The sequence below is a fragment of the Streptomyces sp. CNH189 genome (genome assembly GCF_000527195.1).
The window spans coordinates 1-57,671 of the sequence record NZ_AZUS01000014.1 but is presented as its reverse complement, the minus strand read 5'-3'; the positions used below and the strand labels follow the sequence as shown (position 1 = coordinate 57,671).

Annotated in this window: 44 protein-coding genes, 9 tRNA genes and 1 riboswitch (1 of these 54 running past the window's edge); of the genes, 29 read left to right on the top strand and 24 right to left on the bottom strand. The window is 72.6% G+C overall.

From position 1 onward, the window contains the following. The 5 genes from B100_RS0119680 to B100_RS0119660 all read left to right on the top strand — a co-directional run. Nucleotides 1-1,825: the 3' portion of a DNA polymerase III subunit gamma and tau gene (locus B100_RS0119680; RefSeq protein ID WP_024886143.1), read on the top strand. 407 nt of this gene lie to the left of the window's left edge; only the last 1,825 of its 2,232 coding nucleotides appear in the window; its start codon lies beyond the left edge, outside the window; it ends in the stop codon at nt 1,823-1,825. Between the two features lie 132 nt (nt 1,826-1,957). Next, nucleotides 1,958-3,211: a phosphoribosylamine--glycine ligase gene (gene purD, locus B100_RS0119675; protein WP_024886142.1), complete on the top strand. Its 1,254-nt coding sequence runs from the start codon at nt 1,958-1,960 to the stop codon at nt 3,209-3,211. Nucleotides 3,212-3,601: 390 nt separating this feature from the next. Beyond that, the gene (locus B100_RS0119670) at nt 3,602-5,347 is read left to right on the top strand and encodes a membrane protein (RefSeq protein ID WP_024886141.1); all 1,746 of its coding nucleotides are present in this window, start codon (nt 3,602-3,604) and stop codon (nt 5,345-5,347) included. 106 nt (nt 5,348-5,453) lie between these two features. Beyond that, entirely contained in the window at nt 5,454-6,854 is a 1,401-nt protein-coding gene (locus B100_RS0119665; RefSeq protein ID WP_024886140.1) for a N,N-dimethylformamidase beta subunit family domain-containing protein, read from the top strand. A 417-nt stretch (nt 6,855-7,271) separates the two neighbouring features. Further along, complete coding sequence (locus B100_RS0119660; protein ID WP_024886139.1) at nt 7,272-8,171, top strand: phosphoribosylaminoimidazolesuccinocarboxamide synthase; 900 nt, start codon at nt 7,272-7,274, stop codon at nt 8,169-8,171. A 101-nt stretch (nt 8,172-8,272) separates the two neighbouring features. On the opposite strand, the gene B100_RS0119655 is transcribed toward B100_RS0119660, so the two are convergent. The 8 genes from B100_RS0119655 to B100_RS0119620 form a co-directional block, all read right to left on the bottom strand. Then, a tRNA-Gly gene (locus B100_RS0119655) sits at nt 8,273-8,345 on the bottom strand. Nucleotides 8,346-8,367: 22 nt separating this feature from the next. Continuing rightward, nucleotides 8,368-8,973 carry a response regulator transcription factor gene (locus tag B100_RS0119650; protein WP_037723129.1) on the bottom strand — a complete coding sequence of 202 codons (606 nt, stop codon included), beginning with the start codon at nt 8,971-8,973 and terminating at the stop codon, nt 8,368-8,370. Nucleotides 8,974-8,978: 5 nt separating this feature from the next. Next, nucleotides 8,979-10,211 (bottom strand): sensor histidine kinase, encoded by a 1,233-nt coding sequence (locus tag B100_RS0119645; RefSeq protein WP_024886137.1) that lies wholly within the window; start codon nt 10,209-10,211, stop codon nt 8,979-8,981. Nucleotides 10,212-10,514: 303 nt separating this feature from the next. After that, nucleotides 10,515-11,291 carry an ABC transporter permease gene (locus B100_RS0119640; RefSeq protein WP_024886136.1) on the bottom strand — a complete coding sequence of 259 codons (777 nt, stop codon included), beginning with the start codon at nt 11,289-11,291 and terminating at the stop codon, nt 10,515-10,517. Further along, nucleotides 11,288-12,259, bottom strand: coding sequence for an ABC transporter ATP-binding protein (locus tag B100_RS0119635; protein WP_024886135.1), 972 nt, complete (start codon nt 12,257-12,259; stop codon nt 11,288-11,290). The genes B100_RS0119640 and B100_RS0119635 overlap by 4 nt, the downstream gene beginning before the upstream one ends. Before the next feature lie 169 nt (nt 12,260-12,428). Beyond that, a tRNA-Gly gene (locus B100_RS0119630) sits at nt 12,429-12,501 on the bottom strand. Nucleotides 12,502-12,581: 80 nt separating this feature from the next. After that, nucleotides 12,582-12,653, bottom strand: a tRNA-Gly gene (locus tag B100_RS0119625). 159 nt (nt 12,654-12,812) lie between these two features. Further along, the gene (locus tag B100_RS0119620) at nt 12,813-13,130 is read right to left on the bottom strand and encodes a histone-like nucleoid-structuring protein Lsr2 (RefSeq protein ID WP_024886134.1); all 318 of its coding nucleotides are present in this window, start codon (nt 13,128-13,130) and stop codon (nt 12,813-12,815) included. 354 nt (nt 13,131-13,484) lie between these two features. Between B100_RS0119620 and purS the strand changes: the two genes are divergently transcribed. From purS to purM, 9 genes are all read left to right on the top strand, one after another. Then, nucleotides 13,485-13,748 carry a phosphoribosylformylglycinamidine synthase subunit PurS gene (gene purS, locus B100_RS0119615; protein WP_006133353.1) on the top strand — a complete coding sequence of 88 codons (264 nt, stop codon included), beginning with the start codon at nt 13,485-13,487 and terminating at the stop codon, nt 13,746-13,748. Continuing rightward, entirely contained in the window at nt 13,745-14,425 is a 681-nt protein-coding gene (purQ, locus tag B100_RS0119610) for a phosphoribosylformylglycinamidine synthase subunit PurQ (RefSeq protein WP_024886133.1), read from the top strand. Before purS ends, purQ begins: the two co-directional genes overlap by 4 nt. Continuing rightward, on the top strand, nt 14,422-16,680 hold the full coding sequence (gene purL, locus B100_RS0119605; protein ID WP_024886132.1) for a phosphoribosylformylglycinamidine synthase subunit PurL: 2,259 nt from the start codon (nt 14,422-14,424) through the stop codon (nt 16,678-16,680). The genes purQ and purL overlap by 4 nt, the downstream gene beginning before the upstream one ends. 141 nt (nt 16,681-16,821) lie before the next feature. After that, nucleotides 16,822-17,322: a winged helix-turn-helix domain-containing protein gene (locus B100_RS0119600; protein ID WP_024886131.1), complete on the top strand. Its 501-nt coding sequence runs from the start codon at nt 16,822-16,824 to the stop codon at nt 17,320-17,322. Between the two features lie 24 nt (nt 17,323-17,346). Next, entirely contained in the window at nt 17,347-18,183 is an 837-nt protein-coding gene (locus B100_RS0119595; protein WP_024886130.1) for a M23 family metallopeptidase, read from the top strand. Between the two features lie 9 nt (nt 18,184-18,192). Beyond that, nucleotides 18,193-18,990 carry a maleylpyruvate isomerase family mycothiol-dependent enzyme gene (locus tag B100_RS0119590; RefSeq protein WP_024886129.1) on the top strand — a complete coding sequence of 266 codons (798 nt, stop codon included), beginning with the start codon at nt 18,193-18,195 and terminating at the stop codon, nt 18,988-18,990. Between the two features lie 93 nt (nt 18,991-19,083). After that, nucleotides 19,084-19,869 carry an META domain-containing protein gene (locus tag B100_RS0119585; RefSeq protein WP_024886128.1) on the top strand — a complete coding sequence of 262 codons (786 nt, stop codon included), beginning with the start codon at nt 19,084-19,086 and terminating at the stop codon, nt 19,867-19,869. A gap of 62 nt (nt 19,870-19,931) precedes the next feature. Next, a complete protein-coding gene (gene purF / locus B100_RS0119580; RefSeq protein ID WP_024886127.1) occupies nt 19,932-21,458 on the top strand; it encodes an amidophosphoribosyltransferase in 1,527 nt (508 codons plus the stop codon). A 32-nt stretch (nt 21,459-21,490) separates the two neighbouring features. Continuing rightward, complete coding sequence (gene purM / locus B100_RS0119575; RefSeq protein ID WP_024886126.1) at nt 21,491-22,558, top strand: phosphoribosylformylglycinamidine cyclo-ligase; 1,068 nt, start codon at nt 21,491-21,493, stop codon at nt 22,556-22,558. A gap of 123 nt (nt 22,559-22,681) precedes the next feature. Here the strand turns inward: purM and B100_RS35665 are convergent, their stop codons facing one another. After that, entirely contained in the window at nt 22,682-22,927 is a 246-nt protein-coding gene (locus B100_RS35665) for a DUF3073 domain-containing protein (protein WP_078541017.1), read from the bottom strand. Between the two features lie 318 nt (nt 22,928-23,245). Next, nucleotides 23,246-24,334, bottom strand: coding sequence for a Glu/Leu/Phe/Val dehydrogenase dimerization domain-containing protein (locus B100_RS0119565; RefSeq protein ID WP_024886124.1), 1,089 nt, complete (start codon nt 24,332-24,334; stop codon nt 23,246-23,248). 219 nt (nt 24,335-24,553) lie between these two features. Between B100_RS0119565 and B100_RS0119560 the strand changes: the two genes are divergently transcribed. Together B100_RS0119560 and bldC are read left to right on the top strand one after the other, a co-directional pair. Next, nucleotides 24,554-25,396 carry a DUF8083 family protein gene (locus B100_RS0119560; RefSeq protein WP_024886123.1) on the top strand — a complete coding sequence of 281 codons (843 nt, stop codon included), beginning with the start codon at nt 24,554-24,556 and terminating at the stop codon, nt 25,394-25,396. Between the two features lie 540 nt (nt 25,397-25,936). Next, on the top strand, nt 25,937-26,143 hold the full coding sequence (gene bldC / locus B100_RS0119555; protein WP_003949541.1) for a developmental transcriptional regulator BldC: 207 nt from the start codon (nt 25,937-25,939) through the stop codon (nt 26,141-26,143). Between the two features lie 446 nt (nt 26,144-26,589). Here bldC and B100_RS0119550 read toward each other — a convergent pair whose 3' ends face one another. The 7 genes from B100_RS0119550 to B100_RS0119520 all read right to left on the bottom strand — a co-directional run bounded on the left by B100_RS0119550 (nt 26,590) and on the right by B100_RS0119520 (nt 33,276). Next, nucleotides 26,590-26,808 (bottom strand): DUF6274 family protein, encoded by a 219-nt coding sequence (locus B100_RS0119550; RefSeq protein WP_024886122.1) that lies wholly within the window; start codon nt 26,806-26,808, stop codon nt 26,590-26,592. 220 nt (nt 26,809-27,028) lie between these two features. Further along, nucleotides 27,029-27,103: transfer RNA gene (locus B100_RS0119545), tRNA-Asp, on the bottom strand. Nucleotides 27,104-27,195: 92 nt separating this feature from the next. Beyond that, a complete protein-coding gene (gene hrpA, locus B100_RS0119540) occupies nt 27,196-31,182 on the bottom strand; it encodes an ATP-dependent RNA helicase HrpA (protein WP_024886121.1) in 3,987 nt (1,328 codons plus the stop codon). Nucleotides 31,183-31,279: 97 nt separating this feature from the next. Continuing rightward, nucleotides 31,280-31,353, bottom strand: a tRNA-Phe gene (locus B100_RS0119535). A gap of 24 nt (nt 31,354-31,377) precedes the next feature. Further along, nucleotides 31,378-31,452, bottom strand: a tRNA-Asp gene (locus B100_RS0119530). 37 nt (nt 31,453-31,489) lie between these two features. Continuing rightward, nucleotides 31,490-31,562, bottom strand: a tRNA-Glu gene (locus B100_RS0119525). A gap of 79 nt (nt 31,563-31,641) precedes the next feature. Further along, entirely contained in the window at nt 31,642-33,276 is a 1,635-nt protein-coding gene (locus B100_RS0119520) for a metallophosphoesterase (RefSeq protein WP_024886120.1), read from the bottom strand. Nucleotides 33,277-33,360: 84 nt separating this feature from the next. Between B100_RS0119520 and B100_RS0119515 the strand changes: the two genes are divergently transcribed. The 4 genes from B100_RS0119515 (at nt 33,361) to B100_RS0119500 (ending at nt 36,983) form a co-directional block, all read left to right on the top strand. Continuing rightward, on the top strand, nt 33,361-33,711 hold the full coding sequence (locus tag B100_RS0119515; protein WP_024886119.1) for a metallopeptidase family protein: 351 nt from the start codon (nt 33,361-33,363) through the stop codon (nt 33,709-33,711). 73 nt (nt 33,712-33,784) lie between these two features. Then, entirely contained in the window at nt 33,785-34,327 is a 543-nt protein-coding gene (locus tag B100_RS0119510; RefSeq protein WP_024886118.1) for a hypothetical protein, read from the top strand. A gap of 246 nt (nt 34,328-34,573) precedes the next feature. Continuing rightward, nucleotides 34,574-36,757: a DEAD/DEAH box helicase gene (locus tag B100_RS0119505; protein WP_024886117.1), complete on the top strand. Its 2,184-nt coding sequence runs from the start codon at nt 34,574-34,576 to the stop codon at nt 36,755-36,757. Nucleotides 36,758-36,910: 153 nt separating this feature from the next. After that, a tRNA-Lys gene (locus B100_RS0119500) sits at nt 36,911-36,983 on the top strand. Nucleotides 36,984-37,077: 94 nt separating this feature from the next. Here the strand turns inward: B100_RS0119500 and B100_RS34025 are convergent. After that, nucleotides 37,078-37,371: a DUF3040 domain-containing protein gene (locus B100_RS34025; RefSeq protein ID WP_051490021.1), complete on the bottom strand. Its 294-nt coding sequence runs from the start codon at nt 37,369-37,371 to the stop codon at nt 37,078-37,080. 394 nt (nt 37,372-37,765) lie between these two features. On the opposite strand from B100_RS34025, the gene B100_RS0119490 reads away from it, so the two are divergent. The 5 genes from B100_RS0119490 to B100_RS0119470 all read left to right on the top strand — a co-directional run bounded on the left by B100_RS0119490 (nt 37,766) and on the right by B100_RS0119470 (nt 42,379). Next, a complete protein-coding gene (locus tag B100_RS0119490) occupies nt 37,766-38,812 on the top strand; it encodes a HAMP domain-containing sensor histidine kinase (protein WP_024886116.1) in 1,047 nt (348 codons plus the stop codon). Nucleotides 38,813-38,842: 30 nt separating this feature from the next. Further along, a complete protein-coding gene (locus tag B100_RS0119485; protein ID WP_024886115.1) occupies nt 38,843-39,502 on the top strand; it encodes a response regulator transcription factor in 660 nt (219 codons plus the stop codon). 111 nt (nt 39,503-39,613) lie between these two features. Next, on the top strand, nt 39,614-40,747 hold the full coding sequence (locus B100_RS0119480) for a dihydrofolate reductase family protein (protein WP_024886114.1): 1,134 nt from the start codon (nt 39,614-39,616) through the stop codon (nt 40,745-40,747). Between the two features lie 64 nt (nt 40,748-40,811). Beyond that, nucleotides 40,812-40,885, top strand: a tRNA-Met gene (locus B100_RS0119475). Nucleotides 40,886-41,199: 314 nt separating this feature from the next. Continuing rightward, nucleotides 41,200-41,357: riboswitch (cyclic di-AMP (ydaO/yuaA leader) on the top strand. An 11-nt stretch (nt 41,358-41,368) separates the two neighbouring features. Then, entirely contained in the window at nt 41,369-42,379 is a 1,011-nt protein-coding gene (locus B100_RS0119470) for a M23 family metallopeptidase (protein WP_024886113.1), read from the top strand. A gap of 112 nt (nt 42,380-42,491) precedes the next feature. Here the strand turns inward: B100_RS0119470 and B100_RS0119465 are convergent, their stop codons facing one another. The 4 genes from B100_RS0119465 to B100_RS0119450 form a co-directional block, all read right to left on the bottom strand. After that, nucleotides 42,492-43,928, bottom strand: coding sequence for a PrsW family glutamic-type intramembrane protease (locus B100_RS0119465; protein ID WP_024886112.1), 1,437 nt, complete (start codon nt 43,926-43,928; stop codon nt 42,492-42,494). A gap of 66 nt (nt 43,929-43,994) precedes the next feature. Continuing rightward, nucleotides 43,995-44,819 carry a tRNA (guanosine(46)-N7)-methyltransferase TrmB gene (gene trmB, locus B100_RS0119460; RefSeq protein WP_024886111.1) on the bottom strand — a complete coding sequence of 275 codons (825 nt, stop codon included), beginning with the start codon at nt 44,817-44,819 and terminating at the stop codon, nt 43,995-43,997. A gap of 60 nt (nt 44,820-44,879) precedes the next feature. Then, nucleotides 44,880-46,103, bottom strand: a complete 1,224-nt coding sequence (lhgO, locus tag B100_RS0119455) for an L-2-hydroxyglutarate oxidase (protein ID WP_024886110.1) — start codon at nt 46,101-46,103, stop codon at nt 44,880-44,882. Nucleotides 46,104-46,195: 92 nt separating this feature from the next. After that, nucleotides 46,196-47,620 (bottom strand): NsdA family TPR-like regulatory protein, encoded by a 1,425-nt coding sequence (locus tag B100_RS0119450; protein WP_024886109.1) that lies wholly within the window; start codon nt 47,618-47,620, stop codon nt 46,196-46,198. A 738-nt stretch (nt 47,621-48,358) separates the two neighbouring features. On the opposite strand from B100_RS0119450, the gene B100_RS0119445 reads away from it, so the two are divergent. After that, nucleotides 48,359-50,482, top strand: a complete 2,124-nt coding sequence (locus B100_RS0119445) for an asparagine synthase-related protein (RefSeq protein ID WP_024886108.1) — start codon at nt 48,359-48,361, stop codon at nt 50,480-50,482. Between the two features lie 435 nt (nt 50,483-50,917). On the opposite strand, the gene B100_RS0119440 is transcribed toward B100_RS0119445, so the two are convergent. After that, nucleotides 50,918-51,652, bottom strand: a complete 735-nt coding sequence (locus B100_RS0119440) for a TetR/AcrR family transcriptional regulator (protein ID WP_024886107.1) — start codon at nt 51,650-51,652, stop codon at nt 50,918-50,920. A gap of 376 nt (nt 51,653-52,028) precedes the next feature. Between B100_RS0119440 and B100_RS0119435 the strand changes: the two genes are divergently transcribed. Together B100_RS0119435 and B100_RS0119430 are read left to right on the top strand one after the other, a co-directional pair. Then, nucleotides 52,029-53,408: an NAD(P)/FAD-dependent oxidoreductase gene (locus B100_RS0119435; protein WP_024886106.1), complete on the top strand. Its 1,380-nt coding sequence runs from the start codon at nt 52,029-52,031 to the stop codon at nt 53,406-53,408. Between the two features lie 171 nt (nt 53,409-53,579). Next, nucleotides 53,580-55,235, top strand: coding sequence for a SpoIIE family protein phosphatase (locus B100_RS0119430; protein WP_024886105.1), 1,656 nt, complete (start codon nt 53,580-53,582; stop codon nt 55,233-55,235). Between the two features lie 15 nt (nt 55,236-55,250). Here the strand turns inward: B100_RS0119430 and B100_RS0119425 are convergent, their stop codons facing one another. Next, entirely contained in the window at nt 55,251-56,519 is a 1,269-nt protein-coding gene (locus B100_RS0119425) for an MFS transporter (protein WP_024886104.1), read from the bottom strand. A gap of 123 nt (nt 56,520-56,642) precedes the next feature. Here B100_RS0119425 and B100_RS0119420 point away from each other — a divergent pair, with 123 nt between their 5' ends. Then, complete coding sequence (locus B100_RS0119420) at nt 56,643-57,191, top strand: MarR family transcriptional regulator (RefSeq protein WP_024886103.1); 549 nt, start codon at nt 56,643-56,645, stop codon at nt 57,189-57,191. The last annotated feature ends 480 nt before the right edge of the window (nt 57,192-57,671 follow it).

Sequence of the window (57,671 nt, the reverse complement as noted above, 5' to 3'; positions counted from 1 at the left end):
CGGTTTCAACGCGCTGCTCAAGGTCGTCGAGGAGCCGCCGGAGCATCTGAAGTTCATCTTCGCGACCACCGAGCCCGAGAAGGTCATCGGGACCATCCGCTCCCGGACGCACCACTACCCCTTCCGGCTCGTCCCGCCCGGCACCCTCCGGGAGTACCTGGGTGAGGTGTGCCACAAGGAGGGCATGGCCGTCGAGGAGGGCGTGCTGCCGCTGGTGGTGCGCGCCGGCGCCGGTTCCGTGCGTGACTCGATGTCCGTCATGGACCAACTGCTCGCCGGCGCGGCGGAGGAGGGCGTGACGTACGCCATGGCCACCTCCCTGCTGGGCTACACCGACGGCTCGCTGCTCGACTCCGTCGTCGAGGCCTTCGCCACCGGTGACGGCGCGGCCGCCTTCGAGGTCGTCGACCGGGTGATCGAAGGGGGCAACGACCCGCGCAGGTTCGTCGCCGACCTCCTGGAGCGGTTGCGTGACCTGGTCATCCTCGCCGCCGTCCCCGACGCCGCCGACAAGGGCCTGATCGACGCCCCCGCCGACGTCCTGGAGCGGATGCAGGCGCAGGCCGGCACCTTCGGGCCCGCCGAGCTCAGCCGCGCCGCCGACATCGTCAACGAGGGCCTCACCGAGATGCGTGGCGCCACCTCGCCCCGTCTCCAGCTGGAGCTGATCTGCGCACGCGTGCTGCTGCCCGCCGCGTACGGCGACGAGCGTTCGCTCATGGCGCGACTGGACCGCATCGAGCGCGGCGTGCAGTTCTCCCCGGGTACGGCGGCCGCCGCGCCCGCGATGGGGTACGTCCCCGGTGCGGAGGCGCACGGAGCGGCGGCTCAGGCACCCGCGCCCGCCGTCGAGCCGGGGGGCGGTCCCGCCGCCGCCCGGGCCGCCGTACGGGCCCAGGGGCCCGCCGCCCCCGCGGCTCCCACGCCTGCGCCCGCCCAGACTCCGCCCCCGGCTGCCCCTCCGGCCGCTCAGACTCCGCCCCCGGCCCCGGCGCCCTCCGGCCCTCCGGCGGGCCCGGCACCGGATGCCGCTCCGACCGCCCCCGCCCCCGGCGCCTGGCCCACCGCCTCCCCCGCCGGCGGCGGCGCGGCCCGGCGTCCTGGCGGCTGGCCCACGGCCGCCCCGGCGGGCAGCGGAAACAGGCCCCCGGCGGCATCCCCCGCCGCTGCCCCGACGCCCTCGCCGCAGGCCCCGCCGGCTGCGCCGACGCCCGCGCCCTCGGGTGGCGGTGGCGGCCTCGACCCCCGCATGCTCTGGCCGAACATCCTGGAGACGGTCAAGAACCGCCGCCGCTTCACCTGGATCCTGCTCAGCCAGAACGCACAGGTGACCGGTTTCGACGGCACGACCCTCCAGATCGGCTTCGTGAACGCGGGCGCCCGGGACAACTTCCTCAGCAGCGGCAGCGAGGACGTGCTGCGCCAGGCGCTGGCCGAGCAGTTCAACGTGCAGTGGAAGATCGAGGCGGTCGTCGACCCGTCCGGCGGCGGCTCGGGCGTCTCCGCCCCCGCGGGACCGCCCGGCGGCCGCAGCGGCGGCGGTGGCAGCGGTTACGGAGGTGGCGACGGCCGTCGGCCCTCCGCACCGCCGGCGGGTTCCCCGTCCGCCCCCGCGCCGCCCCCCGCCGCTCCAGCGGCGTCCGCGCACGGCCCCGCCCCGGCACCCGCGGCCAGGCCGTCCGCCCCGGAACCCCCTCCCGTCTCCCCCGAGGACGACATCCCGGAGGACGACGACCCCGACCTGAACGAATCCGCCCTGTCCGGCAGGGAACTGCTGGTCCGCGAGCTGGGCGCGACGGTCGTCGAGGAGTTCACCAACGAGTAGCGGCGTCCGTCCGCGCCGGAGGGCGTCCGCAGCGGCACCGCCCGTTGTTGGAGGAACGCACAAGCGCCGCCTCCCCGTCCCTTCGGAAGCCCGCACAAAGGGCATACGTCCGCTGCCGTTAGGCTGACCCCCGTGAAGGTCCTCGTCATCGGAAGCGGCGCCCGCGAACACGCCCTGTGCCACTCCCTGTCCCTCGACCCCGATGTCACCGCGCTGCACTGCGCGCCCGGCAACGCCGGTATCGCCGAGGTCGCCGAGCTGCACCAGGTCGACGCCCTCGACGGCGCCGCCGTGTCCGCGCTGGCCGTGCGGCTCGGCGCGGACCTCGTGGTGGTCGGCCCCGAGGCGCCCCTGGTCGCCGGTGTCGCCGACGCCGTGCGCGAGGCGGGCATCCCCGTCTTCGGCCCCTCCAAGGAGGCCGCGCGGCTCGAGGGCTCCAAGGCCTTCGCGAAGGACGTCATGGCGGCGGCCGGCGTGCCCACCGCCCGCTCCTACGTGTGCACCACCCCGGACGAGGTCGACGCGGCCCTCGGCGCGTTCGGTCCCCCCCACGTCGTCAAGGACGACGGGCTCGCGGCCGGCAAGGGCGTCGTCGTCACCGACGACGTCGAGGCGGCCCGTGCGCACGCGGCCGGCTGCGAGCGTGTGGTCGTCGAGGAGTTCCTCGACGGCCCCGAGGTCTCCCTCTTCGCGATCACCGACGGCGAGACCGTCGTCCCCCTCCAGCCCGCGCAGGACTTCAAGCGCGCCCTGGACGGCGACGAGGGCCCGAACACCGGCGGCATGGGCGCGTACTCGCCGCTGCCCTGGGCCGACCCCAAGCTGGTCGACGAGGTCATGGAGACGGTGCTCCAGCCGACCGTGGACGAGATGCGGCGCCGCGGCACACCGTTCTCCGGTCTGCTCTACGCCGGTCTGGCGATCACCTCGCGCGGTGTCCGCGTGATCGAGTTCAACGCCCGGTTCGGCGACCCCGAGACCCAGGTCGTGCTGGCCCGGCTGAAGACCCCGCTCGCGGGGCTGCTGATGGCCTCCGCCACCGGCAACCTCGCCCACCTGGAGCCGACGCGGTGGAGCGACGAGGCCGCGGTCACCGTGGTCGTCGCCTCGCACAACTACCCCGGCACCCCGCGCACCGGTGACCCGATCACCGGCCTCGACGAGGTCGCCGCCCAGGACGCCCCGCACGCCTACGTCCTGCACGCCGGGACCCGGCAGGAGGGCGACACGGTCGTCAGCGCGGGCGGGCGCGTGCTGTCCGTGACGGCGACGGGCAAGGACCTCACCGAGGCCCGCGACCGCGCCTACCGCGCGGTGGGCCGCATCGGCCTCGACGGCTCCCAGCACCGGACGGACATCGCGGCGAAGGCGGCCCAGGAGGCCTGACGGGGCCGACGCCTCGCGACCCGGCTCTCGCCCGCCCGGCGAGCACCCGGAAGGCCCGCCGTGCCGGCCACCGCACCGGACCGGCCGCCCGTGGCGAGCTCCCGGACCGCCCGTCCCGCCCCGCCCGTACCGACGAACCTCACAGGCCCCGGATCCCCGCAGGATCCGGGGCCTGACCCTTGCCGTCCGTCGACCACCTCTCCCCAAAGCCATTCCATCGAGTGAGCGATGTGCCATCCGGCTGACGGGGGCCGGGGCCCCAACTAGGGTGCCGCGCAAGCGTTCCGGCACTTGGCCCACCGGCATTGCGATGTCAGTGGCGGGTGCCACAGTGGGGGCATGGGCAACGCCAGGACAGCGTCAGGCGCAGTGAGGGGGTGAGGTCGGACCATGACCGCGAGCGGAGTGGGCAGAGACACGGGCGCTCGAAGCGCCCGCTCCCGGGCCCTGGCCGTGCTGCGCATCCGCAGCCGGGCCCTGGCCGTCGCCCTGCTGCCGGCCGCCGCCGCCGTGATCCTGCTGGTCGGCGGGTCCACAGGCCATCTGCCGGGCCCCGGCTGGGACCTCGCCCGCCGGATCCTCACCCCCGTCGCGGTGCTCGTGCTGCTGCTCGCCGCCGGTGTCGGCCTGGTCGTCGCCCGTGCCCGGCCCGCCGTGAGCCCCACCGTGCCGATCGCCGAGGAGGCCGCCCCGGACCTGTACCGCATGGTGCGGGACCTGGCCGACCGCCTCGGTGTCCCCGCGCCGTCCGCGATAGCGCTCACCCCTGACTGCGACAGCTGGCTGGAGGACCGCACCCACCCGGCGCACGGCCCCCCGCCGCCCGAGGAGCACCACGACGTGGCGCACACGGGCCGGCCCGCCCGCCGTGCGCCCGCCGCGCCCGTGCTGGTGATCGGTTCGCCGTTCCTGTGGTGGATGCGGGTGGCCGAGCTGCGCGCGCTCCTCGCCCCGGTCGTCGCCGGGACGGGCCCCTCCGCCCACCCCGACATAGCCGCCGCCCGGCGCTTCGTACGCGGCCTGGACGCCGCGGCGGCCGTGACGTCGGCGCCGGACCGCGGGCCGGCGCACCGCGCGGTGCTCGGCGGCGTCGGCTGGATCGTCCGGCTGATGCTGCACGGCAGCCGGGTGCACGCGGCCGAGATGGAGCGCGGGGTCGCCGCGGCCGCCGCCGACCGCGCCAAAGCCGTGGACTACGGCCTGCGGATCGTCGCCCAGGAGCAGGTGGGACTGGCGTACGCGGGCTGGGACCGGCTGCTGACCCGGGTGGCGCTGCCCGCCTGGCGGATGGGCCGCTGGCCTTCGCGGCTCAACGCGGGCGTGGTCGCCGCCCTCACCGAGCTGTCCCGGCGGGACCGGCTGGCCGAGGGCTTCGCCTCCCGCCTCGGTGAGCGTCCCGCCTGCGACCTCCTCGAGGAGCCCGGCGCGGTCGACGAGGCCACCTCGCTGCTCGCCGCCCGCCTTTTCCACGGCGGCCCGGCCCGCACCGGCCCCGACTGGTCGCCGGTCCACTGGGGCGACTATCCGGAGGAGGTCGTCGACCGGAAGTGGCGCACCGACGCCGCGCGCCTCCACCGGATACTCGACGCCCTCGGCGTACCGCCGTCGGCCGACGGGCCGCAGGTTCCCGACGGCCCCACCCTCGCCCGGGTCCTGGCCCACCTTGCCGCCCCGCCGGACGTCACCCGCGCCCCCCTTCCGTCCGTCCCCGACGACGAGGACGACCTGACCGACGGCACCGCCCACGGCGCCGCCCTCGCGGCCCGGCTCACCGCGGAGCTGGCCCGCGAGGAGGCCGCCGCGGCCTCCGCCTCTCCCAGCACCACGCTGTCCGATCGCGACCCCGTCCGCGACGACGGCGCGCTCCCCCTCTTCCCGCTGCAGCCGCCCCGCACCGGACGGGAGCTGCTCACGGACCACATCACGGCGATGGTCTGCTGCGCGGCGATGGACACCGTGGGGGCCGCGCCCGGCCTCGACTGGCTCGACGGGCCCACGCTCCTCGTCGGCGGCGCCCGCGCCACCGATCTGCCGCCCCGGGTGCTGAGCCTGATCGAGGAGGGTGATCCCGCGGCCCTGGAGGGATGGCTGACCCGTCAGGGCATACGCGCCGAGAAGCCCGTACGCCTCGGCTGATCCGGAGCCCGGCCCCTCACCTCTCACCAATTCATGACGAACGGTGACCGGATGCGTGCGGTATGTGATGTGCTGGGGCCGTTCACGCTCGGGGAGGGGTACGGTCATGAGGCCGGAGCGCAAGCGCCACGCGGTGACGCCGGCGCCGGACGGGAGCGACGTCTTCGCACCCGTCACCCTCCCATGGCTGATCTCCTCCGACATCGGCACGCCCCGCTCCCCGGCATCCGCCCCCGGGCAGGCGGCGGACGGCCGGATCGAGGGCTTCACCTCCGCCGGTGCCGTCGCCCCCGGCACGTCGATCGACTTCCACGTCACCGTCGAACCGCCCCGGCCCTTCCGGATCGACGTCCACCGCATCGGCCACCACGACGGCCACGGCGCGACCGCGATGACCTCCAGCCCCCTCCTCCCCGGCCTGGCCCAGCTGCCGCCGCTCACCGCCGGGCGCACCGTCTCCTGCCACCACTGGTGGCTGTCCTGGCGGCTGACGGTGCCGTCGTACTGGAACGTCGGCGCGTACGTCGCCGTGCTCACCACGGCCGACGGCCGCCACCGCGCGCACATCCCGTTCACCGTGCGCGACGACCGGCCGGCCGACCTGCTGCTCGTGCTGCCGGACATCACCTGGCAGGCGTACAACCCCTACCCGGCGGCGGACGCCGACGCGAGCCTCGCCCCCGCCCGCGACGACCAGGGCCGCCCGCCCGACGGGACCGACGCCGTCACGACCGTCTCCTTCGACCGCCCCTACGCGGGCGACGGCCTCCCGCCGCAGGCCGGGCACTCCTACGACGTCATCCGCTGGGCGGAGCGCTACGGCTACGACCTCGCCTACGCCGACGCCCGCGACCTGCACGCCGGCCGGATCGACCCCACCCGCTACCGGGGCCTGGTCTTCCCCGGCCACGACGAGTACTGGACCACGGAGATGCGCACCGCCGTGGAGGACGCCCGGGAGCACGGCACATCCCTGGTGTTCCTGTCCGCCCGCACCCTGCACCGGCAGGTGGAGCTCGCCCCCGCCCCGTCCGGCCCGGACCGCCTGCTCACCTGCGGCCGGCGCCGGGGGCAGAACGGGCCCGTGCTGTGGCGGGAGCACGACCGCGCGGAGCAGCAGCTGCTCGGCATCCAGTACGCGGGCCGGGTCACGCGGCCCCGGCCGCTGATCGTCCGCAACAGCGACCACTGGATGTGGGAGGCGACCGGCGCGCACGAGGGCGACGCCCTGGACGGCATGGTCGCGGGCGGCGCCGACCGCTACTACCCCCGCACCCCGCTGCCCGACCACGAGGAACGGGTGCTGCTCGCGCACTCCCCGTACGGCGACCGGCAGGGCGCCCGGCGCCACCAGGAAACCTCCCTGTACCGGTCACCGTCCGGCGCCTGGGTCTTCGCCTCCGGCACGCTCGCCTGGTCCCCGGCCCTCGACCGCCCGGGACACATCGACCCCCGCGTCCAGCGCGCCACCGCCAACCTCCTCGACCGCATCTGCAAACGGGACTGACAGCAACCCGGAGCCGGCAGCCCGAAGCCCGCAAGCCCGGGGCTGGCAGCCCGGGGCTGGCAGCCCGGAGCGCGGAGCCCGGAAGCCCGGAGCCCGTAAGCCCGGGGCCGGCAACTCGGAGCCCGCAGCCCGGGGCCCGCAAGCCCGCAGCCCGCAACCGGGGCCCGGCCCTCCCGCCGTCTCCGCGGGGCCCGGCTCTCCCGCCGTCTCCGCGGGGCCCGGCCCTCCCGCCGTCTCCGCCGTCTCCGCCGCCTTCACCGCTCCGCCCGCCCCTCCCCGCACCACCCCGACCTTCGCTCCGTCCCCACATACGGGAGAATCGACGTATCGCCCCGCCCCTCCCGCCACGACCCTCGTGGAGCCCGCGGGAACGGGAGCGCTGCGGGCGTCCCTTCTGTTCGATCACGCGGAGGAACCGTGTCCGGATTCGTCGACAAGCCCGAACCGATCCAGGTTCCGGGCCTGGTGCATCTGCACACCGGGAAGGTGCGCGAGCTGTACCGGAACGAGGCGGGCGACCTCGTGATGGTCGCCAGCGACCGCATCTCCGCCTACGACTGGGTGCTGCCGACCGAGATCCCGGACAAGGGCCGGGTGCTCACCCAGCTCTCCCTGTGGTGGTTCGACCAGCTCGCCGACCTGCTGCCCAACCATGTGCTGAGCACCGAGCTCCCCGACGGCGCCCCCGCCGACTGGGCGGGCCGCACCCTGGTGTGCAAGTCGCTGAACATGGTCCCGGTGGAGTGCGTGGCCCGCGGCTACCTCACCGGCTCGGGCCTCGCCGAGTACAACGAGACCCGGACGGTCTGCGGGCTGGCCCTGCCCCACGGCCTGGTCGACGGCTCCGAGCTGCCCGCCCCGATCTTCACCCCGGCCACCAAGGCCGCCGTCGGCGAGCACGACGAGAACGTCTCCTACGAGGAGGTCGCCCGCCAGGTCGGCGCGGAGACCGCCGCCCAGCTGCGCCAGGCGACCCTCGCCGCCTACTCCCGCGCCCGCGACATCGCGCGGGACCGGGGCATCATCCTCGCGGACACCAAGTTCGAGTTCGGTTTCGACGGGGAGAAGCTGGTCATCGCCGACGAGGTGCTCACCCCGGACTCGTCCCGCTTCTGGCCGGCCGAGCAGTGGGAGCCGGGGCGCGCGCAGGCGTCGTACGACAAGCAGTTCGTGCGGGACTGGCTCACCTCGGCCGAGTCGGGCTGGGACCGCAGGAGCGAGCAGCCCCCGCCGCCGCTGCCGCAGCAGGTCGTGGACGCCACCCGGGCGAAGTACGTGGAGGCGTACGAGCGCCTGACCGGCACCGCCTGGAGCTGACGAGGGCCCGGGGCCGGGGCCGCACACCCCGGCCCCGCCACCTCCGCCGGGCATCCGCCCCACGACAAAGGCCCCGGTCATTGACCGGGGCCTTGTCCTTGAGCGAACGACGAGGTTCGAACTCGCGACCTCAACCTTGGCAAGGTTGCGCTCTACCAACTGAGCTACGTTCGCCTGCGCCGTGGCGCGAGCACCACTATACCCAACCTCGCTCGCGTGCGAGGCGCACCGCGGTGTGGCGGTTCTCCGCGCCGAGCTTCGACACGGCCGAGGAGAGGTAGTTGCGCACGGTCCCCTGGGAGAGCGCGGCCCGCTCCGCGATCTCCGCGACGGGCGCCCCGTCCGCCGCCAGCTCCAGCACCTCCGCCTCGCGCACGGTCAGCGGTGAGTCGCCGGCGGCGATCGCGTCGGCGGCCAACTCGGGGTCGACGTAGCGGTTTCCCCCGTGCACGGTGCGGATGATCTCCGCGAGCCGCTGGGCGCTGACGGTCTTGGGGACGAAGCCCCGCACCCCCGCCGCGAGGGCCCGCTTGAGATGTCCCGGCCGCCCGTGACCGGTCACGATCAGCACCTGGCAGCCGGGCAGCTCGGTCCGCAGGGATGTGGCGACCTTCACACCGTCGGCGCCGGGCATCTGCAGGTCCAGTACGGCGACGTCCGGCTCGTGGGCCCGTGCCATCGCCAGGGCCTCCGGTCCGGAGGCGGCCTCGGCGACTACCAGGAGGTCGTCCTCCAGGGACAGCAGGGCGGCCAGCGCCCCGCGGATCAGGTGCTCGTCGTCGGCGAGCAGCAGCCGCACCACGTCCGTCACGACGCGACCTCCAGCACGGCCCGAGCGGTCAGCGGGACCTCCGCGACCAGCGTGAAGTCGCCGTCGCCGGTCTCACCGGCGTCCAGCGTGCCGTCCACCGCGGACAGCCGTTCGCGCAGCCCGGCCAGTCCGGTCCCGCCCGTACGGGCCGGGCCGTGCGGGGCGGTGGCCCCGTCGTTCCGCACCGTCAGCACCACACGCCCCTCCGGTCTGTGCACCGTGACGGTGCACGTCTTCGCGTCCCCGTGCCGCAGCACGTTGGTGGTCGCCTCCCGTACCACCCAGCCCAGCGCGGACTGCACCTCGGCGGGCAGTCCGTCCGTCTCCCCGCTGACCTCGCAGTCGATCCCGGCCGCCCGCAGCACTCCCCGCGCACCGCTGAGTTCGGCCTCCAGGTCGGCCCTGCGGTAGCCGCGCACGACGTCCCGCACCTCCCGCTGGGACTCCTGGGCGATGCGCTGCACCTCGATCATCTGCTCGACCGCCTCGGGCCGTTCGCGCCGCGCCAGCTGCACGGCCAGCTCGCTCTTCAACGCGATCACGGCGAGGTTCCTGCCCATCACGTCGTGCAGGTCCCGGCCGAAACGCAGCCGCTCCTCGGCGACCGCGAGCCGGGCCCGGGTCTCGCGCGCCTCGTCGAGGGCGTAGACGGCCTTGAGCAGCCAGATCGAGAAGCCGGAGGTGGCGGCGAAGAAACCACCGGCGGCCGTCACGACCGCGACCGTGACGAGCGCGGCGAGGGCGGGCATGCCGAGCGCCCAGGTCACCAGGCCCGCGCCGGCCCCGAACCCGCCGACCAGCCAGACGACGCGCCGCCGGTCCTTCACGGCGAGGGCCATCAGACCTACGCCGTAGCAGAGTGTGACGCCGAAGACCGTTCCCAGGACGGTGGCGGTGTCATCCCCGCCGGAGCCGTGGTGGGCGAGGGCCAGGGCGGCGACCGCGAGTGCGGCGGTCGCGGCGCCGAGCGTCCACAGCAGCCGCAACGGCTGCGGCCGCCGGCCGCACGTCCAGTCCAGGGCGCGGGAGGCGGTCACCACGGCCAGCGCCACGTGCCCGGCGACCGGCAGCATCAGCAGCAGCCCGCCGCGCGCGTCCAGGTGGCCGAAGGCGGTCACGCCGATCACCGTGGGTTCGGACAGCGCGATGAAGTAGAGCGACCACCGTGTGTACGTCTCGACCTTCGCGGGCGTGCTCTTACGCCCCCACCAGCCGCCCGGACTGCCCATCTGCCGTGTCTCCCGTCCGTCCCGATGCCCGCGTCAGTGCGGCTTGTCCTGGGCCGGCGTCCTGCCCGCTCTCTGCCGGCTCCGGCCCGAGGGGCCGCTTCCGGTCCGCCCGCCCGCATGAGCGCCACGCCCCGGTCCACGCCGTCCTCCAGCGCCGCACGCCGCCTGCCGGAGCCGCCCGCCCGCCTCCGCGCCGCGCGCCGCTGCTCCGCGCCGCGCGCCGCTGCTCCGCGCCGCGCACGCCGGTCGTCCGCGCCGCCCTACGGACACCGCGCACGCCCCTCGGCGCCGCGCACGCCTGCCTCAGCGCCGCGGCTCCCAGCGGAACCGCCGCCGTACAGCAAACACCGCCAGCAGGGTCCAGGCCAGCGCCACCGTGAGCGCACCCAGGGACTCCCCGGCCGACAGGTCGCCGGTCCAGCCTCCGCGCACCAGGCTGACGACCGGGGTCAGCGGCAGCAGCTCGCAGATGGACGCCAGCTTGTCCGGGAACAGCTCCAGCGGGACGAACATTCCGGAGCCGAGCATCGAGACGATCAACAGAGGCATGGGCGTGACCTGCGCACTCTCACCGGTGCGCGTGTAGCTCGCGGTGAGGGCGGCGAGCGCCGCGCTCATCACCAGTCCCAGTAGCAGGCCGACGACGGCCAGATGCGGCGCGGACGGCGCCGACAGGTCGAGCAGCACGGTGCAGCCCGCGATCAGCAGCAGGCACTGCACCAGCCCGGTGAGGACGGCCGGCAGCGCGGACCCGCCGAGGATCTCGGCGTCCCGCAGCTCGCCCGTGCGCAGCCGCTTCAGCACGAGCTCCTCGCGCCGGACGACGTAGACGCCGACCAGCGAGGAGTACACGGCGAACAGCAGCGAGAAGCCGACGGCGGCGGGCAGGACGAGCGTGCCGGGGGTGAGCCCGGCCTCCGCGAGATCCATCTCCTCGGCCGCGGACCGCACGCTCAGCGGCAGGATCAGCGGCACGAACAGGGCGGCGAAGAGGGTGCCCTTGCTGCGCCCGAGCAGGGTCAGTTCGGCCCGGGCCAGGGAGGTCATCCGGCTGACCGGGGTGGTTGTGGGGGTGCTCATACCGCGTACTCCTGGGTGGTCGTGCCGTCCGCCGTGGAGGCCGAGGCGTCCCGGGCGATGGTGAGGAACGCCTCCTCCAGGGAGGCGGAGCGCACGTCGAGGCGGCGCAGTTCCACGCCGGCGTCCCGTGCCCACAGCAGCAGCCCGGTGGCCGAGCGCTGGAGTTCGCGGGTGCGCAGCCGGACGGTGCGGCCGTCCACGGTGTGGTCGCTCACGCCGAGTTCGCCGAGCGGCGGGAGGTCGCCCAGGAAATAGCCGTCGGGCAGGTCGAAGGTGATGCGGGACGGCTCGGTCGCGGTGACCTCGGCCGGGGTGCCGGTGACGGCGATCCGGCCGTCGTGCATGATCGCGAGCCGGTCGGCGAGGCTCTCGGCCTCCTCCAGGTAGTGCGTGGTGAGCAGCACGGTGGTGCCGGCGTCGCGCAGGGCGCTCACCAACTCCCAGGTGTCGTGGCGGCCTTCGGCGTCGAGACCGGTGGTCGGCTCGTCCAGGAAGAGCACCTCGGGGTCGCCGAGCAGCGCGAGCGCCAGGTCCAGGCGGCGCCGCTGGCCGCCGGAGAGCTGCTTGACCCGGACGTCCGTCTTGGACTCCAGGCCCACCATGGTCAGCACCTCCCGCGTGGGGCGGGCGCCGCTGACGCAGCCGGCCCACATGCGGGCGGTCTCGGCGACGGTCAGCTCGGAGGGGAAGCCGCCCTCCTGGAGCATCACGCCGGTGCGGTGCCGTACGGCGCCGCGCTCGGTGTAGGGGTCGTGGCCGAGGACCCGGACCCGCCCGCCGGCCGGCGCGGCGAGTCCTTCCAGCAGTTCGACGGTGGAGGTCTTGCCGGCCCCGTTGGTGCCCAGCAGCGCGAAGATCTCCCCGCGCCGCACGGAGAAGTCGATCCCGCGCACCGCTTCGAACCCGCCCCCGTAGACACGTCGCAGATCGGTGACCTCGATCACGTGCTCGCGTTCGGTTGTTTCCATGCCTCGAGCTTCCCGGCCGGCGCGAGCGCCCGGCAGTGCGCCGTGTCATCACCGGACATGACAAATGTCAGACGGCCGGGCGGAGAAGGGAGGAGAAAGATCGCTGGAAGGACCCCGGACGGGGGCACACGAAAAGACCCCGGTCCGATGGACCGGGGTCTCGTTCCCGAGCGGACGACGAGGCTCGAACTCGCGACCTCAACCTTGGCAAGGTTGCGCTCTACCAACTGAGCTACGTCCGCATTGCCTCCGACCGGCTCTCACCGATCGGCGCGGGCACCAGCCTACCTGATCCACCAGTGTGGTCGGTACGGCGATGCAGAGCGGGTGACAGGAATTGCACACTGCGCCTTCCCCCTGGAAGGGGGATGTTCTACTACTGAACTACACCCGCATGTACTCCTCGGGCCGGGCCTTTCGGCCTCGCCCCTCGGCGTGCTCCAGACTTTAGCTGATCAGCAGGGGGGCTGCGCAAGTCGGTTGCGTCGAGGGGCCGGTGACCGGCCGTCGGCAGGCTCACCCGAACGGGTCGGGCGACACACGCGCGTGCGGTTCACTGCGCCGCGGTGAACGCCTCGTAGACCCTCTTGGGGATCCGGCCCCGGGCGGGGACGTCCATCCGGTGCGCCTGCGCCCAGGCGCGCACGGCCGCCGGGTCGGGGGCGACCTCCGTCTGCCGGTAGGCCTTGCCGGAGCGCGCCCGCTTGCGGCCGGCGTCCACGTAGGGCTCGAGCGCCTCGCGCAGTTTCCTGGCATTGGCTTCGTTGAGGTCGATCTCGTACGACTTGCCGTCGAGTCCGAAGGCGATCGTTTCCGCCGCTTCCGAGCCGTCGATGTCGTCAAAGAGAGTGACCACGACCTTCTGCGCCACGAATATCGGTCCCTTCGTGCGACACCTCTCCGCCCGGACGTCCTTGATGACGTGCCGGTACGTCGCCGAGATGTCGGCTGTCCGCCTGTAATCGGGCAAAGTATCTGCTAATGACAATTCATTTGTACAGTGCCCGGCAATGCATTGTGAAGCCCGACTAAATCTGTCCGCGTGTCCGGGGCGCAATAGCGATGTGCGGGTGAAGGCGGATCTTTCCCGGATTTTTTCCCGGACGCCTCCCCGCGATGCCGAATCGTGACGGTGCTCACGTAGATTCCTACAACTCTACCCGCGTAGAAATTTTGTGCGGGTAGTCTGAAGGAACCTGCTCAGCACCACACACCGGGAGTGCCAGTGGCACGCGTCGTAGTCGACGTCATGCTCAAGCCGGAGATCCTCGACCCCCAGGGCCAGGCGGTGCAGCGCGCACTGCCGCGACTGGGTTTCGAAGGGATCTCGGACGTCCGTCAGGGAAAGCGATTCGAACTGGAAGTTGACGGGCCGGTCGACGAGGCCGCGCTCGCCCGTATCCACGATCTTGCGGAATCCTTCCTCGCCAACACCGTGATCGAGGACTTCACCGTACGGGTCGAGGAAGTCGCGGAGGCCGCGAAGTGACCGCTCGTATTGGCGTCGTCACTTTCCCGGGCAGCCTCGACGACCGGGACACCCAGCGCGCGATCCGCGTCGCGGGTGCCGAACCCGTCGCCCTCTGGCACAAGGACAAGGACCTCAAGCAGGTCGACGCCGTGGTGCTCTGCGGCGGTTTCAGTTACGGCGACTATCTGCGCGCCGGTGCCATCGCGCGCTTCTCGCCGGTCATGGACACCGTCATCGAGCAGGCGAAGGCCGGTCTGCCGGTCCTCGGCATCTGCAACGGCTTCCAGATCCTCACCGAGGCGCACCTGCTCCCCGGCGGCATGTTGGGCAACGACCACCTGCACTTCATCTGCCGCGACCAGAAACTGCGGGTGGAGAACGCGGACACCGCCTGGACCGCCGACTACGAGTCCGGCCAGGAGATCCACATCCCGCTGAAGAACATGGACGGCCGCTACGTCGCCGACCGGTACACGCTGGACGAGCTGGAGGCCGAGGGGCGGGTCGCGTTCCGCTACCTCGACGTCAACCCGAACGGCTCGCTCAACGACATCGCCGGCATCACCAACGAGGCCGGGAACGTCGTCGGTCTCATGCCGCACCCCGAGCACGCCGTCGAGTCACTGATCGGTACGGGCCGTACCGACGGTCTGCCCTTCTTCACGTCGATCCTCAAGAAGCTGGTCACCGCATGAGCAAGACGCCCCTGGACACGGTCGAGCACGCGGCCGCGACCCCCGACGTCGAGCTGCCCTGGGCCGAGCTGGGCCTGAAGAAGGACGAATACGAGCGGGTCGTGGAGATCCTCGGCCGCCGCCCGACCGGCGCCGAGCTCGCCATGTACTCCGTGATGTGGTCCGAGCACTGCTCGTACAAGTCCTCCAAGGTCCACCTGCGCCAGTTCGGCGAGAAGGCCCCCGAGTCCGAGGCGCTGCTCGTCGGCATCGGCGAGAACGCGGGCGTCGTCGACGTCGGCCAGGGCTACGCGGTCACCTTCAAGGTCGAGTCGCACAACCACCCCTCGTACGTCGAGCCCTACCAGGGCGCGGCCACGGGCGTCGGCGGCATCGTCCGCGACATCATCGCGATGGGCGCCCGCCCGGTCGCCGTGGTCGACCCGCTGCGCTTCGGCGCAGCCGACCACCCCGACACCAAGCGCGTGCTGCCCGGCGTGGTGGCCGGCATCGGCGGCTACGGCAACTGCCTGGGGCTGCCGAACATCGGCGGCGAGGTCGTCTTCGACGCCTGCTACCAGGGCAACCCGCTGGTCAACGCGGGCGCCATCGGCGTCATGCGGCACGAGGACATCCACCTCGCCAAGGCGTCCGGCGCGGGCAACAAGGTCATCCTGTACGGCGCCCGCACCGGCGGTGACGGCATCGGCGGCGCGTCGATCCTCGCCTCCGAGACCTTCGACGACGCCAAGCCGTCCAAGCGCCCCGCGGTGCAGGTCGGCGACCCCTTCCAGGAGAAGCTCCTCATCGAGTGCACCCTGGAGGCGTTCGCCGAGAAGCTGGTCGTCGGCATCCAGGACCTCGGCGCGGCCGGCCTGTCCTGCGCCACCTCCGAGCTCGCCTCCAACGGCTCCGGCGGCATGAGCGTCACCCTCGACGACGTGCCCCTGCGCGACTCCACGCTCTCGCCCGAGGAGATCCTCATGAGCGAGTCGCAGGAGCGCATGTGCGCGGTCGTGGAGCCCGGCAAGGTCGACCGGTTCCTCGAAATCTGCGACAAGTGGGACGTCATCGCCACCGTCATCGGCGAGGTGACCGACGGCGACCGCCTGGAGATCTTCTGGCACGGCGAGAAGATCGTCGACGTCGACCCGCGCACGGTCGCGCACGACGGCCCGGTCTACGAGCGCCCCTACGCCCGCCCGTCCTGGCAGGACGAGCTCCAGGCGGACGACGCGAACAAGCTGCCGCGCCCGGCGACGGGCGAGGAGCTGAAGGACCAGGTCCTGAAGCTGGTCGGCTCGCCGAACCAGGCGTCGAAGCAGTGGATCACCCAGCAGTACGACCACTTCGTGCAGGGCAACACCGTTCTCGCCCAGCCCGAGGACTCCGGCATGATCCGCATCGACGAGGCATCCGGCCTCGGCGTCGCGATCGCCACCGACGGCAACGGCCGCTACGCCAAGCTCGACCCCTACACGGGCGCGCAGCTGGCCCTCGCGGAGGCCTACCGCAACGTGGCGACGACCGGTGCCAAGCCGCTCGCCGTCTCCGACTGCCTGAACTTCGGCTCCCCGGAGGACCCGGCGGTCATGTGGCAGTTCGCGGAGGCCGTGCGCGGTCTGGCGGACGGCTGCAAGCAGCTCGGCACCCCGGTGACCGGCGGCAACGTCTCGCTCTACAACCAGACGGGCGAGGCCGCCATCCACCCGACCCCGGTGGTCGCGGTCCTCGGTGTCATCGACGACGTGGCCCGCCGCACCCCGGTCGCCTTCCAGGAGGAGGGCCAGCTGCTCTACCTCCTCGGCGACACCCGCGAGGAGTTCGGCGGCTCGGCCTGGTCGCAGGTGATCCACGACCACCTCGGCGGCCTGCCCCCGAAGGTCGACCTGGAGCGCGAGCGGCTGCTCGGGGAGATCCTGATCTCCGCCTCCCGCGACGGCATGATCGACTCCGCGCACGACCTGTCGGACGGCGGTCTGGTCCAGGCGGTCGTCGAGTCGGCCCTGCTCGGCGGGAAGGGCGCGCGTCTGGTGGTGCCCGACGGTCTGGACGCGTTCACCTTCCTGTTCTCCGAGTCGGCCGGCCGCGCGGTCGTCGCCGTGCCGCGCTCGGAGGAGGTCCGCTTCAACGACATGTGTGGCGCGCGCGGCCTCCCGGCCACCCGCATCGGCGTCGTGGACGGCGCCACGGTCGAGGTGCAGGGCGAGTTCTCCCTCACCCTGACCGAACTGCGCGAGACCCACGAGGGGACGATCCCGGCGCTGCTGTCCTGAGCCGTAGTACCCCTTCCGCATGAAGCCCCCGCCCTCACCGGCGGGGGCTTCGTCGTGTCCGGCCGCCGGGGCGGGGCCGGTCGCCCACAGGTGTGCACAGGCTCTTGCGCGGGGATTACGTAGTTACGTAATCTCGAAGACGTGGAACTCGAAGAGCGTATGACCGAGCTCGAGCGCCGGCTGGCGGCGCTCGAAGCGGCCGACCGTGCGGCTCCCCGCCTGGGCGAGGGTGACTTCTGGGCCCTGGAAGGGCTCAAGGAGCAGCTCGCGGAGCTGAAGGCGGCCGACGGAGGCGTGCTGTTCACCGGCGCGGTGCGAATGCCGACCGGCGAGCGGTACGACTGGCAGCACGGCGCGCTCACCACCGACCTGATCACCTACGAGTGGCCGGACGCCGCCGAGTCGTTCGCCGCGCTCGGACATCCGGTCCGGCTGCGGCTGCTGCGCGAGATGGTCGGCGGCCGTCGGACCGCCGCCGAACTGGCGGAGCTGGACGACATCGGCACGACCGGGCAGATCTACCACCACCTGCGCCAGCTCAGCGCCGCCGGCTGGCTGCACACCACCGGCCGGGGCCGGCACGAGGTACCGGCGGGCAGGGTCGTGCCGCTGCTGGTGGCGCTGTCGGCGGCGAGGCCCTGACACACCGACGAACCGGGGGAGAGCATGTCCGCGCGCAAACTCGTCAAGACCGCCTATCGCGGGCTTCTGATCGCCTTCTTCGGCCTGGTGATCGCCCACGTGGCGCTGGACCTCGGCCACCCGGTGTGGTGGGACTTCCTCCCGCTCCTGCTGGCCTACGTCCTGCTGGTGGCGGGCAACCGATGGGGCGGGGCCCCGGACAGCCCCCGGGCCGCCCGGGAGGCCGTCGAGGTCGAGCCGCCGGTCACCGGCCGCTGGATCGCGATGAACAGCCCCGCCGACCACACCCCGAGCCACCGCACCCACGCCTACGGCCAGACCTTCGCCATCGACGTCGTCGCCGAGCCCGAGCCGGGCTCCCGTCCGGGGTTCCGCGCGCTGTGGCCCGTCACCCGCCGCAACGGCGACTTCCCGGCCTTCGGCGCCCCGCTGCACGCGGTGGCCGACGCCACCGTCGTCCGGGCCACCGACCGGGCGCGCGACCACCTCAGCCGCGGCTCGCTGCCCGCACTGGCGTACCTGATGCTCGTCGAGGCGAACGTCCGGGACCTGTTCGGAGCCGGGAGGATCATGGGCAACCATGTGGTCCTCGACCTCGGCGACGGCGTCTTCGCCGCCTACGCCCACCTCAGGCGCGGCTCCCTCACCGTCCGCGAGGGCGACCGGGTGCGGGCGGGCCAGGTACTCGCCCAGGTCGGCAACTCGGGCAACTCCACCGAGCCCCACCTGCACTTCCAGCTGATGGACGGCCCCGACCCGGACACCGCGCGCGGCATCCCCTTCATCTGGCGCGGCACCGGCGTCCCCCGCAACAACGAGGCGTTCGAGATACCGGCCCGGCGGACCGGCGCCCCCGCATAGGCTTCCGCCATGCCACCGGCCAGGAAACGCCCCCGCTCCTACGACCCCGCCAAGACCCGCGCCGCCGTCCTGGCACAGTTCGGGAACGTCCGGTCGGCGGTCCGCACCCTCACCCCGGAGCAGCTCGCCCGCCCCACCCGGCTCGGCGACTGGACCGTCCGGGAGCTGGTCACCCACATCGGCACCGCGCTGCAGGCCGTGGACCGGCTGCTGGACGAGCCGGAGCCCGCCAAGCAGGACGCCAGGCTGACCGACTGGCCCACCGCCATCGCCGCCGACGCCCCCGCCATCGCGGACACCGCGCACCGGCTCGGGGCGGATCACGCCGACCTCGACGCCTACCTCGCGGACCTCGAACAGCGTTTCACCGCGCGCCTCGACTCCCACCCGGGCACCAGGCTGCTCCCCACCAGCGCGGGCGCCCTGCCCCTCGCGGACTACGTCGTCACCCGCACCGTGGAACTCGTCGTCCACACCGACGACCTCAACGCCGCCGTCCCCGGCCTGGACGTCCCCTTGGACCGGCAGGCCCTCGCCGCCTGCGTCCGGCTGCTGGCCGACGCGCTCGCCGCGAAGGCGCCCGGCGGTTCCACGGAGGTGCGCGTCCCGCCGTTCGCGGTGGTGCAGTGCGTCGAGGGCCCCCGGCACACCCGGGGCACCCCCCCGAACGTCGTGGAGACCGACCCGCTCACCTGGATCCGGCTGGCAGGCGGGCGGATCAGCTGGGCGGACGCCCTGGCCACCGCCGAGGTGAGCGCCAGTGGGGAGCGCGCGGACCTCGGACCGTACCTGCCGCTGCTCGGCTGAGCCGCGGACGGCCGAGCCCGTTCCGTACGGCGCGGGCCACCGAGTGCGCGCAAGGGAGGGGAACCACCCGCTCCGCCCTCCCGTCGAACCGGCATGGACCGACAGAAGCACACCCAGCGCATGACCCTGACGGCCGTCGCCGTGCTCGTCGTCCCGCTCGCGGCGGCCTGCGGCAACGAGAAGGCGGGGGCCGGCAGCGGTACCGCCGAGGCGGAGCAGCCGGTCACCGGCGTCCGCTGGACCGTCGACAGCGTGACCGTCGACGGCACCACGCACCGGGCCCCCGACGGCGCGCACCTCACCCTCGGCGAGGACGGCCGGGCCACCGGCAGCTATGGCTGCAACCTGTTCGAGGCCCGCGTCCGCACCGACGGCGACCGCATCCGGCTCACCGACCCCGAGACCACCCTCAGGGCCTGCTCCGACGCGATCATGGACGGGGAGAGCGCCGTGTCCCGCGCCCTCGGCGACGGCGCGCTGAGGGCCGACGCCTCCGACGGCCGCCTGACGCTGACTACAGGCTCCGGTGACACCGTGCGCCTCAGCGAGACGGAGGACAGCCCGCTGCGCGGCACCCGCTGGACCGTCACCACCCCCGCCGTCGCCGGCCGCGCCCACCTCACCTTCGACAAGGAGCGCGGCGCGGTCTCCGGGAACCTCGGCTGCAACCAGGTGAACGCCGACGCCACCGTGCGCGACGGCCATATCACCCTCGGCGTCCCGTCCCTGACCCGAATGATGTGCGAAGACTCACTCATGGACGCCGAGAAGGCCCTGACGAAGCTCTTCAACGGCACCGCCGACTACGCCATCGACGGCAACACCCTCACGCTGACCAGCGAAAACGGCGCGGAAGTGCGGGCTGTCGCGGCCCGCTGATCCACCGTCGTGGCCGCATCCCGCATTCGGACCAGTGGTCGATCTCGCCTACACTCGGAGGCGTGCCACGTGGTGACGGACGACTCAACCACGACCTGCTCCCCGGCGAGAAGGGCCCCCAGGACGCTTGTGGCGTCTTCGGTGTCTGGGCTCCGGGTGAAGAGGTCGCCAAGCTCACGTACTTCGGGCTCTACGCCCTCCAGCATCGGGGCCAGGAATCCGCGGGTATCGCGGTCAGCAACGGCTCCCAGATCCTCGTCTTCAAGGACATGGGCCTGGTGTCCCAGGTCTTCGACGAGACCTCCCTCGGCTCCCTCCAGGGTCACATCGCGGTCGGTCACGCCCGCTACTCGACCACCGGTGCCTCCGTGTGGGAGAACGCCCAGCCGACGTTCCGCGCCACGGCGCACGGATCGATCGCGCTCGGCCACAACGGCAACCTGGTCAACACGGCGCAGCTCGCCGACATGGTCGCCGAGCTCCCCAAGGAGAACGGCCGCGCGCCCAAGGTGGCCGCGACCAACGACACCGACCTGATCACCGCCCTGCTGGCCGGCCAGCGCGCCGCCGACGGCGAGCCGGTCACCGTGGAGCAGGCCGCGCACGTGGTCCTGCCCAAGGTCAGGGGTGCCTTCAGCCTCGTCTTCATGGACGAGAACACCCTCTACGCCGCCCGTGACCCGCAGGGCATCCGCCCGCTGGTCCTCGGCCGGCTGGAGCGCGGCTGGGTGGTCGCCTCCGAGTCCGCCGCCCTCGACATCTGCGGCGCGAGCTACGTGCGCGAGATCGAGCCGGGCGAGTTCGTCGCCATCGACGAGAACGGCCTTCGCACGTCACGATTCGCGGAAGCAAAGCCCAAGGGCTGTGTCTTCGAGTACGTGTACCTGGCCCGCCCCGACACCGACATCGCCGGCCGGAACGTGTACCTGTCCCGGGTGGAGATGGGCCGCAAGCTCGCCGCGGAAGCGCCGGCCGACGCCGACCTGGTGATAGCGACGCCCGAGTCCGGCACCCCGGCGGCCATCGGCTACGCGGAGGCCTCCGGCATCCCGTTCGGCGCCGGCCTGGTCAAGAACGCGTACGTCGGCCGTACGTTCATCCAGCCCTCGCAGACCATCCGGCAGCTCGGCATCCGCCTGAAGCTGAACCCGCTCAAGGAAGTCATCAAGGGCAAGCGCCTGGTCGTGGTCGACGACTCGATCGTCCGCGGCAACACCCAGCGCGCCCTGGTCCGCATGCTCCGCGAGGCGGGCGCGGCCGAGGTCCACATCCGGATCTCCTCGCCGCCCGTGAAGTGGCCCTGCTTCTTCGGCATCGACTTCGCCACCCGCGCCGAGCTCATCGCCAACGGGATGACCATCGACGAGATCGGCACCTCGCTGGGCGCCGACTCCCTGGCGTACATCTCCATCGACGGCATGATCGAGGCGACCACCATCGCCAAGCCCAACCTGTGCCGCGCCTGCTTCGACGGCGAGTACCCGATGGAGCTGCCCGACCCCGAGCTCCTCGGCAAGCAGCTGTTGGAGACCGAGCTCGCCGCGGGCACCGCCGCCCCGGCCGCGGTCGACGCGATCCGCCGCCCGTAACCCTGACGGACGACACGAAAGCTCTCACAGCCATGTCCCAGAACACTGGTGCCAGCTACGCAGCGGCGGGCGTCGACATCGAAGCGGGCGACCGCGCGGTCGAGCTGATGAAGGAGTGGGTGAAGAAGACGCAGCGCCCCGAGGTCCTCGGCGGCCTCGGCGGCTTCGCCGGCCTCTTCGACGCCTCCGCCCTGAAGCACTACGAGCGCCCGCTGCTCGCCTCCGCCACGGACGGCGTCGGCACCAAGGTCGACATCGCGCGGCAGATGGGCGTCTACGACTCCATCGGCCACGACCTGGTCGCGATGGTCATGGACGACATCGTGGTGTGCGGCGCCGAGCCGCTGTTCATGACCGACTACATCTGTGTCGGCAAGGTCCACCCCGAGCGCGTCGCCGCGATCGTCAAGGGCATCGCGGAGGGCTGCGTGCTGGCCGGCTGCGCCCTGGTCGGCGGTGAGACGGCCGAACACCCCGGCCTGCTGGGTCCGGACGACTTCGACGTCGCCGGCGCCGGTACGGGCGTGGTGGAGGCCGACCGGCTGCTCGGCGCGGATCGCATCCGTACGGGTGACGCGGTGATCGCCATGGCGTCCTCCGGACTTCACTCCAACGGCTACTCGCTCGTCCGGCACGTGCTGCTGGAGCGGGCGGGCCTCGCTCTGGACGCCCGGATCGACGAGCTGGGCCGCACCCTCGGCGAGGAGCTGCTGGAGCCCACCAAGATCTACTCGCTGGACTGCCTGGCGCTGATCCGCACCACCGAGGTGCACGCGTTCAGCCACGTCACCGGCGGCGGGCTGGCGGCCAACCTGGCGCGTGTCGTCCCCGACGGGCTGCACGCCACGGTGGACCGCTCCACCTGGACGCCCGCTCCGGTGTTCGACCTGGTCGGGCGGACCGGTTCGGTCGAGCGGCTGGAGCTGGAGAAGACGCTGAACATGGGCGTCGGCATGATCGCGATCGTGCCCCAGGAGTCCGTGGACGTGGCCCTGGCGACGCTGGCCGACCGCGGCGTGGACGCCTGGGTGGCCGGCGAGATCACCGGCCGCGGTGACCACACCACGGGTGCCGCTCTTGTCGGTGACTACGCGAACTGAGCTCCGGGACGCTGCCCGCTCGATGAACGGGCGGGCAGCGCATCGGCCTGCGAGGCCGGTCCGGGCAGCACTGAACCCGGTGGGTGACCGGAGTCACCGACCGGGCTCATGCACCACGCAAGGTCAAGCGCCGCGACGTTGAGAGGACGGGCCGTCCTCGTCCTCGTCGTCGTCCTCATAGAGGTCGGCATACCGTGCGTACAGGTCGTCGTCTTGCTCATCGTCCTCGAAACGCTCACCATTCGGTGGCTGATTCGAAGGCGATGCACCCAGCTCCTCGGCCAGGCGTGAGAGGTCAGTCCCACCGCTGTTGTACTTCAGCTGGCGGGCGACCTTCGTCTGCTTGGCCTTGGCCCGGCCGCGCCCCATGGCTCGACCCCCTCAACGACGGGGCTCGACGGCCCCAGAGTCTTGACACGCGTTCATGGTCCAGAACGGGCTCTCCGTGGAGAGACCGGTCCGTAGGGCTTCCACGGTACCTGAGCCCGCGCCCATACGGTACGTCGCCCGCATGACGTGCCCGTGCCCAGAACCTTCGAGGCGCCCCGTCCTCGCTGGTCAATGGCGATTTTAACCACTTATCGACGGTCGACCCGCCGGGAGAAGTGAGAGTTCTCTCGAAGTGCCCGCCGACGGGTACCGCTCATATGTGCGAAGGTGCCCCGATCGGGGGCGCCCCGCACGGACTCACCGGGACGGACGCGCCTCCGCCATCCGCTGCTCGGCGATCCGGTCGGCCGCGGCGGCCGGCGGAATACCGTCCTCCTTCGCACGTGCGAATATGGCGAGCGTGGTGTCGAAGATCTTCGACGCCTTCGCCTTGCACCGGTCGAAGTCGAAGCCGTGCAGCTCGTCGGCCACCTGGATCACGCCGCCGGCGTTCACCACGTAGTCGGGCGCGTAGAGGATCCCGCGGTCGGCGAGGTCCTTCTCCACGCCCGGGTGGGCGAGCTGGTTGTTGGCCGCGCCGCAGACCACCTTGGCGGTCAGCACCGGCACGGTCTCGTCGTTCAGGGCGCCGCCGAGCGCGCACGGGGCGTAGATGTCCAGGCCCTCGGTGCGGATCAGCGCCTCCGTGTCGGCCGCGGCCGACACGCCTTCGGGATGCCGGTCGAGGATCCGGCGTACGGCGTCCTCGCGCACATCGGTGATCACGACCTCGGCGCCCTCGGTCCGCAGGTGCTCCACCAGGTGGTGACCGACCTTGCCCACGCCCGCGATGCCGACCTTGCGGTCGCGCAGCGAGGGGTCGCCCCACAGGTGCTGGGCGGCGGCCCGCATGCCCTGGTAGACGCCGTAGGAGGTGAGCACCGAGGAGTCGCCCGCGCCGCCGTTCTCGGGGGAGCGGCCGGTGGTCCAGCGGCACTCCCGGGCCACGACGTCCATGTCGGCGACGTACGTGCCGACGTCGCAGGCGGTGACGTAGCGCCCGCCGAGGGAGGCGACGAACCGGCCGTAGGCCAGCAGCAGCTCCTCGGTCTTGATCCGCTCCGGGTCGCCGATGATCACGGCCTTGCCGCCGCCGTGGTCGAGACCGGCCATGGCGTTCTTGTACGACATCCCGCGCGCCAGGTTCAGCGCGTCGGCGACGGCCTCCTCCTCGGAGGCGTACGGGTAGAAGCGCGTACCGCCCAGGGCGGCGCCCAGAGCGGTGGAGTGGATGGCGATCACGGCCTTGAGGCCACTGGCACGGTCCTGGCAGAGCACGACTTGCTCATGACCGCCCTGGTCCGAACGGAACAGGGTGTGCAGGACGCCGTCAGATACGTCGGTCACGGTGGTGACTCCTGAGTAAGTAGCGGCGGGTGGGACGGGCTCCCGTACGGGTGGCGGGGGCTGTGGCATGAGAGTAGATCCTCGCGCGCCCGACGGCGGCACTGTGTCCCGGATCACCTCCGTCCGGAGTACCGCGTGCGACGATTTGCCGGGTTTCCCACCCGTCCGGGCGGGGGCCGGGCAGGTTTTCACAGCGGTCCGCGGGGGAGGGAGCAGAGCGTGCCCAAGGTGTCCTCGGTGATCGTCCCCTACGCGACCTACCTGCGCGTGTACGAACCGCTGGCCGCCTTCCCGGAGCCGGAGCGCGGACACTGGGCGCGTTACGCGCGCCGCCCCGACCGCCCCTCCTACCAGGAGGAACTACGCCGGTCGCTGGCCGACCTGGCGCCCACCCCACCGGTTGCGGTGCCCGTGCACGAGAGCGACGACGCCTTCGTCCTGGAGGCGGACGGCGTGGTCTGCGTCTGCCCGTGGCGCACCCGGCTGCGCGGCTGGCAGGCGCTGGGCGACCTCGCGGAGGAGTACCCCCTGCCCGTCCTGGACGCCCTGCTGCCCCCGGTCGTACGGCACCAGGCCACCCGGGACTACGAGCGCTGGCTGGCCGAGCACCCCGACGCGCGGCCGTGGATCCGCACCTCCACCTGGCAGGTGCCGATCAACTGGTTCGTGCTGTTCGACGACGACGAGCGCGAGTACGTGAAGGGCTCGGCCGGAGAGGACCCGGTGCTGCGCTACCGGACCCCGATGGTCCAGGCACGGCGGCGGGTCGCTCGCGGGCTGCGGGCGCTGCGGGACGCCGTGGACGAGAGCCTGCTGATCGACGGCCTGGTGGACGTCGGCCGCTGGCTGGAAGAGTTCCACCCGCGCTCGCTGGTCGAGCTGGACTACGGGGGACTGGTGCACGCGCTGCCGGCCGGGGCCCTGGAGGGCGACCACTCGGCGGCCGACGTCGGCGAGGGGATCGCGGCGCTGCGGCGCGGTGACGAGGAGGGCGCGGGGGAGGCCTACGGGCGCCTCGTCGAGCGCTGGCGCGCCGTGCGCGACCTGCGCTCGGCGAACTGACGTTTGACCAAACGCCCTTCTTGGGGTTTTGTCTTCGCACCTGAGGTGTGTGAAGTCGCGTCAATCCGGACGCGACAACGGACGTAGCAGCCGTTCCGGGCGTTCGTCTCAAGTGTGTCAAGCGTGACGGACCGCACGTACGGGGCCCTTGCGTCCCTTGCCCCTCCTCATGCCAAAATAGGACAAGGAGTCCGGGGAGGGCTCCTCCGTCCTGCTGTGCTCCACTATGGGCGGAATCTCAGCATTGCACGCTTTGGGGGGTCCGGTGACTCCTGCATGCTGCTGTGACTGATCGTCACAGGGGCGTGACTGTCCGCTATGGCATGGTCCATCGGCTTCCGCGGCTGATGAACACCTGGGAGGGCAATTCCATCGGTTTGGCCGACGTGGCTGGACAGATGGTGTAGTTGTAGTGCCGAGGACAAGCCGTTCGTCCTATAACCGACTCGACTCGCGTCCGCCATTTCGGGCAACGCGGGTCAAGGTGCAGAATTTAGAGGAAAGAACCGAGAAGGTTCGGTTCTCCCGAGGAGGCCGCTCATGACCGCTCGCACCCCTGATGCCGAGCCGCTGCTGACCCCCGCTGAGGTTGCCACCATGTTCCGCGTCGACCCGAAGACGGTCACGCGCTGGGCGAAGGCCGGCAAGCTCACGTCGATCCGCACGCTCGGCGGGCACCGCCGCTACCGCGAAGCCGAGGTCCGCGCACTGCTCGCGGGCATTCCGCAGCAGCGCAGCGAGGCCTGAACCTGCATGAACCGGGCAGAACCGGCTGGTCCCCCACCGGCCCCGACGCCCGGGAACACTAGCTCCAAACGACGCGGGGACTGCCCCAACAGGCCCTTCGCCCCACCGAATCAGAGCTTCTCAGGCAACTGAACAACGGGTGCGTCGTCGATCGCGCTGGACTCCGCCGGGTCCAGCGCGATCTTTTTTGTGCGCTGCTGTCGGTCCGCTCGCGGGCCTGAGCGTCTCCAACGGCGCGCGGTGCGCGGGCTTGTCGGACTCTGAGGGCGCCTGTGGGATCGCCGTGGGATCACCTGCGAGGCGGCCGGTGCGGAGCCCTCGGGGTAGTGCAATTGCACATATTAAATTGACCTGTTGTAGGTGGGGCGTAAGTTCCACCCTTGTCAAAATTCATACGGTGACACCCGTCACATACCAGTCGGGTTGTTGAGCCGACGACATATGCGCTAGACGGAACGCGTGTTGACGGCCGGTTGTTCCCGCGTGTCTTCGGTGGGCTCCGCGGCCTCCACGGCCTCGGTGTGGTCGCCGGCCGTGGAATCCATCGCCAGGCGCTGCAGACGGTGGCAGATCGGGCAGTGACGGGTGAGATGCCGGTACGACGAGGCGGCCGCGAGGTGCGCGCGGAGCAGTGCCCGCGTCTCGTGCCTGGCCGATGCCGCCATACGCCACCTCCGGGACCCCGTGGGCTCGTGCCCTTGTTCCTGAAGTACCGAGGGATGCGGGGCCCGTCAAGACGGCACAGGGGCCCACGGCGAGGGTTCAGCGCGCCGTTGCCCGGATGCGCCCGCCGGCGGGCCAGTCGCCCCGCCCGCAGAGGCCGGTGAAGGGGGCCGTGCACGCCGAAGGCCCGCCTCCCTCGCGGGGGGCGGGCCTTCGGTCAAGCGGTCCTGACGGGATTTGAACCCGCGGCCTCCACCTTGACAGGGTGGCGAGCACTCCAAACTGCTCCACAGGACCAGGTTTCGCGGCGCTTTCCTGCGTTGCGCTGCGAGAAGGACTGTACAGGAGCAGCGGCCCCCTGGTCGAACTCACCCTGCGTGCGGGTCCCGTCACGGCACCGCCGCGTCGATCGCCTTCACGATCCGCTTGTCCGACACCGGGTAGGCCGTGCCGAGCGCGTGGGCGAAGTAGCTGACCCGCAGCTCCTCGATCATCCAGCGGATGTCCCGCACCTGCTGCGGCACGGGCCGCCCCTGCGGCATCTGCTCCAGGAGCCAGGCGTACTCGTCCACCATCTCGTGCACCTTGGCCATGCGCGTGGTGTCCCGCTGCACGTTCGTCGGCATCTGCTGCAGCCGGCGGTCCGCGGCCACCAGGTACCGCATCAGGTCCGGCAGCCGCCGCAGCCCCGCCGCGGTCACGAAGCCCGGCGGTACCAGCCCGTCCAGCTGCTTCCGGACGTCCTGGAGGTTCGGAAGCAGCGCGGGGCTGCGTACGCCCTTCAGACGGCGCTCACAGGCCTGCCAGGCGGCCAGGACCTGCTGGACCTGCCCCACCGCGCGGACCGTGGTGTCGATGATCTCCGCCCGCACCTTGTCGAACAGCTTGCGGAACGACTCCTCGTCCCACACCGGGCCGCCGAAGTCCGCGATCAGCTTGTCCGCCGCGGCCGTCGCGCAGTCGTCGAACAGCGCCTGCACGGAGCCGTGCGGATTCGCGGACAGCGCCAGCTTCTGAGGGTTGGTCAGCTTCTCGGACGCGAACTTCGCGGGGTTGACCGGGATGCCCAGCAGGACCAGCCGCCGGGTGCCCTTCCACATCGCCTCCGCCTGCTCGGCCTCCGAGTCGAACAACCGGACCGACACCGAGTCGCCGTCGTCCACCAGGGCCGGATACGCCTTCACCGGCTGGCCGGCCCGACGCGTCTCGAACACCCGGGTGAGCGAACCTATCGTCCAGTCCGTCAGCCCCCGGCGCTCCAGCGACTCCCCGCCCTCACGCTGGGCCGTGGCGGCGGCCGCCTGCGACAGCGCCTTGCGCGCCTTGGGACGAAGCTTGACCTTGAGCGCCTCCAGGTCCTTGTCCTCGGCGAGCGTCCGGCGCCGCTCGTCGACGATCCGGAACGTCACCTTCAAGTGGTCCGGGACCCGAGCCCAGTCGAAGTCGTCCGCCTCGAACGGCACGCCGACCATCCGCTTCAGCTCGCGGGCCATCGTGACGGTCAGCGGCTCCTGCAGTGGCACCGCGCGCTCCAGGAACGCCTTGGCGTAGTTCGGCGCCGGCACGTAGTTCCGCCGGATCGGCTTGGGGAGGGACCGGATCAGCTCCGTGACCACCTCCTCCCGCAGGCCCGGGATCTGCCAGTCGAAGCCCTCGTCCGTCACCTGGTTCAGCACCTGGAGCGGGATGTGGACCGTCACACCGTCCGCGTCCGCCCCGGGCTCGAACTGGTACGTGACACGGAACTTCAGCGGGCCCTGCCGCCACGTGTCGGGGTAGTCGGCCTTGGTGACCGCGTCCGCCGACTCACGGATCAGCATCTCCCGCTCGAAGTCGAGGAACTCCGGCTCCTCGCGCCGCTTGTGCTTCCACCACGAGTCGAAGTGCGCCCCCGAGACCACGTGGTCCGGGATCCGTTGGTCGTAGAAGTCGAACAGGGTCTCGTCGTCGACCAGGATGTCCCGGCGCCGGGCCCGGTGCTCCAGTTCCTCGACCTCGGTCAGCAGTCTGCGGTTGTCCGCGTAGAACTTGTGGTGCGTGCGCCAGTCGCCCTCGACCAGCGCGTTCCGGATGAACAGCTCGCGGGAGACCTCCGGGTCGATCCGCCCGTAGTTCACCTTGCGCTGCGCCACGATCGGCACGCCGTACAGCGTGACCTTCTCGTAGGCCACCACGGCCGCCTGGTCCTTCTCCCAGTGCGGCTCGCTGTAGGTGCGCTTGAGCAGGTGCTCCGCGAGCGGCTCCACCCATTCGGGCTCGATCTTCGCGTTGACCCGCGCCCACAGCCGGGACGTCTCCACCAGCTCGGCGGACATCACGAACCGCGGCGGCTTCTTGAACAGCGCGGAGCCCGGGAAGACGGCGAACTTGGCGTTGCGCGCGCCGAGGTACTCGTTACGTCCGCCGTCGCGCCGGCCACCCTGGCCCGAATCCTTGGACTCCTTCACGTCCTTCATGCCGATGTGCGAGAGCAGACCGGACAGCAGGGAGACGTGGATGCGGTCGGCGGGGGCGTCCTCGTCGTTGAGGTGGATGCCCATCTGCTTGGCGACGGTCCGCAGCTGCGTGTAGATGTCCTGCCACTCGCGGATCCGCAGGAAGTTCAGGAACTCCTGCTTGCACATCCGCCGGAACGACGACGAGCCGCGTTCCTTCTGCTGCTCGCGGACGTAGCGCCACAGGTTGAGGAAGGCGAGGAAGTCGCTGGTCTCGTCGCGGAACCGGGCGTGCTGCTGGTCGGCCTGCGTCTGCTTCTCGGAGGGCCGCTCGCGCGGGTCCTGGATCGACAGGGCCGCCGCGATGACCATGACCTCGCGGGCGCAGCCGTTGCGGTCGGCCTCCAGCACCATGCGTGCCAGCCGCGGGTCGACCGGCAGTTGGGCCAGCTTCCGGCCGGTCTGGGTGAGGCGCTTGCGCGGGTCCTTCTGCGTGGGGTCGAGGGCGCCCAGTTCGTGCAGCAGCTGGACGCCGTCGCGGATGTTGCGGTGGTCCGGCGGGTCGATGAAGGGGAACTTCTCGATCTCGCCGAGGCCCGCCGCCGTCATCTGCAGGATGACCGAGGCGAGGTTCGTGCGCAGGATCTCCGCGTCGGTGAACTCCGGGCGGGAGAGGAAGTCGTCCTCGCTGTACAGCCGGACGCAGATGCCGTCCGAGGTACGGCCGCAGCGGCCCTTGCGCTGGTTGGCGCTGGCCTGCGAGACCGGCTCGATCGGCAGCCGCTGCACCTTGGTGCGGTGGCTGTAGCGCGAGATGCGGGCGAAGCCGGGGTCGATGACGTACTTGATGCCGGGGACGGTGAGGGAGGTCTCGGCCACGTTGGTGGCCAGCACGATCCGGCGTCCGCTGTGCTGCTGGAACACCCGGTGCTGCTCGGCGTGCGACAGCCGGGCGTACAGCGGCAGCACCTCGGTGGACCGGTACCGCTTCTTGGTCAGCGCGTCCGCCGTGTCCCGGATCTCCCGCTCGCCGGAGAGGAACACCAGGATGTCGCCGGGCCCCTCCGCCATCAGTTCCTCGACGGCGTCGGTGATCGCGGTGATCTGGTCGCGGTCGGCGTCGGCATCGTCGTCGGGGTTCTCCTCCAGCAGCGGCCGGTAGCGCACCTCCACCGGATACGTCCGCCCGCTGACCTCGATGATCGGGGCGTCGCCGAAGTGCCGGGAGAAACGCTCGGGGTCGATGGTCGCCGAGGTGATGACGACCTTGAGGTCGGGACGTTTCGGCAGCAGCTGCGCGAGATAGCCGAGCAGGAAGTCGATGTTCAGGGACCGCTCGTGCGCCTCGTCGATGATGATCGTGTCGTAGGCGCGCAGTTCGCGGTCGGTCTGGATCTCCGCGAGCAGGATGCCGTCCGTCATCAGCTTGACGAAGGTGGCGTCCGGGTTCACCTGGTCGGTGAAGCGGACCTTCCAGCCGACGGCCTCCCCGAGCGGGGTGTCCAGCTCCTCGGCGACCCGCTCGGCGACGGTGCGGGCCGCGATCCGCCGGGGCTGGGTGTGCCCGATCATGCCGCGGACGCCCCGGCCCAGCTCCATGCAGATCTTCGGGATCTGCGTGGTCTTCCCGGAGCCTGTCTCGCCGGCGACGATCACCACCTGGTGATCGCGGATGGCCTCGGCGATGGCGTCCTTCCTCTGGCTGACGGGCAGCTGCTCGGGATACCGGACCTCCGGCACCCGGGCCCGGCGCGCGGCCATCCGCTCCTCGGCCGCGGCGACCTCCGCCTCGATCTCACCGATCACGGCGGCACGGGCCTCCGGCTTACGGATCTTGCGGGCCCCTTCGAGCCGCCGTCCGAGCCGGTGCGCATCGCGCAGCGACAGTTCGGTGAGGCGGGAGGCAAGGGAGCCGAGGGCGGGGGCAGAGTGCGTAGACATACGGACTCCAGGATCTCAGACCGCGGAAAAAGGCGGCGAGTCATTTTGCCGGGGCACACGACAAGGCCCCGATCTGAGATCGGGGCCTTGTCTGCGGTGGCTGGGGCCGGGGTCGAACCGGCGACCTATCGCTTTTCAGGCGATCGCTCGTACCAACTGAGCTACCCAGCCGAGGTGTTTCACGTGAAACACCAGCGGTCCTGACGGGATTTGAACCCGCGGCCTCCACCTTGACAGGGTGGCGAGCACTCCAAACTGCTCCACAGGACCAAGCGTGTCGTACGACAGTGTCGCACAGGGTGGTGCGTGCCCCCAACGGGATTCGAACCCGTGCTACCGCCTTGAAAGGGCGGCGTCCTAGGCCGCTAGACGATGAGGGCTATCGGCCCGCCTGGCGCTTCTCAGCGCGTCGGGGACGTGAGAAGCATATGGGATGGCGGGATGGTTCGCCAAAACGGTTTAGGGGCGGGGTCGTGACGGCGTGGCGGAGGGGGCCGACGGGGTGCTTCCCGAGGGGGTGCCGGAGGGGGAGCCGGACGGGCTTGTGGAGGGCGACGGGGAGGTGCCCGCGCCCGGCTGGTTCTCCTCGGGGAGGTGCCGGCTGACCTCCGCCGTGGTCAGGCCGAGACCCCCGAGTTCGATCGAGTCCCACGCCTGGAGGCGCCGGGTGTCCCGGTCGAAGTAGAGGATCGACGTCTCGATCGGGTCGGGGTACTTGCCCTCGATCGCGCGCAGCCCGCTGCCGCCGGTGGACCCCTCGACCCGCAGCCGGGTGCCGTACCGCATGACCTCGGACTCCTCGCGGTGGATGTGCCCGGAGAGCACCAGCGGCACGGTGCCGTCGACCTCCCGCGCCGCCGAGGGCTCGTGGATGACGGCGACGTCCACGGGGGTGCCCGCCCTGCGCTGGTCCCGCATCGAGGAGGCGAGGCGGGCGCCCGCCAGCTCCTGGGACTGCTCGGCGCCGGTCCGCTGGGTGCGGTCGGGGGTGAACTGGGGATCGCCCGTGCCCGCGAAGCGCAGGCCCGCGACGGTCGTCGCCCGGCCGTCGTCGAGGACGTGCACGTTCTTCATGCGCTCCAGGTAGCGCTGGGTGACGAGCGAGTCGTGGTTGCCGCGCACCCAGACGTACGGGGCGCCGAGGTTTTCGACCGGGTCCAGGAAGCCGTTCTCGGCGGCCGTGCCGTGGTCCATCGTGTCGCCCGAGTCCACGATCACGTCCACCCGGTACTGCTCCACCAGCGAGGCGATGATCTTCCAGCTCGCGGGGTTGAGGTGGATGTCGGAGACGTGCAGGACGCGGATGGTGGTCGGGTCCGGCTGGTAGACGGGGAGCGTGGAGGTGGCGTCGTAGAGCTTGGTCACGTTGGTGACGAGGCGGGCCAACTCCTGCTGGTAGACGTCGAACTCGGTCACGATGCTGCGCGCGTCGCCGACCAGGGAGGGCGCCGAGGACAGCAGCCCGGAGAACTTCGGCTCCAGCACCGAGTCCGGGTTCCAGGTGGCGTACGCGGTGCCGCCGGACGCGGCCAGCAGGCCCAGGGCGAGTCCCCCCGCGGCGAGGGCGCGGCGCGGGCGGCGGTAGACGAGCAGCCCGAGTGTGGCGGCGCCGGTGACGACGGCGACGCAGGACCGCACGGCGAGGTCCGCGGTGCCGCGGGCGATGTCCTGCGTGACCTCGTCCTGCAGGCCCGAGAGGCGTTCCGGGTGGTCGACCAGGGCCCGGGAGCGCTCGGGGTCCAGCTGGTCGACGTTGACGTCCAGGCGTACCGGGGCGATGTGGCTGTCGAGCTGGAGCGCGCCCAGCGGCGAGATGTTGATCTTCGTGCCGCCGGTGAAGGACGGCCGCAGGGTCATGGTGGTGTTCATGGGGCCGACCGGCACCCGGACGTTGCCGACGACGAGCAGGCCGAGCCAGGCGCCGAGGAGGACCACAGCGACCAGCCCGAGGGCCCGCGCCCAGGGACGCGGCCGCGGGCCGAGGGCGGCGGCCGGTGCGGCCGGGGGACGGGTGGAGCGGCGACGGGTCAGGGCCTGCGGGAGCCGGGGGACGCGGTGGAACAGGTTCATGACGGCAGTCGGGACGCGGGCCATTGATCCCCTATGCCCGTACGGGCGGCCGGATATGCGGGCGTCGCCCGCCTCTCGTACGGACCGATCGTCCCCGACAATGGCATCGTGCTGGAGATGACGCGCGAGGAGTTCGAAGAGCTGGTCGCCGAGGCGCTGGACCGGATCCCGCCGGAGCTGACGCGGCTCATGGACAACGTCGCGGTGTTCGTGGAGGACGAGCCGCCGGCGGACGACCCGGAGCTGCTCGGGCTGTACGAGGGGACGCCGCTGACCGAGCGGGGCGAGTGGTACGCCGGGGTGCTGCCCGACCGGATCACCGTCTACCGGGGGCCGACGCTGCGGATGTGCGAGTCCCGGGAGGACGTGGTCGCCGAGACCGAGATCACGGTGGTGCACGAGATCGCGCACCACTTCGGGATCGACGACGCCCGGCTGCACGCGCTCGGCTACGGATAGGCCGTCCGCGTGTCTTCTTGCGGGTGGCGGGAGTTGGGGTTGTTGACCCTGTACTCCAACCGGAGGTGGCCCCGTGCGCCGCTTGTACGTACCCGTCCGCCTGGCCGCCACCGCCCTGGCCGTAGCCGCTGCCGCCGGATGCGTGAGCGTGGGTGACGACGGCGCCGGCGGGGAGGCCGGTCCGTCCCACTCCGCGGGCCGTCAGGGCGGTGAGGCCCCGGACGGCGCCGCCGCACGGTCGGGCGGCGGCGCCGGGTACGGGGCGGGGGCGGCCGACGGCGAGCGCGGGGGCGAGGGGAAGGGCAAGCGCGGGAAGGGCCGGAAGAAGGGTGAGGACGCCGAGCCGTCCCCGTCCGGCGAGCGGCCGTCCGCCGGGGCGAGCCGCAGCGCACCGGCCGGCGGCGGGCCCGGCGAGCCCGCGCGTCCCACCCCCGACGACCGGCCCGACCCGCCGGAGCCCACCCGGACACCGGACCCGCAGCCCTCCGCCACGCAGCCCGACCCGGGGCCCTCGCCCGAGCCGACCCAGGCCGAGCCGTCGTCGTCCGCCCACCAGCCGCCCGACACCCAGCTGGCACAGCGGGAGCCCGCCCCGAAAGCGGGCGCGCCGGCGTAACCTGGTCAGCGGCCCCGCCGCTCAGCGGCACCCCGCTCACCTGCCAGTTTGCATTCGAGGGGCCCGAGTGCGTATGGTGGCAGATCGTTTGATCCTATTTGCCCGGCGCCACTGCAGAGCGCGCCGTGTGGCGCGTACTCTCTCCCTTGCCGTGGTGGACCGCATTGAGGCGGTCGTAATTGCGAACTGCGAATCACGGAGTTGACGGGCGCGTGCCGAAGAGACTCCGGAAGGTTTCGCATTCGTATGCCCATCGCCAGTACTGATCACGTCGTCGTGCCCGAGAACACCGAGGACACCGACACCACCGCCGCCACCGAGGCGGCGGCCCCCGAACTCACCTTCGCCGACCTCGGCCTGCCCGAGGGCGTCGTGCGCAAGCTCGCGCAGAACGGCGTGACCAGCCCCTTCCCGATCCAGGCCGCGACCATCCCGGACGCCCTGGCCGGCAAGGACATCCTCGGCCGCGGCCGCACCGGCTCCGGCAAGACCCTCTCCTTCGGTCTGCCGGCGCTGGCGCAGCTCTCCGGCGGCCGCACCGAGAAGCACAAGCCGCGCGCCGTCATCCTGACGCCGACCCGCGAGCTGGCCATGCAGGTGGCCGACGCCCTCCAGCCCTACGGCGACGTCCTCGGCCTGAAGATGAAGGTCGTCTGCGGCGGCACCTCCATGGGCAACCAGATCTACGCCCTCGAGCGCGGCGTCGACGTCCTCGTCGCCACCCCCGGCCGCCTGCGCGACATCATCAACCGCGGCGCCTGCTCCCTGGAGAACGTGCAGATCGCGGTCCTCGACGAGGCCGACCAGATGTCCGACCTGGGCTTTCTGCCCGAGGTCACCGAGCTGCTCGACCAGGTCCCGGCCGGCGGCCAGCGCATGCTGTTCTCCGCCACCATGGAGAACGAGATCAAGACCCTGGTCGACCGGTACCTCAAGGACCCGGCCCTCCACGAGGTCGACGCGGCCCAGGGCGCGGTGACGACCATGTCGCACCACATCCTCGTCGTGAAGCCCAAGGACAAGGCGCCGGTCACCGCGGCCATCGCCTCCCGCAAGGGCCGCACCATCATCTTCGTCCGCACCCAGCTCGGCGCCGACCGCGTCGCCGAGCAGCTGCGGGACGCCGGAGCGAAGGCCGAGGCCCTGCACGGCGGCATGACCCAGGGCGCGCGCACCCGCACCCTGGCCGACTTCAAGGACGGCTACGTCAACGTCCTCGTCGCCACCGACGTCGCCGCCCGCGGCATCCACGTCGACGGCATCGACCTGGTCCTCAACGTGGACCCGGCCGGCGACCACAAGGACTACCTGCACCGCGCGGGCCGCACGGCGCGTGCCGGCCGCACCGGCACGGTCGTCTCCCTGTCCCTGCCGCACCAGCGGCGCCAGATCTTCCGGCTGATGGAGGACGCGGGCGTCGACGCCACGCGCCACATCATCCAGGGCGGCGCGGCCTTCGACCCGGAGGTCGCCGAGATCACCGGTGCCCGGTCCATGACCGAGGTGCAGGCCGAGTCGGCCGGCAACGCCGCCCAGCAGGCCGAGCGTGAGGTCGCCCAGCTCACCAAGGAGCTGGAGCGGGCCCAGCGCCGCGCCTCCGAGCTGCGCGAGGAGGCCGACCGCCTGCTGGCCCGTTCCGCCCGCGAGCGCGGCGAGGACCCCCAGGCCGCGGTGGCCGAGGCAGCCGTCGTGGCGTCCGCCGAGGCCGAGGTGACCCTCCCGGAGCAGCCGACCGCGCGGGACGTCGAGCGGACCGAGCGCACGGAGGCCGCGGCGCCGTACGAGCGGCGCGAGCGCCGTGACGAGCGGGACGACCGTGGTGGCTTCCGCCGTGACGACCGTGGTGACCGGGGCGGCGACCGTGGCGGTTTCCGTCGCGACGACCGTGGTGACCGTGGTGGGCGTTCCTTCGAGCGCCGTGACGGCGGCGACCGTGGTGGCTTCAACCGTGGTGACCGTGACCGCGGCGGCCGTTCCTTCGAGCGTCGCGACGACCGTGGTGGCTTCCGCCGTGACGACCGTGGTGACCGGGGCGGCGACCGCGGTGGCTTCCGCCGTGACGACCGCCGTGACGGCGACCGTGGTGGCTTCCGCCGTGACGACCGTGGTGACCGGGGCGGCGACCGTGGCGGTTTCCGTCGTGACGACCGTGGTGACCGTGGTGGGCGTACCTTCGAGCGCCGTGACGGCGGTGACCGTGGCGGGCGTTCCTTCGAGCGCCGCGAGGGCGGCGACCGTGGCGGCTTCCGCCGTGACGACCGGACCGGCCACCGGGGCAGCGACCGCCCGTTCAACCGCGACCGTCAGGGCGACCGCCCGGGCTTCCGCTCCAGCGGCCACGACCGCCCGAACGGCCGTCGTGACGACCACCGTGGTGGCGGCTCCTTCGGCCGCCGCGAGGACAAGCCGCGCTGGAAGCGCAACGGCTGACACCGCCTCACCCGACAAGCCCGAGGGCCCGCGCGACACTCCGTCGCGCGGGCCCTCGCGCATGTGTGGGGCATGTGTCCGCCACGCGCCTGCCCGATACCCGATCGGCTCCCCGGCCGCGTCCGGCTATGCTCGGGGAGGCAACATCGCCAGGGGCCCTTAGCTCAATTGGCAGAGCAGTGGACTTTTAATCCATTGGTTGTGGGTTCGAGTCCCACAGGGCCTACTCCCCGCGGGAGGGGGCGCACCCCCTCCGACGCGCGAGACGGCGCTCGTACCGGCCCGGCCGGTACGAGCGCCGTCGTCGTCGCGGGGGCGGTTCAGTGACGCGACGGGCGGCGGACGTCCTCCTCGCCCGGGCGCCGGTAGGGGTCGATGAGCTGCACGCCGATTCCGCTGGTCACGAGGCCCGCCGCGATGAGCAGTCCGTCGGGGACGACGATGCCCGCGACCAGCATGACCAGCCCGGCGACCAGCACCCACCAGGCGCCGGCGCGCCGGTACTCGCGCGGACGGGCCGGACGGCCGGCGGCGAGGGAACGGGCGAAACGGGGGTCCTCGTGTTCGAGTCGGGCCGCGAGGTCGACCAGACGGTCGTCGTCGGACTGGGGCACGGCTCCTCCTTCCCAGGGGGTGGCCGCCCGGTCACACCGCCGACGGCCGTCGCTCCGAGCACCGGGACATGCGCGAACCGCCGGCTTGCCGCGAACTCGGGCCGGTTTCAAGGAGTTTGCCCGTGCGCCGACGTCGTCACCCGCCCGGTACGGTGCCTCCACCCTCGCCCGGCGACATCCCCCGGGGCCATCCGTCGAGAGCCCCATCCTCATGGGGGGCCGGTACGCAGGAGACGCGGGGCACGGGTCGGCGGACGACCGGAAAATGGGGACTGCCACCGATGGCGCCGCCCCGGCGGGAGGCGGAGGCTGGACGGTGACGGCCCGCGCCGCGCCCCCGGTCGCGGGCCGTCGGGGCCTTGTGAGCACAACGACGGCGAGGAGGCGGAACCGGGTGCCTCTGTTCTGGCGCATCTTCCTGCTGAACGCCGTCGTGCTCATCGTCGCCACCGCCCTGTTGCTCGGACCCGTCACCGTGTCCACCCCGGTGCTGCTCACCGAGGCCGCGGTGCTGACCGTGGGGCTGGCCGCCATGCTCGTCGCCAACGCGCTGCTGCTGCGCGTCGGGCTCGCCCCGCTGCAGCGCCTCACCCGCGCCATGACCACCACCGACCTGCTGCGCCCGGGACACCGGCCGGCCGTCGGCGGGCGCGGCGAGATCGCCGAGCTGATCACCACGTACAACACGATGCTCGACCGGCTGGAGGACGAGCGGGCCACCAGCAGCGCCCGCGCGCTGTCCGCGCAGGAGGCGGAGCGCCGCCGCATCGCCCGCGAGCTGCACGACGAGGTCGGCCAGTCGCTGACCGCCGTGCTGCTCCAGCTCAAGCGGGCCGCCGACCACGCACCGGCCGGGCTCGGTGACGAACTGCGCCAGGTGCAGGAGACCACCCGGGACTCCCTGGAGGAGATCCGGCGGATCGCCCGCCGGCTGCGCCCCGGCGTGCTGGACGAGCTGGGGCTGGCCAGTGCCCTCAAGGCCCTCGCCACCGAGTTCGGCGGGCCGGGGCTGAGTGTGCAGCACTGCCTCGACCCCGACCTGCCGGAGCTGGACCGGGAGTCCGAGCTGGTGCTCTACCGGGTCGCCCAGGAGGGCCTCACCAACATCGTCCGGCACGCCGGTGCGCGCCGGGCCGAGGTGGCCCTGCGGCGCGCGCCCGGCGGTGTCGAGCTGCGCGTCCGTGACGACGGCCGGGGCATCGGCGGCGCGGACGAGGGCGCCGGCATCCGCGGGATGCGCGAGCGGGCCCTGCTCGTCGGCGCCGACCTGACCGTGGAGCCCGGGCACGGGGGCGGCACGGAGCTGCGGCTGGCCGTCCCCGTCCCCGCGCGTTTCCCCGCGCACGTCCCCGTTCCCGTACGGCCCGTGCGGGAGTCCGCCCCCTCGACAACCCCCGCCGTCCTGCGCCGGTCCGCGCCCGCGCACGCCCCGCCCCCGTGACCGATGTCCCTCGACCGGAAACGCTGAACCATGACCGACCCGTCCCCCACCCGCATCCTCCTCGCCGACGACCACGCGCTGGTCCGCCGGGGGGTTCGACTCATCCTGGACGGCGAACCGGATCTGACCGTGGTGGCGGAGGCCGCCGACGGTGCCGAAGCCCTCGAACTGGCCCGGGAGCACCGCCCCGACCTGGCCATCCTCGACATCGCCATGCCGCGCCTGACCGGTCTGCAGGCGGCCCGTGAGCTCTCCCGCACCCTGCCGGAGACCCGGATCCTCGTGCTGACCATGTACGACAACGAGCAGTTCTTCTTCGAGGCGCTGGCCGCCGGCGCCTCGGGCTACGTCCTGAAGTCGGTCGCCGACCGCGATCTCGTCGAGGCCTGCCGCGCCACGATGCGCGGCGAGCCCTTCCTCTATCCGGGGGCCGTGAACGCCCTCATCCACAACTACCTCGACCTCGCGCGGGAGGGCCGCTCCCTGCCCGCCAAGGCGATCACCGACCGCGAGGAGCAGATCCTCAAGCTCGTGGCCGAGGGCCACACCTCGCAGCAGATCGCGAGCATGCTGGTGATCAGCCCCAAGACGGTGGAGCGGCACCGCGCCAACCTGCTGGCCAAGCTCGGCCTCAGGGACCGCCTGGAACTGACCCGCTACGCCATCCGCGTGGGCCTGATCGAGCCCTGACCCGCGGCCCGTGGGCCCGGGCCGCGGTCGGCTCCCTGCCACACGGGTTGCCAGACTGGAGCCGGACCGCGCAGCGGTCCCGCCGCCGTCCCGCGCCAGGAGAGCCCGCCGATGCCGCATCCGTACGTCCTGCTGTCCGCCGCCGTCTCCCTCGACGGCTACCTGGACGACTCCGGCCCGGAGCGGCTGCTGCTGTCGAGCCCGGCCGACTTCGACCGGGTCGACGAGGTACGGGCGTCCGTGGACGCCATCCTGGTCGGCGCCGGCACGATCCGCGCCGACAACCCCCGCCTGCTGGTCAACTCGCCCGAGCGCCGGGCCGCCCGGGTCACGGACGGCCGCCCCGAGTACCCGACGAAGGTCACGGTGAGCGGTTCGGGCGACCTGGACCCGGCGGCCAACTTCTGGCACACCGGCGGCGAGAAGGTGCTTTACACCACCGACAAGGGCGCCGAGCGGGCCCACGCCCTGGGCATCGCCGCCGACGTCGTGCCGCTCGGCACGGAACTGGACTGGCGGCGGCTGCTGGAGCACCTGCACGACGCGCGGGGGGTGCGGCGGCTGATGGTGGAGGGCGGCGGTCGGATCCACACCCAGCTGATCACCCAGGGGCTCGCCGACGAGCTTCAGCTGGTCCTCGCCCCGCTGTTCGTCGGCGACCCGGACGCCCCCCGCCTGTTCGGTCCCGGCTCCTACCAGGGCGGGCGGCTGCGCCTGGTCGAGACCCGGCCCGTCGGCGACGTCGTCCTGACGCGCTACGAGCCCACCGCGCCCGGCACCGGCGCGCTGCCGTCCGCCGCCGACCGCCACTGGCTCGCCCNCNCCTGCGAGATGGCGGAGCGGTGCCCGCCCTCACGGACCGCGTTCAGCGTGGGCGCGGTCGTGGTCGCTGCCGACGGCACCGAGCTGGCGCGGGGGTTCTCCCGTGAGGGGGACGACCCCGTGGTGCACGCCGAGGAGGCCGCGCTCGCCAAGACCGACCCCCTGGACCCCCGGCTGGCCGGCGCGACCGTCTACTCCAGCCTGGAACCCTGCGCCCGCCGCGCGTCCCGGCCGGCGCCCTGCGCGCGGCTGATCCTGGACGCGGGGGTGCGGCGGGTGGTCACGGCCTGGCGGGAGCCGGACACGTTCGTGACGGACGCCGACGGCAGCGCGGTACTGGCCGACGGGGGCGCCACCGTGGTGGTGCTGCCGGAGTACGAGGAGCGGGCGAAGGCGCCGAACGGGCATCTCCTGGGCCGCTGATCGCGGCCCCTGCCCGAGGGGTGTGCGACCTGCCCCGATGATGCCGTACACTTGTGTTCAACGACGCGGGGTGGAGCAGCTCGGTAGCTCGCTGGGCTCATAACCCAGAGGTCGCAGGTTCAAATCCTGTCCCCGCTACTGAAGGCCGAGGGCCGGAATCCGAAAGGGTTCCGGCCCTCGGTGTTTCCCGGCCTCCGCCGCTCCCGCGTGCTGTTCCGTCATGTGTCACCGAACGTGATCGTGTGGCGTCTCACCGCGTAACATCTGACGAACCATCAGGTTCGGCCGGCCGTCTGAGGCGCGGTCAACTCGCCCGTTTTCGCCCGCTCGTGGCGCTTAAGTCCGGGCGGAAATCGTTAATGATCAAGAGGAACGGCTTGGAATCCGGCCCCCGGGTCTATTAACGTTCGATAACGCAGCGCGGTCGTCCCAGCCGTCACAGAAGTCGGCTCCGTGCGCACGCGCCGAATCCCGCAAGGGAACCGGGGAACCACCACCTTGGGGTGAATCACGCGGATACCGCCGTGGAGACACGGCTCGTATACGCGCGTAGGAGACCTTCCTGCTCCGAACCCGTCAGCTAACCCGGTAGGCGAGAAGGAAGGAAAGGAGCGCGCCCACGTGGCGTCCAACCCGCCTGCCCCCGAGGCCCCGTTCAAGCCGAGCGACACCTTCGCCTACGGCGCCGAAGAGGGTCCCTTCGAGGAGTGGAACCCCACCGCGGAGTCCGTTCGCCCGGTACGCGGCCGGCACCGCGTCGCCAAGCAGCGCGGGGGCGGAGTCGCCCGCAGCTCCACCGTCCTGGGCGTCGGCGTCATAGCCGCCGTCGGCGCCGGCGGCATGGCCAGCGCCCAGACCGGCAAGCCGCCCGTCTCCATCTCCATGCCCGACCTGCCCAACGTGGGTTCCCTCATCTCCGACGAGGAAACGCCCAAGGGCTCGGCCACCCCCCTCAGCAGCATCGGCATGACCGGCGCCGACACCGAGGAGGGTGCCGCCGACGCCGGTGAGGCGCTGCGCGCCCGCATCATGGCCCAGGTCGAGCAGCAGCAGGGCCAGGCCCAGAGCAAGGCCGAGGCCGCCGCCCTCGCCGCCGCCGAGAAGGAGGCCGCCGACGCGGCCGCCAAGGCGGAGAAGGAGGCCAAGGAGAAGGCCGAGGCGGCGAAGAAGAAGGCGGAGGAAGAGGCCGCGAAGAAGGCCGAGGCCGAGCGCCTCGCCGAGCTGGCCAAGCAGTACGCCCTGCCGACCTCCTCGTACACCATCACCTCGACCTTCGGTCAGGCCGGCGCCTACTGGTCCTCCGGCTACCACACCGGCCTCGACTTCGCCGCCCCCACGGGCACGCTGATCAAGGCCGTGCACACCGGCACGATCACCTCCGCGGGCTGGGACGGCTCCTACGGCTACAAGACCGTGCTCACCCTCGACGACGGCACCGAGATCTGGTACGCCCACCAGTCGTCGATCAACGTCAGCGTCGGCCAGAAGGTCAACACCGGCGACGTGATCGGCCGCGTCGGCGCCACCGGCAACGTCACCGGCGCCCACCTCCACCTCGAGGTCCACACCGGCGGCTCCTCCTCCGGCATCGACCCGGCGGCCTGGCTGGCGGGCAAGGGCCTCAGCATCTGATCCACCGGCGGCCGCGTCCAGGCCGTCCGCGCCGTGAACGCCGGCAGTCCCGACGACGACCCCCCGACGTCAGGGCTGCCGGTCACGCATGTCCGGGGCGCCGCCCGTGCGGTCAGCGGCGGTGGGGGTTCTCGCCGAACCCGGGATACGGCCCACCCCGGGGCGCCTGCCCGTACGGGGGCTGTCCGTACGGGGGCTGTCCGTACGGGAACGGCGCGTGCGAGGGCTGTCCGTATGGGGGCCGGCCGTGCGGGGCGGGCTGTCCGTAGGGGGCCCGTCCGTACATGCCGTGCGGTGCCTGGCCCGCCCACGCGGCGCCGTACGGAACGCGGGGCGCCGTGAGGCGGGCCGCGTGGTCCAGCGCCGGGCGGGCCGCTCCGCGCCGGTGCCACAGCTCCAGCAGCAGCTGCCGCTCCCGGGTCACGTAGTCCGCCCCGGCCTTCCCCGTCCGGCCCCGGTGCCGCAGGAACGCCAGCGAGGTCGCGTACGCCTCGTACTGGGCGACCGCGCGCGCCGCCGGCCTCCCGCCGTGCTCGCGCGCGTACCGCCGGGCGAGGCGACGGGCCCGCATCGAGCCGAGCGCGAACGGCTCCGCGGGTCTCAGCCAGCCCGCGATCGCGTACGCGGGCAGCTCCGTGCGCACGGTCCGCAGCTCCCGCTGCCGCGTCCACACCACCAGCCAGGTCAGCAGCCCGAACGCCGGCACCATGAACGCCCCGTACACCGCGATGAAGCCGAACTGGCCGAGCGTCGCGGAGCCGTTCCACAGCGCGTGCATGCCCATCGCGAGGAGCAGCCCGGCGAGCGGCAGCAGCACCCGGCGCACCCGCTGCCGGTCCGTGGCCAGCGCGGCGGCGCCGAACCCGATGCCGGTGAGCACGGTGAACAGGGGATGCGCGAACGGCGACATGACGATACGGACGAAGAAGGTCGCCGCGGTGACCGAGGCGATGCCGCTGCCGCCGGTGAGCTGGTCGGTGCCGAAGGCGTTGCCGAGGTAGAGGACGTTCTCCGTGAACGCGAAGCCGGTCGCGGTGACCCCGGCCACCACCACGCCGTCGAGGATCCCGGTGAAGTCGCGTCTGCGGAAGAGGAAGAGCAGCAGGACCGCCGCGGCCTTCGCGGACTCCTCCACGACCGGCGCTATGACCGTCGCGCCCAGGGTGTCGGCGCCGGCCGGGTCGGCGGTCGTCGTCGCGATCCACCGGGTGGCGAAACTGTTCGCCACGATGGCTATGAGCGCCGCCGCGCACGCTCCCCAGGCGAAGGCGAACAGCAGGTTCCGCCACGGGGCCGGCTCCACCCGGCCCAGCCAGCGGAACGCGGCCAGGAGCAGCGGCACCGGCAGCACGGCCAGCCCCAGCCCGACCAGGAAGCCCCGCGTACCCGTCTGCTCCCGCACCAGCGCCAGGATCACCAGCCCGGACAGGGCAAGCAAGGTGACCAGCGCCGCGTAGCGCACCGCGGGACGCTGCCACCAGTGCGGGTGCCGCGGGCCGGGACGGGGCGCTGCGCCGTGGTGCGGCGGGTACGGGGGGCTGCTGGCCACGGGATCGACCCTAACGAGGGAGGGGCAGGGCGGCGTGCCGGCTCGGGGCCTCGGGGGCGCGGGGTCTCAGCGGCGGTCCCCGTCCCGGTCGTCGTGCGGTACGCGGCGGAAGAGCAGGTCGTTCACCACATGCCCCTTGTCCAGGCCCTGACGCTCGAAACGGGTGAGCGGCCGGAACTCCGGACGCGGCGCGAAACCGCCGTCCGCCCGGGTGTTCTCGAAGGCGGGGTGCGCCGTGAGCACCTCCAGCATCTGCTTCGCGTACGGCTCCCAGTCGGTGGCGCAGTGCAGCACGGCCCCCGGGGCGAGGCGGGTCGCGGCGAGGGTGAGGAACTCGGGCTGGATCAGCCGCCGCTTGTGGTGCCGCTTCTTCGGCCAGGGGTCGGGGAAGTAGACGCGCAGCCCGCTCAGCGCGTCCGGCGTGAGCATCTCGCGCAGCAGGATGATCGCGTCCCCGTTCGCCACGCGTACGTTGCTCAGTCCGCGCTCCTCGGCGAGGTGCAGCAGATGGCCCTGGCCGGGGGTGTGGACGTCCACGGCGAGGACGTTGGTCCCCGGGTCGGCGGCGGCCATCCGCGCGGTCGCCTCGCCCATGCCGAAGCCGATCTCCAGGACGACGGGGTGGTCGTTCCCGAACAGCTCGGCCAGGTCCAGGCGGCGGCTGCCGTCGATGTCGAGCCCCCACACCGGCCACAGCCGCTGCAGGGCGTCCGCCTGGCCGGCGGTGACCCGGCTGCGGCGCGGCTGGAAGGAGCGGATCCGCCGCTCGAAGTGCGACCCGGCGGGGTCGGCCTTCGGGCCGTCGGGGAAGCGCGGCTCCCCCTTCGCGCGGGCGCGGCGGGCCGGCTCGCCGGCCGGCATCTCGGCGTGCGGTGCTTCGGGGGTGCTCATCACGGATTCAGACACAGTGCCCTCGATTTTACGGGGACGGTGCGAACGGCGGCCCGGGTCTCATCGCTCGCTCGCGGCGAGGCCGTCCAGCGCCCGGCGGGCGATCTCGCGGCCGATCGGCAGCGAGGCCGTCGCGGCGGGCGAGGGGGCGTTCAGCACGTGCACCGCGCGGGGGGCCTCCCGGATCAGGAAGTCGTCGACCAGCGTGCCGTCCCGCAGCACCGCCTGCGCCCGCACCCCGGCCGCCGTCGGCACCAGGTCCTCGTCCCGCACGGCGGGCAGCAGCCGGCGCACCGCCCGGGCGAAGGCGGGCCTGGACAGCGAGCGGTGCAGCTCGCCGGTGCCGTACCGCCAGTGGCGGCGGGCCAGCTGCCAGGAGCCCGGCCAGCCCAGCGTGGCGCCCAGTTCGCGCGGACGCACCGTCCGCCAGTCGTAGCCCTCGCGGGCCAGGGCCGGGACCGCGTTGGGTCCGACGTGCACCCCGCCGTCCGTGCCGCGGGTGAGGTGGACGCCGAGGAAGGGGAACGCCGGGTCGGGCACCGGGTAGACCAGGCCCCGCACCAGGCCGGGGCGGGCCAGCTCGTAGTACTCGCCGCGGAAGGGCACGATGCGGGCGTTGGGCTCGTCGCCGGTGAGCAGGGCGATCCGGTCGCAGTGCAGTCCCGCGCAGTTCACCAGCATCCGGGCGCGCACGATGTCGCCGGCCGCCGTCAGGACGGCCACGCCCCGGTCGGGGCGCCGGTCCACGCGGACCACCTCGGCGCCGTACCGCAGGTCGGCGCCGGACGCCTCCGCCAGCCGGCGGGCGACCGTGCCGTAGTCGCAGATGCCGGTGGTGCCGACGTGGATCGCGGCGAGGCCCTCGACCTCCGGTTCGTACTCCGCGATCTGCGCGCCGCACAGCTCGCGCACCGCGAGGCCGTTCTCCCGGCCGCGCTGCACCAGGGCGTGCAGCCGGGGCAGCTCCTCGCGGGCCGTGGCGACGATCAGCTTGCCCGTCACCGCGTGCGGGATGTCGTACTCGGAGCAGAACTTCACCATCTCCGCCGCGCCCCGCACCGCGTACCGCGCCTTCAGCGAGCCGGGGCGGTAGTAGATGCCGCTGTGGATCACCCCGCTGTTGCGGCCCGTCTGGTGCCGGGCCGGGCCGGGCTCCTTCTCCAGCACCGTCACCCGGGTCCCGGGGGCCGCCCGCCCGAGGGCATACGCCGTCGACAGGCCGACGATCCCGCCGCCGATCACCACCACGTCACAGTCGTACGACCCCGCCACCACCTGTGCCACCTCCCGCGTCGATAGTGCACTGCGCCACTGACAACGGCTTCAAACCAGGGGGAGGCCCGGGCCGGGCGGTCCCGCCGTGGCCGGCGGAGGGGTCAGGCCGTCGTCATCAGCAGCGGGCGGGCGCGCTCGCGCAGCTCGACCACGCGCGGCTCGTCGCCGTAGGGCTCCAGCCGGTGCAGCAGGTCCCTGACGTACTCCGTGGTGCGGGCGGAGGAGATGCGGCCCGCCACCTCCACGGCCCGCACGCCCTGCTCGCAGGCCGCGTCCAGGTTGCCGGACTCCAGTTCGGCGACCGCGGAGACCACCAGGCGCAGGCCGTGCGAGCGCACGAACTCCTCGGTCGGCTTCGACAGCGCCTGCTCGGTGAAGCGGCGGACCTGGCGGGGCGCCTTCAGGTCGCGGTAGCACTCCGCGGCGTCGGCGGCGAAACGGTCGTAGGAGTAGAAGCCGAGCCAGGTCGGGTCGCTGTCGCCGGGGCGGGACCGCTCCAGCCAGCTCTCCGCCGCCTTCAGCGCGGCACCGGCCGCGTGGGCGTCACCGGCGCGTGCGTGCGCGCGTGCCTCCACCAGTCGGAAGAAGCTCAGGGTGCGGGCGGTGGCCAGGCCCCGGTTGCGCTCCAGTGCCGCCTGGGCGAGGTCCACGCCCTCGTCGCCGAAGCCGCGGTAGGTCGCCTGCAGCGACATCGAGGCGAGGACGTAGCCGCCGAGCGGCACGTCGGCCGCCGCGCGGGCCAGCCGCAGGGCCTGGATGTAGTAGCGCTGGGCCGCCTCCTGCTGACCGGTGTCGAAGGCCATCCAGCCCGCGAGGCGGGTGAGTTCGGCCGCCGCGCCGAAGAGGGAGCGGCCCACGTCGTCGGAGTAGGAGCCGAGCAGCAGCGGGGCCGCCTCGACCCTGAGGCACTCGGGCACCATCGACGAACGCCAGTCGCCGCCGCCGTACTTGGAGTCCCAGCGCCGGGCGTCCTCCGCGGCCTCACGCAGTTTCCGTACGTCGCTGTGGCCGACTTTGAGCGGTGCGCCGGAGCCGTCGGACGGGCTCACCTCGCGCGCCACCGAGCTGTCGGCCGGGGTTATCAGCCACCGTGACGCGGGGGTCGCGTACGCGCTCACCGCGAACGACCCGGCCAGGGACTGCCAGATGCCGCCGGAGCCGGCGCGGCGGCCCGCGAGGTCCAGCCGGTACAGCTCCGTCGCGCTGCGCACGGCCTGGCCGACGTCACGGGGGAAGGCGAGGCCCACCTCGGGCGCGGGATCGGCGTCCGCCAGCCCGATCTCGTGCAGCGGCACGGGGCGGCCCAGCTTCTGGCCGATGGCGGCGGCGATCAGGTGCGGGGCGGCACCCTGGGGCACCATTCCCTTCGACACCCAGCGCGCCACCGACGTCTTGTCGTAGCGAAGCGTCAGTCCTCGCTGTGCGCCAAGGTCGTTGACGCGCCGCGCGAGGCCGGCGTTCGAGATTCCCGCGAGGGCGAGAACGGCGCCGAGTTTTTCGTTCGGCCCGCGTTGCTCCCTGGACATGCGCCACCCCTCGACACAGACGGCTGCCGCACTGGCATAACCACGCGGCATTCGTAAACCCAGCGTAGTTCGCCGCATCCCAAGCGTTAAGGGGCATTCTTCCGGATGGCGGGATTGTGGTCCGTACTGAAGTACGGGTCCGATACGCGCAGTTGCGGCGTGCTCCCGGTGTGTGGCCGTGCGCCCGTCCGTGCGCTCTTCTCCGGCCATCACGGGAGCGGTTCCATGGTCCGTGCGTGGGTCGGCCCGCTGTACTGGATCCAGTGGGCTGGGGGAACACCGCCGCCTACATCCCCGCGGGCGGCGGAACGGTCCGGGAGACGTGCTCCGTCTCCCGGACCGTGCGCCCCGCGGTGGTGCGCAGAGCCTGCACGGAGCGTGTTCGAGTGTGATCTCACCGCTTCGAAATGGCCGAAAATCGATGCCACTCTTCTCGGCGTATCCCCCCTTCTACCCAGGTAGTTGAGGGCGCGTTGGTGGCTTTGGGGGCGCGCTGCGGGGGCGCATTCGCGTCGAAGTGGCCTGGTGGGCGGCGGGCACACCGATGACGATCTCCGTGTCCCGTGCGGGTGTTCGGGTGGGTGCGGCGCCAACTCCCGCCGGTGGTGCGTGTATCCGCCGGGGCGCATTCGGCGGAGCACACACCGCTCCGGCGGCGTTACCGAGCGCCTCCTTCATGGCAGCATGGGGAACCGGTTCGTAGGGTGCACTGGTTGTCCACAGCTTGTGGAGGCGGCGATGCGGTGGTTGGTGGGATGGAGCAGCACCGCCGCGGCGGCCGGGGGCCACGGCCCCGTCGGCTCCGCCGGTGCCACCGGCGTCGACGGCGAGACCGTGCAGCCGGTGGGCTCCCATCTGCTGTGGGGCGACCCCGACCCCCTGTGGGCGGTCGGCGACTGGCGCCCCGACGAGGTACGGGTGGTCGCGTCCGACGAGCAGACCCGCATCGCCGTCCTGGGCACCTGCGGGGCCTCCGACGAACAGCTGCGCGTCGCCCTCTTCGCCGCCCGGGGCGGGGCGCTGCGGCACCTCACCGCCTGGCCGGGCAGCTACACGGCCGTCGTCCAGGTCGGCCGCCGGGTCACCGTGTGCGGCGACCTCGCCGGCGCCCGGCCCGTCTTCTACACCCCCTGGGCGGGCGGCACCGCGTACGCCACCGCCGCCCTGCCGCTCGCCGACCTCGTCGAGGCCAACCTCGACTTCGGGCACCTCGCCGCGCTGCTCGCGGCGCCCGACGTGCCCGCCGCGCTGCAGGACTCCACCCCGTACGACGGCGTGAAACGCGTTCCGCCGGGGCACGCGCTGATCCTGCGCGCCGGTGCCCGTGAGGTCGCCGGGTACGAACCCGTCGCCTCGCTGGCCGTCGCCGCCCCGACCGCCGACCCCGATCGCGCGGTGGACGCCGTCCGGGACGCGCTGGTGGAGGCCGTACGGGCCCGGCTGGCCGCTCCCCGGCACGTCCCCGGGGCCGACATAGACCCCGGTCCGGTACCCGGGATGGGGCCGGCGGAACGGCGCGCGGCCCGGGGCACGCCGGTCGCGGGGATCGGCGCCGATCTGTCCGGCGGTCCGGCCTCGGGGGCGCTCGCCCTGCTGGCCGCCGGGCTCCCCGGGATGCCGGGAACCGTCCTGGGGCACGGCACCGGCGCGGGGGAGCGGCTGCTGGCCGTCACCTTCAACGACCTCGCGGCCGGTGACGCCGGGGGGCGGGACGAGGGAGAACTGGAGCGGGCCGGTGCGCTGGCCGCCAACCCGCGGCTGCACCACGTGGTGGTCGCGGGCGGTGAGTCGACGCTTCCGTACGTCGAGCTGGACGGGCCGCTGACCGACGAGCCGGGGCCGTCCCTGGTCGCCGCCGCGCGGCACCGGGCGCGGCTCGCGGCGGGCAGCGCGGACCACTTCACCGGGTACGGCGCCAAGCAGGTGCTCGACGCGCACCCGGCGCGCCTGGCCGACCTGCTGCTGGACCGCAAGCGGCGGCACCTGGTGCGGCCGGTCGCCGCCCTCGCCAAGGCCGACGGGTCCGTGATGGTGCCGGCGCGCGTCTACGCCGCGGCGCGACGGCTGGCGCGGACGCCGTACCGGACGGGGCTGGAGTCCCTCGCGGAGCGGCTGCTGCGGCGGAAGCTGGACGACGACGGGCCGGGGGGCGCCGCGGACGCCTCCCTGGCCGCCCTGACCTGGGGGAGACCCGGGCCCGCGGCGCGGTGGCTGACCGGTGAGGCGCTGGCTGAAGTATCGGTTCGCCTCCAGGCGTCGACCTGGCGGTCCGAGGTCGGGCCGGGGCAGCGGCCCGGGGACTTCCGGGCGCGGGCGGCGCTGGCGCGGTACGCGGCGGACGTACGCGTGCTGGAGCAGGCGGCGGAGATCCGGTCGCAGCGGCTGCACACGCCGTTCCTCGACAACCAGGTGGTGCGGGCGGCCCGCGCCCTGCCGGAGGCGCTGCGGGTGCAGCCGGGGGCCCGGGCGTCGATCCTGCGGTCGGTGCTGGAGGGTGCCGGGGTGCGGGATCTGCCGGCGGGGTGGGGAACGCCGGGGGCCGCCACGTCGGCGGTCGCGGCGCGGACGGGGCTGCGGGTGGCGGCGGGGTCGCTGATCTCGCTGTTCGACACGCCGTTGTTGGCGGAGGCGGGGCTGGTGGAGGCGCGGGTGGTGCGCAAGGCGTTGCGGGGGGCGGCGGAGGGGGAGGTGCTGCCGCTGGACGGGCTGGCGGATCTGGTGGCGCTGGAGGTGTGGCTGCGGAGGCTGCTGGCGCGGAGGGGGACGTGCTGGACGGGGACGCCGGCGCGGCAGCGGGCGGTGCCGGGGGGGATCGCGCCGCAGCGGGGGGCGCTGGGGGCGGGGGCGGCGGGGTCGCGCTGAGGCTTCGGGGCTGCGGGGGCGGTGCGGGGTTCTGTGCGGTGGGGTTGCGGCTTCACGCCTGCGGCGCAGGGTTGCGGTGCGGTGGGGGCTGGTGCAGCGCCCAGGGGTGGTGGGTGGTGCGGGGCCGCGGTGGGGGTGGTCGTCCTCGGTCCGGCGCGATGAAGCGTGCCTGTGGGGTGTGGGGGTGGGCGCCAGCCGCTGCGGGCGCCCACCCCCACCCCGTCCCCTCCCCGCTATACGCGGCCACTTCAACGCCGTGGCGCGCGCTCATCGCAACCCGTCAGCGCCGGGCTGCGCGAACACCCCCCCGGCCCGCACCCGCGCCGGGTGGTATGTGGGTACCGGTGTGTGCGGCGTACGTACGCAGGCCGGCGCCCGGGTGGGAGCGTGGGCCCCCGCCGGGTGCCGGCCTGGGTGGCGGAAAGTGACCGTAGGTCAGGAGGGGCGGCTGCGGAGGCCCTCCAGGAGGATGTCCAGCAACCGCGCCGAGGCCGCCGCCTGCTGCGCCGCATCCGGCAACGAAGGTGCCGACGTGGCGATCACCAGCAGCACGTCCGACACGGATACGTCCGCCCGCAGCTCACCCGCCGCCCGCGCCCGGTCCACCAGCTGACCGACGACGTCGAGCAGCTCCGCCGCCCCCGCGTCGTCCTCCGCCCGCTCCTCCGGCACCAGCCGCAGCTCCCCCGCCGGCTGCGTCCGCTGCTGCGGCAGCCGCGCGTGGTCCGGCAGACCCCGCTCCTCCGCCACACCGACCCGCAGCACCTGCGGCGGCAGCAGCCGCCCCGCGCCGGAGGCGACCGACGTGCGCAGGAAGCGGGACAGCGCCGACCACGGCTCGTCCTCCTGGCCCAGCGCCGCACGCGCCTGCTCGGTCAGCCGGGAGGTCTCCTCCTCGGCGATCCGCCGTACCAGCACGTCCTTGCTCGGGAACCGCCGGTACACGGTGCCCACACCGACCCGGGCCCGGCGGGCCACGTCCTCCATGGGCGCGCCGTAGCCCAGCTCGCCGAAGACCTCACGCGCGGCGCGCAGCACGTGCTCCAGGTTCCGCTGGGCGTCCACGCGCAGCGGTGTGGTGCGTCCGCCGCCCGGGCGTCCGCCCGAGGCCGCGCTCATCGTGGCGCCGGCGGCGACAGCGGACGACCAATGAGAGTCCTGAACATGCATGTGTATTCCCCCGGTAATGACGTCTCCCCCCGGAGACTCTCCCCGCCATTGACGACCGGGGCGTGTGGAACGGGACCGGCCTGTCGGTCCCGCCCGTCGCGGACCCGATGAGCACATCCCCCTGCACCCCGTCGACACACGAACATAGTTGAGCGGGAGTCAATTCAGAAGGGGCACGTTCCGCACGGAGCGCCCCTCGATCGGAGCACGAGTCGTATACGTCCTGAATGTTCCCCCGAATGGGTGGCGATCATCCGGTGTGACCTGCGGAAATCGGGTGTGGGTCGGTAAATCGGCCAACCACGGCCGGTGAAGTCCTCCGGTCACACAATTCGTCGAGGCTGTGGACAAACGGAAGCGACGGGTGCGTCATGGGATGGTGAAGGAACGTGCGCGCATTCTCGTTGTCGGCGGCGGCTACGTCGGGATGTACACGGCCCTGCGTCTGCAACGAAGGCTGAAACGGGAGCTCGCGAGAGGCGACGCCGAGATCACGGTCGTCACCCCGGATCCGTACATGACGTATCAGCCCTTCCTTCCCGAAGCGGCCGCCGGTGCCATTTCCCCTCGCCATGTCGTCGTACCGCTGCGTCGTGTCCTCGACCGGTGCCGTGTCGTCATCGGGGAGGCCACCGCCGTCGACCACGGCGTGCGCACGGCCACCGTGCGCACGCCGGCCACCGACGAGGAAGGCACGGACGGGCAGCGGATCGAGTACGACGAACTGGTCCTCGCCCCCGGCTCCGTGGCCCGCACCCTGCCGATCCCGGGCCTCGCCGATCACGCCATCGGCTTCAAGACCGTCGAGGAGGCCATCGGCCTGCGCAACCACGTGCTGGAGCAGATGGACATCGCCTCCTCCACGCGCGACCCCGCCGTCCGGGACGCCGCGCTGACGTTCGTCTTCGTCGGCGGCGGCTACGCGGGCGTGGAGGCGCTCGGCGAGCTGGAGGACATGGCCCGGTACGCCGCGCGGTACTACCACAACCTCCGCCCCGAGGACATGAAGTGGATCCTCGTGGAGGCGTCCGGCCGGATCCTGCCCGAGGTGGGCGAGGAGATGGGCCGCTACACGGTCACCGAACTGCGGCGGCGCAACATCGACGTACGTCTGGAGACGCGCCTGGAGTCCTGCGCCGACCGGGTGGCCGTACTGAGCGACGGATCGCGTTTTCCGACGCGGACGGTCGTGTGGACGGCCGGGGTGAAGCCGCATCCGGTGCTGGCGGCCACCGACCTGCCGCTGAACGAGCGGGGCCGGCTGCGCTGCACCGCCGAACTGGCCGTCGAGGGCGCCGCCCACGCCTGGGCCGCCGGTGACGCCGCCGCCGTGCCCGACGTCACCGCGGGGGAGAAAGGGCGGGAGTGCGCCCCCAACGCGCAGCACGCCCTCCGCCAGGCCCGGGTGCTCGGTGACAACGTCGTCCACGCCCTGCGCGGCGAACCTCTGAAGACGTACGCCCACAAGTACGCCGGCTCCGTCGCCTCCCTGGGGCTGCACAAGGGGGTCGCCCAGGTCTACGGGCGCAAGCTGAAGGGTTATCCCGCCTGGCTGATGCACCGGACCTATCACCTCAGCCGGGTGCCGACCTTCAACCGGAAGGCGCGCGTGGCCGCGGAGTGGACGCTCGCGGGGCTCTTCAAACGGGAGATCGTCTCGCTCGGTTCACTCGAACATCCTCGGGCGGAGTTCGAACTGGCGGCCGGTGGAAAGCCTTCCCAGGACCCACCGCACGACCCGAAGGGGTCGTCCTGACCGGACCCAGGAACTCTCGCGGCCGGACCGGCGTCTAGCGGATGTCGGCCCGGCCGGACCCTGCCAGACTGGGCCACCACCGCGGGGCGGGACGGCCCGCCCCCGGTGCGGCCCCCGGGCCCCGGCCGGTCCCGGTATCCGGCCGCCGACAACTACACGAGGCAAGGATTCGTGAACTTCACGCGCTGGAGCGCCCGGCTCCCCGGAACGCAGCGCCGCGCCGCAGCGCGGACCGAGCAGACGGTTTCCCCGGACCGGCGGGGAGAGGGCTCCGTGCCCGCGGCCCGCGCCGAACAGCTCACCGACGAGGAGCGCCCCGCGCCCGCGGTGGACGAACTGGCAGTGCGCGAGGTCCTGGACCGCGTCCCCTACCTCGTCGCCCTGGTGCGCGGCCCGGAGCACCGCATCGCCTACGTCAACGACGCCTACACGGCCGCCTTCGGCGTCCGCCCGCTCGGCGCGCCCGCCCGGGAAGCGCTCCCGGAGCTCGACGAGCTGGGTCTGCTGCCCCTCCTCGACCAGGTCCTGCGCAGCGGCAAACCCCGCACGGTGAAGTCGCGCAAGGCCCCCGACGGCCGCTCCTACACGTTCACCTGCACCCCGGCCGGCGAGGGCGACGGCCGCGGGGTGCTGATCTTCGCCACCGATGTCACCGACCACGCCGAGGCCGCCGAGAGGCTGCGCGCCAGCGAGCGCAGACAGCGCGAGACCGCCGTCACCCTCCAGCGCTCCCTCCTCCCGCAGGAGCTCGAGGAGCCCGACGACCTGCGCATCGCGGCCACCTACCACCCCGGCGGCACCGAGGCGGCCGTCGGCGGCGACTGGTACGACGTGATCACCCTCGGCGGCGGCCGTACCGCCCTGGTCATCGGCGACGTGATGGGCCGGGGCGTGCGGGCCGCCGCCGTCATGGGGCAGCTGCGCACGGCCGTGCGGGCCTACGCGCGCCTCGACCTCCCGCCGCACGAGGTGCTGCAGCTGCTCGACGGCCTCGCCATGGAGATCGACGCCAACCAGATCGCCACCTGTGTGTACGCCATCCACGACCCCAACGAGGGACGCCTGGTGTACGCCTCCGCGGGCCACCTCCCCATCCTGGTCCGGGACGAGAACGGCACCGTGCGGCGCGCCGACGAACCGACCGGCCCCCCGCTCGGCACCGGCGGCTGGATGCATTCCTCGGGGTCTGTGCCGCTCGGCCCGGGCTCGACCGCCGTCCTCTACACCGACGGACTCGTCGAGCGCCGCAACGAGGACCTCGACGAGGGCATCGCCGCTCTGGAGCGCGCCCTGGCCGGAGCCACCGGCAGCCCTCAGGTCGTCTGCGACCGCCTGGTCCGCTCGGCCGGCGTCACCCCGGACCACGACGACGACGTCGCCGTCCTGGTCCTGCAGCATCCCGCGCGTACGGGATCGGAGAGCGAGCTGTTCCGCAACGCCGCGCTCGAACTGCTGGGCGGGGTCGAGGCGGCACCCCGCGCGCGTGCCTTCGCGTCGGGCGTGCTGACCAGCTGGCGTTTCCCCGCCGAACTGCACGACCTGGGCGTGCTGGCGACCAGCGAACTGGTCGCCAACTCCCTCCAGCACGGCACACCCCCGATGCGGCTGCGGCTGCGCCGCACCGACCGCCGCCTGATCATCGAGGTCACCGACGGCGACGACCACCTGCCGAGGCGCCGTCGCGCGGAGCCCGGCGACGAGGCCGGCCGGGGCATCGCCATCGTCGCGACGATCGCCTCCACCTGGGGCAGCCGACGCACGCCGGGTGGCGGCAAGGCGGTCTGGTGCGAGTTCCTGCTGCCCAAGCCCGCCGACGTCGCCGTGTGACAGGTGGGGGCGCGGTCAGGCGCGCGCCGGTGCCTGCTCCGCGCCGCCCTGCGCCACCACCCGGCTGCGCGCCATCGACGGATGGTCCTGCACCTCGGTGAGCTGCCGCCCCAGCCGCACGGCCAGCACGGTGATGCCCAGCGAGAACAACAGGAAGACCACGATGTACGGCGCGTGCAGCGAGGCGCCCAGCGGACCGCCCACGGCCGGTCCCACGGCCAGCGCGAGCTGCTTCACCAGCGCGAAGGCCGAGTTGTACTGACCGGCCATGCCGGCCGGCGCGAGATCGGCGACCAGCGGCGCCAGCGTCGGCGAGAGCATCGCCTCCCCGAGCCCGAAGAGCGCGTACGTCGAGACGAACGCGGCGGTCGCCATCGTCTGGCTCCCGTGGCCCAGGCCCGCGTACCCGGCCACGGCCCACGCCACGGCCCAGATGAGACCGACCGATGCGATCACCCGCGACCGCTTGCGCCGCTCCACGAAGCGCAGCACAGCGAACTGCGCGACGACGATCACCAGCGTGTTCGCCGCCAGCGCCGTCCCCAGCGCGGACGTGGAGATCCCGGCGGCCTCGACGCCGTAGGCGCTCAGGCCCGACTCGAACTGGCCGTAGCAGGCGAAGAACAGCACGAAGCCCAGCACGCACAACTGCACCATCGCCCGGTTGCCCAGCAGCTGCTTCCAGCTGCTGCCGCCCGACTGCGCGGGAGCGCCGTCGATCCTCGGCGAGCGCGGCAACCGCACCGTCGCCATCACCACGACGAGCAGCAGGAACATCGCCGCTTCGAGGGAGAAGAGGAGGGTGAAGGAGCCCGCTTTGCTCGGGTCGACCAGGTGACCGCCGATGAGACCGCCGACGCCGAGCCCGAGGTTCTGCAGGAAGAACTGCATGGCGAACGCCCGAGACCGGGTCTCCGGACCGGAGCACTCCACGATCATCGTCGCGAGCGCCGGCTGCATGACCGCCTGTCCGGCACCGAGCGCCGCCGCCGACAGCAGCACGGTCGCCGCGCTGCCCGACAGCCCGAGGCTCAGCGCCCCGATCGCGGCGGTGACCAAGGCGGCGAGCAGCACCGGAAGGGGGCCACGCCGGACGATGGCCCGCCCGGCCAGCGGCAGCACGATCAGCGCGGCCACGGCGAAGACGGCGAGGACGAGCCCCGCCGTCACCGGCCCCAGCCCGCGCACCTGCGCCACGTAGACGTACAGGTACGGGACCGTGAAGCCCAGCCCGAATGCGCTGAGTGCGTTGCCCACGTGGATCCGGCGCATCGCTGCGCCCATCGCCCTGGTCACGTTCACCTCTCTCACACGTTAGGAGTGAAGACTTAGAAGCTAAAGTTCGAAGCTAAAGAGTACATAGAGAAGGACTTCAAGGCAAAGAAGGGTCGTGCCATACTGCGGGGCATGGGCGACACCCCCGGCGTGGAAGAGCCGACACTCGAAGAGCAGATCGCCGCCTACCAGCGCGAGTTCCAGGACCTCGACCCCCAGGTCGAGAAGATCGTCAACGCGCTGTCCCGGCTGAACCGCCGCATGAACGTCGCCTACGGCCGCCAGACCGCCGAGCTCGGCATCACCAACGCCGACTGGGAGGTCCTCAAGGCCCTCGTCCTCTCCGGCGCCCCCTACCGCATGGGCCCCAGCGACCTGGCCAAGCGCCTGGGTCTGACGCCGGCCGCCATGACCCACCGCATCGACCGCATGGTCACGGAAGGTCTGGTCACCCGGGAGCGGGACGAGAACAACCGGGTGCGTGTCATCGTGGAGCTTCTCCCGGCCGGCCGGGAGAAGTGGCAGGAGGCCATGCGGATGGCCACCGTCTTCGAGGCGGACCTCCTGCAGGACCTCGACCAGGACGAACGGGCGACCCTCGGCGACGTCCTCACCCGCCTCCTGCGTCGGGTGGAGGACGCCCAGCCGGACGCCGGCGGACGCCTCACCGACCTGGACTGACCGGGGCCCGACCCCGGCCGAAAGATCTTGGGCGTGGGTACTTGACGCGCCCCCACCCGATCCGTAAGGTTCTTCGGGTTGCCACGGGGCCGTAACGGTTCCCCGGCAGCACTTCCGCCGCGACAGCGGCACCACACCTCAGCACGACCTCCCCGCGGGATCGATATCGGCATGTCCGAATTCAATTTCGCACTCCCGATTTGGGGAACACGGAGAGAGTCCGCTAAGGTTTGAGACGTCGGAACGGCCCAAGGGCCGGGAAGACAAGCCCCGCTGACTGGGGGTCAGAGCGAGAAACTGGATCTGATAAAGTCGGAACCGCCGGAAAGGGAAAGCGCGAAAGCGCCGGCCTGGAAAGCACCGAGGAAATCGGATCGAAAAGATCTGATAGAGTCGGAAACGCAAGACCGAAGGGAAGCGCCCGGAGGAAAGCCCGAGAGGGTGAGTACAAAGGAAGCGTCCGTTCCTTGAGAACTCAAC

What these genes read in the sequence shown, in the direction of transcription:
- B100_RS0119670 (WP_024886141.1), top strand. Translation starts at nt 3,602, where the DNA reads ATGACCGCGAGCGGAGTGGGCAGAGACACGGGCGCTCGAAGCGCCCGC.
- B100_RS0119665 (WP_024886140.1), top strand. Translation starts at nt 5,454, where the DNA reads ATGAGGCCGGAGCGCAAGCGCCACGCGGTGACGCCGGCGCCGGACGGG.
- B100_RS0119645 (WP_024886137.1), bottom strand. Translation starts at nt 10,211, where the DNA reads ATGGGCAGTCCGGGCGGCTGGTGGGGGCGTAAGAGCACGCCCGCGAAG.
- B100_RS0119640 (WP_024886136.1), bottom strand. Translation starts at nt 11,291, where the DNA reads ATGAGCACCCCCACAACCACCCCGGTCAGCCGGATGACCTCCCTGGCC.
- B100_RS0119635 (WP_024886135.1), bottom strand. Translation starts at nt 12,259, where the DNA reads ATGGAAACAACCGAACGCGAGCACGTGATCGAGGTCACCGATCTGCGA.
- purL (WP_024886132.1), top strand. Translation starts at nt 14,422, where the DNA reads ATGAGCAAGACGCCCCTGGACACGGTCGAGCACGCGGCCGCGACCCCC.
- B100_RS0119595 (WP_024886130.1), top strand. Translation starts at nt 17,347, where the DNA reads ATGTCCGCGCGCAAACTCGTCAAGACCGCCTATCGCGGGCTTCTGATC.
- B100_RS0119590 (WP_024886129.1), top strand. Translation starts at nt 18,193, where the DNA reads ATGCCACCGGCCAGGAAACGCCCCCGCTCCTACGACCCCGCCAAGACC.
- B100_RS0119585 (WP_024886128.1), top strand. Translation starts at nt 19,084, where the DNA reads ATGGACCGACAGAAGCACACCCAGCGCATGACCCTGACGGCCGTCGCC.
- purM (WP_024886126.1), top strand. Translation starts at nt 21,491, where the DNA reads ATGTCCCAGAACACTGGTGCCAGCTACGCAGCGGCGGGCGTCGACATC.
- B100_RS35665 (WP_078541017.1), bottom strand. Translation starts at nt 22,927, where the DNA reads ATGGGGCGCGGCCGGGCCAAGGCCAAGCAGACGAAGGTCGCCCGCCAG.
- bldC (WP_003949541.1), top strand. Translation starts at nt 25,937, where the DNA reads ATGACCGCTCGCACCCCTGATGCCGAGCCGCTGCTGACCCCCGCTGAG.
- B100_RS0119550 (WP_024886122.1), bottom strand. Translation starts at nt 26,808, where the DNA reads ATGGCGGCATCGGCCAGGCACGAGACGCGGGCACTGCTCCGCGCGCAC.
- hrpA (WP_024886121.1), bottom strand. Translation starts at nt 31,182, where the DNA reads ATGTCTACGCACTCTGCCCCCGCCCTCGGCTCCCTTGCCTCCCGCCTC.
- B100_RS0119520 (WP_024886120.1), bottom strand. Translation starts at nt 33,276, where the DNA reads ATGGCCCGCGTCCCGACTGCCGTCATGAACCTGTTCCACCGCGTCCCC.
- B100_RS0119505 (WP_024886117.1), top strand. Translation starts at nt 34,574, where the DNA reads ATGCCCATCGCCAGTACTGATCACGTCGTCGTGCCCGAGAACACCGAG.
- B100_RS0119485 (WP_024886115.1), top strand. Translation starts at nt 38,843, where the DNA reads ATGACCGACCCGTCCCCCACCCGCATCCTCCTCGCCGACGACCACGCG.
- trmB (WP_024886111.1), bottom strand. Translation starts at nt 44,819, where the DNA reads ATGAGCACCCCCGAAGCACCGCACGCCGAGATGCCGGCCGGCGAGCCG.
- B100_RS0119450 (WP_024886109.1), bottom strand. Translation starts at nt 47,620, where the DNA reads ATGTCCAGGGAGCAACGCGGGCCGAACGAAAAACTCGGCGCCGTTCTC.
- B100_RS0119445 (WP_024886108.1), top strand. Translation starts at nt 48,359, where the DNA reads ATGCGGTGGTTGGTGGGATGGAGCAGCACCGCCGCGGCGGCCGGGGGC.
- B100_RS0119440 (WP_024886107.1), bottom strand. Translation starts at nt 51,652, where the DNA reads ATGCATGTTCAGGACTCTCATTGGTCGTCCGCTGTCGCCGCCGGCGCC.
- B100_RS0119435 (WP_024886106.1), top strand. Translation starts at nt 52,029, where the DNA reads ATGGTGAAGGAACGTGCGCGCATTCTCGTTGTCGGCGGCGGCTACGTC.
- B100_RS0119425 (WP_024886104.1), bottom strand. Translation starts at nt 56,519, where the DNA reads ATGGGCGCAGCGATGCGCCGGATCCACGTGGGCAACGCACTCAGCGCA.
- B100_RS0119420 (WP_024886103.1), top strand. Translation starts at nt 56,643, where the DNA reads ATGGGCGACACCCCCGGCGTGGAAGAGCCGACACTCGAAGAGCAGATC.